Below are 56,465 nucleotides of genomic sequence, written 5' to 3' on the forward strand. Positions count from 1 at the left end.
ACTTACCCATGACGCCCCCAAAGGTTGTGTCCAACCTTTGGGGGTCAGTTCACTCTGCGTGGGAATGCCTCTTGGGACGCTCCGCGTCCCGCCAAGCGCTGCAGGTTTTAGCTATTGCGCACAGGTGACGCGGAGCGTCACGGGCTGCATTCCCACGCGGGAGCGTGGGAACGATCTTGATGCGGGTTGAATGGCGCGCGCTGATCGTTCCCACGCTCTGCGTGGGAATGCTGCTTGGGACGCTCCGCGTCCCGCCAGGCGCCGCAGGTTTTGGTCACCGTGCACGGGCGACGCGGAGCATCACGGGCTGCATTCCCGGAGGCTCCATCTGATCCACCGCTATCGGAGTATGCCCCTTATTGCCAGGCTTCTATTCAGGCCTGCGCCATACGCTGGCCAACCAAGGCTGTTGCTCACGGGGCAGCCCCGCCGGGCGGTAGTAATGTTCCAGCTCCACAAACCCTGCACTGGTCAGCAACGTCTGCCACGCCTCCAGGTCGTGATACGACCCGTAGCGCGGTCCGTTCCAGCCTTCCTGGTTGTCACCGCGCGGGTTGGAGCTGAACAGCACGCCACCCGGTTTCAGCGCGGCATGCAGCTGCTTGAGTACCCGGGGCAATTCCTGTTTGGGGATATGAAACAGCACCGCATTGGCGAAGATGCCGTCGAAGCGCGCGGCGGGCAGTTGCAGCTTGAGGAAGTCTTGTTGCAGCACTTCGCAGCCGCTGTCCTCGCGTGCCATCTGCGCGAAACGTTCGGAGCCGTCGAGCCCTACGGCGATGTGGCCCAGGCGCGTAAACGTTTGTAGATCACGACCCGGCCCGCAGCCGAAATCCAGCACGGTAAACGGCGGCGTGCCCTGGATATGCCGCAGCAAGGCGTCGATGTTCTGGCTCACGTCGTGGTCGCGGGTGCCTTCGCGAAAGTCCTCGGCCACTGTGTTGTAGTGGCCCAGGGTGGTGGAAGTGATCTGGTCGAGGTCGTCGGGTTTGAGCGTCATGGCGAGCGATACCGGGCACTGAAAGGTCCCGACTATACCTCACCGCTTGTTCAACACCCGTGCCAGGCGATCGCCGCCCACCTGAATCACCGCCACCAGCACCACCAGCAGCACGATCACCGTGAGCATGATCTGCGTGTCGAAACGCTGGTAGCCATAGCGGTACGCGATGTCGCCCAGCCCGCCGGCACCGATTGCGCCGGCCATCGCCGAGGAATTGATCATGGTTACCAGAGTGATGGTGAAACCGCCGACGATCCCCGGCAATGCTTCAGGCAACAGCACATGCCAGATGATGTGCCGGCGCCGGCAGCCCATGGCCTGGGCGGCTTCGATCAGGCCGTGGTCGACTTCGCGCAGGCTCACCTCGGCGATCCGTGCAAAAAACGGCGTGGCGGCGATGGTCAGCGGCACCACCGCCGCCCATACACCGTAGGTGGTGCCGACGATCAGCCGGGTAAACGGGATCAGCGCCACCATCAGGATCAGGAACGGAATCGAGCGGAACAGATTGACGAACGCCCCGAGCGCCCGGTTCAACGCGGGTGCCTGGTAGATGCCGCCCTTGTCGCTGGTCACCAGGAACACCGCCAGCGGAATCCCCACCAGCAAGGCGATCAGCGAGGACACGCCGACCATCAACAGCGTGTCGAGGGCGCCCTGCACTAAACGATCAAGCCACATAACCCAATACCTCCACCTGTTGTGCAAAGCGCCCGGCGCGCTGGCGCAAGGCATCGGCGCCGTGGTCCGAGCCACTCACCGCCAGCAGCAGTTGCCCCAGGGCGTGGCCCTGAATGCGTTCCACGCCGCCATGCAGCAAGCGCACACGGCCGCCCAGTGCGCTGAACAGCGCGGCCAGGTCCGGTTCGTCGGTGGCACTGCCGGTAAATTGCACGCGCAGCACCACGGCCGCCTCGGCTAAGGTCGGCAGGTCCTGCAGACGCGCTTGCAGCTCCGGCGGCAAGCCTTGCTGCAGGGGCGCCAACAGGGTTTTGCTGACCTCGTGCTGCGGATCGCCGAACACCTTCCACACCGGGCCTTGCTCGACGATGCGTCCGTGTTCCAGCACCACCACGCGGTCACAGATCTCGCGAATCACCGCCATCTCGTGGGTGATCAGCACGATGGTCAGGCCCAGGCGTCGGTTGATCTCGCGCAGCAGGCCAAGGATCGACTGGGTGGTTTCCGGGTCGAGGGCCGAGGTGGCCTCGTCGCACAGCAGGATCTGCGGGTCATGCACCAGCGCGCGGGCGATGCCCACCCGTTGTTTCTGCCCGCCGGAGAGCTGCGCGGGGTAGGCCTGGTGTTTGTCGTTCAGCCCCACCAGTTCGAGCAATTCGCGCACCTTCTGCTCGCGCTGCAGCTTCGGTACACCGGCCACCTTGAGCGGCAGCTCGACGTTTTGCCACACGGTCTTGGCCGACATCAGGTTGAAATGCTGAAAGATCATGCCGATGCGCCGCCGCAGCGCCACTAGGTGGTCTTCGTCGAAGTCGCCGATGTCCACCTGATCAATCAGCACGCGCCCGCTGCTGGGCTGTTCCAGGCGATTGATGGTGCGGATCAGCGACGACTTACCGGCGCCGCTGCGGCCGATGATGCCGAACACTTCGCCGCGCTGGATCGCCAGGTCGATGCCTTGCAGCGCATGCACCGTACCGTCGTAGGTCTTGCCCAGGTTGATGAAGCGCACATGGGCGCGGTTCAGGTCCGGATGCAATTCGGTGTGCTCGGCGTCCCTGGGCGGCACCGCGAGGTCGCGCCGTTGAGCGTGGGCGGCGGTCATACTCAGCCCTCCCAACCGACTTGGTAGAGCTTGCCGAGGGATTTATCCAGCGCGGCGCGCACCACCGGCGAATGCTGGTAGATATCGACGAACTTGATCACCCGTGGGTCGGTTTTGCTCTTGGGCTGGACCACGAACTGAATCACGTATTCGGGGTGGTCAAGGCCGTCGAACAGCAGGGCCGACTCGGCATCGAAGGTTTTCGACAAGCGAATATAGGCCGGGTAGCCCTGCACCAGGTCCGCATCGTCATAGGCGCGCACCAACTGCACGGCTTCCACTTGCAGGATCTTGATGTTTTTCGGGTTGGCGACGATGTCTTCTTCAGTGGCCTTGTAGCCCACGCCCGGCTTGAGGGTGATCAGCCCGGCTTTGGCCAGCAATTGCAAACCGCGGCCACTGTTGATCGGGTCATTGGCGATCGCCACGCTGGCGCCTTGTGGCAGGTCGTTGAAGCTTTTGTACTTTTTCGAATACAGCCCGACGTTGTTGATGATCCCCGGTGCGTACGGCACCAGGTCAAACCCGGCGGCGGCCTTGGCGTTTTCCAGGAACGGGATGTGCTGGAAGTAATTTACGTCGATATCGCCGGCCGCCAGGCTCACATTGGGCGCGATCCAGTCGGTGAACTCCACCAGCTCAACCTTCAAGCCTTGCTTGCCGGCTTCGGCCACGGCGGCTTCCAGCGGAATCGCGAAGGCTGCGGTGGTGCCGACTTTCAGCGGCGCCTCGGCGGCGAACAGCGTCGAACTGAACAGCCCGAAGGCCAGGGCCAGTGCTTTGACTGGGTGGGAGAGCAGTATTTTTTTCATGGTCGATTTCCAGTCATAAGGTATTTGTACAAACGTACAGATCCACATTTTTTTGTTCAGTGGCGGTAGGTGGAACCGGTGTGGTGTTCGGGTAGACGGGCGCTGCCTTGGAAGACTTTTTCTCTTAACGTTCCTTGCTCATATTCAGTCTTGTACGACCCGCGCCGCTGCAGTTCCGGCACCACCAGATCGATGAAATCGACGTAGCTTTCCGGGGTCACGATGCGTGTGAGGTTGAAGCCATCCAGGCCGGTTTCGCTGATCCACGATTCCAGCTCGTCAGCCACCTGTTGGGGCGAACCGACCAGGGTGATGTAACGCCCGCCGAGCGCGTGCTGGTCCAGTAACTTGCGCCGGGTCCAGTCGTTGTTTTGCAGGGTTTTGGTGGCCGATTGAATGGCGTTGCTCTTCACGTACTGGATCGGTTCGTCCAGTTCGTAGCGGGAAAAGTCGATGCCGGTGGAGGCCGAAAAGTGCGCCACGCCCGCTTCCGCGCTGGCGTAGCTCAGGTACTCGGCGTGTTTCTCCCAGGCCAGGGCCTCGGTGGCGCCGACGATCACATTGATACCCATGAACACCTTGATGTCCTCGGGGGTGCGTCCGGCCTTGAGCGCGCTGGCGCGCACTTTGTCGACCTGCACCTTGGTCGCGGCTTTGTTCTGCCCGCTGATGAACACGCATTCGGCATGTTGCCCCGCGAACGCCAGGCCGCGCTCGGAACTGCCGGCCTGGAACAGCACCGGCGTGCGCTGCGGCGACGGTTCGCACAGGTGGTAACCCTCCACCTGGTAGAACTCGCCGTGGTGCTCGACCTTGTGCACCTTGCCCGGCTGCGCGTAGACGCGTTGCTGCGGGTCGTTGAGCACAGCGTCGTCCTCCCAGCTGCCTTCCCACAGCTTGTAGAGCACCTGCAGGTACTCATCGGCCTGGTCGTAGCGACGGTCATGCTCAACTTGTTCAGTGAGGCCCATGGCCTTGGCGGCACTGTCCAGGTAGCCGGTGACGATGTTCCAGCCCACCCGGCCATTGCTCAGGTGATCGAGGGTGGACATGCGCCGGGCGAACAGATACGGCGGCTCGTAAGTGAGGTTGGCGGTCAGGCCGAAACCCAGGTGGCGGGTGACCGCCGCCATCGCCGAGACCAGCAGCAGCGGGTCGTTGACCGGCAGTTGAATCGACTCCTTGAGCGGCACATCGACCGATTGCTGGTAGACGTCGTACACGCCGACGATATCGGCGATGAACAACCCATCGAACAACCCGCGTTCCAGGGTCTGCGCGAGATCGGTCCAGTAGGAGAGGGTTTTGTACTGGGTCGAGGTGTCCCGAGGATGGGTCCACAGGCCGTGGTTGATGTGCCCGATGCAGTTCATGTTGAAGGCATTGAGCAGGATTTTCTTTTTGCTCATCAGATCGTCCCCCGCAGTGGCGGGTTGGCGTCGTTGAGGTAGTAATTGCCGACCGCGTGATACTTCCAGCGCACCGGGTCGTGCAGGGTGTGCACTCTGGCGTTGCGCCAGTGGCGGTCCAGGCCGTGTTCGGCCAGGGTCGCCTGGCTGCCCGCCAGCTCGAACAAGGTGCTGCCGGCGGCGAGGGAAATCTCGGTGCTCAAGGCGCGCACTTCGGCCACCGCAATCGAGGCGGCCGCGACGTGTTCGGCGTTGCTGTCGGCCTGGGCGCGGTCGAGGTATTCGCCGGCGCGCTCCAACAGAGCTTCGGTGGCATGCAGACGCACGCTCAAGTGGCCGAAGCTTTTCAGGGTCAGCGGGTCTTCGCTGGCCTTGTCGCTGGTGGCGTCGATCCACGGGCGGGTCTTGGTGCGCACAAAGTGCAGCGCATCTTCAAAAGCGGCGCGGGCGATGCCGGTGTCGATGGCGGCGTGCAGGATCTGCGCCAGCGGGCCCACGGTGGTCGGGCGCTCGAAGGCGCTCTGGAACGGCACCACGTCCTGCGCCGCGACCCACACGTTATCGAACACCACCGAGCCACTGCCGGTGGTGCGCTGGCCGAAACCGCTCCAGTCGTCGATCACATTCAGGCCCTGGCTGTCGCGGGGCACAAAGGCCAGTTGCTGCACGCCGTGCTCGTCCACCACCGAGGTGGGAATGCGTTGGGCGTAGAGCGCGCCGGTGGCGTAGAACTTGCGCCCATTGATGCGAAAACCGTCGCCGTCGCGGGTCAGGGAGGTCACGCGGTCGTGGGCTGTTTTAGTCCCCAGTTCGGCCAGCGCATTGCCGAAACGCTGGCCGGCGAGTACCTCGGCGTAGAGACGTTGTTGCTGGGCGGCGCTGCCATTTACGCGCAGCACTTGCAGGGCATAGAAATGGTTCTGCGGAATCTGTCCCAGGGACGCATCGGCCTGGGCGATCAGCGCGATGACCTTGGCCAGGGTCACGTTGGACACGTCGGCACCGCCGTAGGCTTTGGGCACACTGATGCCCCACAGCCCGGAGCGCGAAAACGCGTCCAGCTCGGGCCACGGCAGACGGCGTTCGCGGTCGCGCTGGGCGCTGTCGCGGCGAAGGTCCTCGGCCAGGTCACTGGCTACAACAAGGGCCTGTTCGTCGCTGGTGATCACCGCGACGTTGGTAGAGAAAGGCATAGAGGTCTCCAGACGTCTGGTCGGTTAAATCCAGGAGTGCCGAGCGGGCAGGGTGCCGTTGAGGCGATAAGCGCCGACCGCGTGATACTTCCAGCGCACCGGGTCATGCAGGGTGTGCACGCGGGCGTTACGCCAGTGGCGGTCGAGGTTGAATTCGGCGAGGGTGGCGCGGCTGCCGGCCAGTTCGAAGAGCTTTTCGCTGACCAGCAGCGACACTTCGGTGGTCAGCACCTTGGCTTCGGCCACGGCAATCGACGCACGTGCCGCCGACTGCGCGGTGATCGGCGCGGCGCTGACCTGGTCGAGCACCTGGCCGGCCTTGCGCAGCAAGGCTTCGGCGGCGTGCAGCTCGATTTTCAGTTTGCCGATATCGGCAATCACGTAGGGGTCATCGCTGGCGCGTTCGACCTTGGCGTCGATCCACGGGCGCGAGCGCTCACGCACGAAAGCGATGGTGTCTTCCAACGCACCGCGTGCAATACCGGCGTCGATGGCGGCCTGGATCAATTGCGAGACTGCCCCCTGGACGTTCGGGCTCTGGCCGAGGCGCCAGTTGTCCACCACCAGGTCGGCGTTCACAGGGACTTGATCGAGCAACACCGTGCCGCTGGCGGTAGTGCGTTGGCCGAAGCCGGACCAGTCATCCACAATGCGCAGCCCTTCGCTGCCACGGCGCACAAACGCCATGACTTGCTTGCCGTCGTCGTTGAGCGCCTTGATCGCGACCCAATGGGCAAACAGCGCGCCGGTGGAGTAGAACTTCTGGCCGCTGACGACATAGCCGTCGCCTTGGGCGGTGAGGCGTGCCTTGAGCTCCAGGGTATTTCTGGTGCCGCGTTCCGGGCCGCCGTTGCCGATGCGCCAGCCGTCGAGCACGCTCTGGAACAATTGCTTTTTCTGACGCTCAGTGGCCGTGTTCTGCAGCAGGTGCAGGATGCCGAAATGGTTCTGCGGGATCTGGCCGAGCGCCGGGTCGGCCGCGCTGATAATCGCGAACACCTCGGCCAGGGTCACAAAGGACACCTGCGGGCCGCCGTACTCGCGGGGAATGGAAATGCTGCCCAGCCCGCTGCGGGTGAACTGCTCGATCTGCGCCCAGGGCAGTTTGCGTTGCTGGTCGCGCGTGGCGGCCTGCAGGCGCGCGGCCTGGGCCAACTCGCGGGCGGCGTCGAGCGCTTCTGCGTCGTTGCGCAGCACCACGGCCGGCAACAACAGAGGCGCGACATCCGGATGAGTGACAGGGGGTGTAAGAGCCAAGTTAGACATCAGCGCCGCTCCTTGGCTGCACGCAATGCCCTGGCGTTGCGCACCGGGGTAATTCTGACCATACCGACCTCGCATTCAATGAAATAAAAACAGAAATTCAGAGATGTCCGGTGGTCCGGTGTATATACCCTAAGCTTGTTAAATATTTAAATAAACTAACTTTTAGGAATATACATAGAAGGCATTCACCCTGGCTCGCAGGGGGAGCCGAGCGGCCTTGGGCGATAGGGTGTGGCGGCCCGGGTCGGGCGTGACGGCGCCGACGCGGCGATGCGCAGCGTGCGCGCGGGCGCCCAGCGCGAATTGTTGCCGACGCGGTCCAGCACGCAATACGTCACCTCGAGCCGACAGTCGTCGCCGGCCTCGGCGATCACCGTGGCCGGCACCCACACGTGCACGGCCCGGCCAATGTCGCGTGCCGGTATTTTGGGCAAGTCCATGCGCACGTCGCCCCAGCGCAGGGTGATGGCGTCGCCTGCGGTCATGTTCAGGTACGGCTCGATGGTCAGGGGCACGCCACGGTGCACCTGACGGCTGTTGACGCCGTAGCGGCGGATGGTCTCGGGCAGGCCGACCGGGGCCAGGTTCTGGTTCTCGTCGCTGTATAACGCGGCGGGCTGGCCGCCTGGGACGTTGGTTTTGACGCGCACCTGCGTCACGGCCGAGCGCGCCGGGCCGTGGCCGATCTGCATAACCTGGTAATACACCTGCGCCAGGCCGTCCTGCACGAAACTTTCCGGCACCCGCAGGTGTGTGGGCGCGCCGACCTTGCAGGCGGTGATTCGCCTTGAGGCGGCAAAGCAGCTGTTCCAGAACAATTCGATCAGGTCACCTTCGTCCATGCCGAGGTACGGCGCGATGGCAACCTGCAACTGAGTGGCCGCCCGTGCATTGATGCCATATCGGTTGGCCTGGGGCAGCGTTGGGGCGGTGAGCGTGGAAGTCATAAGTCATCTCCTTGATGCAGCCAGCAGCAATCGTTCCGGCCCCTTGGCGCGGGTGCGCGGCAGGGCTGAAAGGCACGATTCAATAAATAGCCGGGATAGGATCCAATCCTCTGGGGCCTAGATAAGAGGGTTGGCCAAGGAGCGTCAATGGCGGCAAAAGGCTAAACCGCGGGTTTTAGAATATTCAGAAGGGTCTGACTGCGGAGGGTGTTTTCGGTGGCATCAACCGCAGCGTTTTACACGGCTTGACGAGGCGTTCCTGTAGGAACAGCGGGCTGTGGCGAGGGCGCTGGGCCCTCGCCACAAGAGGCAGGGTCAGTGAGCGAGAAACTTGCTCAGGAACTGCCGCGTGCGTTCTTCCTTGGGGTTGGCGAACAGCGCCTTGGCTTCGCCTTGCTCCACGATCACGCCCTTATCGAAAAAGATCACGCGGTTGGCCACATCCCGGGCAAAGCTCATTTCGTGGGTGACGATGACCATGGTGCGCTTTTCTTCGGCCAGGCTGCGGATGGTCGCCAGCACTTCGCCGACCAGCTCCGGGTCCAGCGCTGAGGTGGGTTCGTCGAACAGGATTACCTCCGGCTCCATGGCCAGCGCACGGGCAATTGCCACGCGCTGTTGCTGGCCGCCGGACAGGCGCCGTGGGTAGGCGTCTTCCTTGCCCGCCAACCCGACCCGGGCCAGCAACCTGCGGCCCAGCGCCACCGCGGCATCGTGGGGCATTTTCTTGACCACGGTAGGGCCTTCGATCACGTTTTCCAGCGCGGTGCGGTGCGGGAACAGGTTGAAGCTCTGGAACACAAAGCCCACATGCTGGCGCAGACGACGTACCAGACTTTGTTGCTGGTTGATCGGCCGGCTGCCGTCGATCTCGATATCGCCCACCTTGATGCGCCCGCTGGTGGGAGTTTCCAGAAAGTTGAGGCAACGCAGGAAGGTGGTCTTGCCGGAACCGCTGGGGCCGATGATAGCGATGACTTCGCCTTCCTTGACCTCCAGGTCGATGCCGGCGAGCACCACCTGACCGTTGAATTGTTTGGTCAGTTTTTCAACCACGATCATGCTTCAGGACTCCAGGTCATGCCGGTTGACCCGGGCTTCCAGGCGGTTTTGAAAATGCGCCAGGATGCTGGCCAGGATCCAGTAGATCAGCGCAGCGGAAAGATACATGGTGAAGATTTCGAAGGTGCGCGCCGACACCAGTTGCGCCTGGCGAAACAGCTCGGGCACCTGAATGGTAGCGGCCAGCGCCGTGTCCTTGACCAGCGAAATAAAGCTGTTGCCCAACGGTGGCAGTGCCGTGCGCATGGCCTGCGGCAGGATGGCCCGGCGCAGGGTCTGCGCGCGGGTCATGCCGATACTGGCCGCGGCTTCCCACTGGCCGCGCTCGATGGAGCCGATGGCGGCACGCAGGATTTCACAGGCGTAGGCAGCCATGTTCAGCGAGAAGCCGATCATGGCCGCCGGGATCGGATCCAGCTCGATGCCCACTTGCGGCAAGCCGTAGTAGATCAGGAACAGCTGCACCAGCAACGGCGTACCGCGAAAAAACGACACGTAGACCCGGGCAATCCCTCGTACCGCAAAGAAGCGCGACAGGCGCATCAAGGCCAGGCCAAAGCCCAGCAGCAGGCCGAAGAACATGCCGCCCAGGCTCAGGATTACCGTGTAATACGCGCCCTTGAGCAGAAAGGGCGCGGAGTCGAGCGCGAGTTGGAAGCCTGCTTCCATTATTGAGTGACGTCAGCGTTGAAGTACTTCTCGGACAGCTTCTTCAAGGTGCCGTCGGCGCGCAGCTGGTCGAGGGCCTTGTTCACTGCCTCCAGCAGTTCAGGCTCGCCCTTGCGCAGGGCAATGCCGGACTCCTGGCGCGAGAATGCGTCGCCGGCAGCGGCGGTGTCCGGGGCTTTTTTGGCATATTCCAGCGCGGCGAGGCGGTCGATCAGGATCGCGTCAATGCGGCCGATACGCAGGTCCTGGAACTTGGTCGGGTCGTCGTTATAGGTCTTGATGATGGCTTTGGGTTGGTTGTCCTTGAGCCATTGTTCGTAGTTGGTGCCCAAGCCTACGCCGACTTTCTTGCCGGCCAGGTCGTCGGCGGTCTTGATGCTGTCCACATTCTTTGTCAGAACCAGCGCCTGGATCCCGGAAACGGTGTAGGGCTTGGAGAAATCGTACTTTTTCTTGCGCTCTTCAGAGATGGTGACCTGGTTGACCACCGCATCCAGGCGCTTGGATTCCAGGGCAGCGAGGATGCCGTCCCACGGCGTGGCCTGCAGCTTGACCTTCACGCCCAGCTGCTTGGCCAGGGCTTCGGACAGTTCCACCTCGAAACCGCTGAGCTTGCCGCTTTCATCCTGGAAACTGAAGGGTGGGTAAGTACCTTCCAGGCCGATCTTGATCTCGCCAGCCTTCTTGATATTGGCCAATTGTTCGCCGGCCACGGCCTGGCCCAGCCAACCGGCACCGAGTGCCAGACCCAGCGTGCCAACCAGTAACGTGCGACGGAATGCGGAAATAGTCATGAAGAGCCCCTGTGTTTTTTATGGTGAGCGAAGCAGGTGACGCAGTAGGCGTATCCTGCCTTAAAGCGCGAAGCGCGTCTTCGCCTGCGGCGCGACTATAAAGCCGGTTTTTAAGACTTGAAAATAATATAAATGCAAACTCATATTCTTTTTTGGAATATCAACTGCTTCTAATGTGGGAGGGGGCAAGCCCCCTCCCACTCAGTTGAACACCGAGTCATAGGCAAACAGCGCCGGCGCGCCGCCGGTGTGCAGGAAGATAATCGGCCCGTCTTCAAAGCGCTGACGCCCGATACCGTCGAGCAAACCCGCCATGGCCTTGCCGGTGTAGACCGGGTCGAGCAACAGACCTTCCTGACTGGCCAATAGTTTGATCGCGGCCAATGTGCCTGCATTCGGCTCGCCGTAGCGCGGGGCGAAGTATTCATCCCACAGGATCACCTTGAACGCCTCGGGCAGGCCCACGCCCAGCAGCTCGGCGGTGCGTTCGGCCAGGCCTTGCACTTTGGGACGCTGAGCTTCGTCGGTGCGGGAGACGGTCACGCCGATTACCGGCAGCTGAGGCAATACTTCGCCCAAGGCCAGCGCCAGACCGCTGTGCGTACCGGCGCTGCCTGAGGCGAGCACTACGGCGGCGAAGTCGATGCCGCTGTCTTCAATCTGCGCGGCCAGCTCCAGCCCCGCGCGCACGTAGCCCAGCGCGCCCAACGCATTGGAGCCACCGATGGGCACCAGGTATGGCTTCCTGCCGTTGCTGCGCAGGCGGTCGGCCAGGGCGTTGAGCTGCTCGTCGACATGATCGAGGTTTTCCACTAATTCCACCTTGGCGTCGAACAACTCCAGCAGCAGGCGATTGCCGTTGCCCAGGTAGTTCGGATCGTCGGTGCCGGTGGGGTTTTCCAACAGGGCGACGCAACCGAGGCCGAGCCTGGCGGCGAGGGCGGCGGTCTGGCGCACATGGTTGGACTGGATCGCGCCGGCCGTTACCAGAGTGTCAGCGCCCTGGGCGAGGGCATCGGCGGCCAGGTATTCGAGTTTGCGCAGCTTGTTGCCGCCCATGGCCAGCGGCGTGGTGTCGTCGCGCTTGACGTAGATGTCCCGGCCCAGCCACGCCGACAGCCGTTCGAGTTTTTCCAGGGCGGTGGCGCCGCCCAGCAGTTCCAGGCGGTTAAAACGGTCGAGCTGTTGTTTGATCATGGTTAAACACGATGGCGAAGTAATGGGTCGACTATAGGCAGGCACTTTTGAACGGGCAACCGTCAATCGCTTATGTCTGATGGTTATGAGCATCACACCATTGGTTCTTAATGGAGGCCGGTGCCCATGCCGTAAAGTGATGGCCATTTCGTCAGGAGTGACAACCGTGAGTGAGCGTTCCAGCCATTGGCAATTGCAGACCATCGTCAGCCAACTGCGCGGTGCCCGCGACCAGTGGCGTACCCGCAATGGCCGCCTGAGCGGCGAGCATGGTGGGCGTGAGTTGCCGTCGCGTGAAGCGGTAGCGCAGATTCTTGAATCGTTGTGCGGCGCGCTGTTTCCGATGCGCCTCGGGCCGGCGGACCTGCGTGAAGAAAGTGAAGACTTCTACGTCGGCCATACCCTCGATGTGGCCCTCAATGCCCTGCTTGCCCAGGCGCGCCTGGAACTGCGCTACGCCGCGCGCCAGGGCGGCCAGGATGACAGTCAAATCGATGCCCATGCCATCCGCCTGATCCAGGGGTTCGCCCTGGCCTTGCCGGCCCTGCGCAGCCTGCTGGACACCGACGTACTGGCTGCCTACCACGGCGACCCGGCTGCGCGCAGTGTGGATGAAGTGCTGCTGTGCTACCCGGGGATCCTGGCGGTGATTCACCATCGCCTCGCGCACCATTTGTACCGCGCCGGTTTGCCGTTGCTGGCACGCATCAGCGCGGAAATCGCCCATTCGGCCACCGGTATCGATATCCACCCCGGCGCGCAGATCGGCCCGAGTTTCTTTATCGACCACGGTACGGGCGTGGTGATCGGCGAGACCGCGATCATCGGCGAACGCGTGCGTATCTACCAGGCGGTGACGCTGGGGGCCAAGCGTTTCCCGGCGGATGAAGATGGGCAGCTGCAAAAAGGCCACCCGCGCCACCCGATCGTCGAGGATGACGTCGTGATCTACGCCGGGGCGACGATCCTGGGGCGCATCACCATCGGCAAGGGCTCGACTATCGGCGGCAATGTGTGGCTGACCCGCAATGTGCCGGCTGGGGCGAACATTACCCAGGCGAATCTGCAGCATGATGATGGGGCACAGAAGTAGAGCGCCTGCACCGGTCATCTGTGGGAGGAGGCTCACTACAAGCCGCCTGTCAGCAACAGATACACCGGCTGTCCCACCGTCATCGGGGGGTAGCCCTGACTGTATTCCACACCGGGGCCATATTTCGGTCAGCCGTCGCTGAACGATTTCCCGTGCTCACCCGTCATACCGCTCAGCCCTGCGATTAGTCCCAAACCACCTATTCATGTTTAACTTGAACGTTCGTTCAAGTTAAACCGGTGGTTCGCTGCCCGCTCACAACAGGAGGCTTACCTTTGCTGAGTCTGTTTTTCCCAGCCACATTTCACATCCCAGGGGTGCATCGCTCATGAGTGCATCGTCTACCCCTTCCAGCGGCCTGGTGCGCATGAATGCGCCCGTTTTCTACTTTGCCGCGACCTTCATTCTGCTGTTCGGCATCACCGTCATCGCTATTCCGCAACAGGCCGGTGCCTGGCTGCTGGCGGCGCAAAACTGGGCGGCCAACACGGTCGGCTGGTACTACATGCTGGCGATGACCCTGTATCTGGTCTTCGTGGTGGTCACCGCGTTATCGGGCTACGGCAAGATAAAACTCGGTGCCGACCACGACGAGCCCGAATTCAGTTACTTGTCCTGGGCCGGCATGCTGTTCGCCGCCGGTATCAGCATTACGCTGTTTTTCTTCTGCGTGTCCGAGCCGTTGACGCACCTGGTGCAACCGCCCCAGGGCGCACCGATGAACGCCGACGCCGCGCGCCAGGCCATGCAGGTGCTGTTCCTGCATTGGGGCCTGCATGGCTGGGGCGTGTTCGCCTTCGTCGGCATGGCCCTGGCGTACTTCGCCTACCGGCATAACCTGCCGCTGGCGTTGCGTTCGGCGCTGTACCCGCTGATCGGCAAGCGCATCAACGGCCCCATCGGTTATGCGGTGGATGGCTTTGGCATCATCGCCACGGTGTTCGGCCTGGGCGCCGACATGGGTTTCGGCGTGTTGCATCTCAACTCCGGCCTGGACTACCTGTTCGGCATCGCCCACACCCAGTGGATCCAGGTTGGTTTGATCACCCTGATGATGGGCGCTGCGATCCTGGTGGCCATCGCCGGCGTGGACAAGGGCGTGCGGGTGATGTCCGACATCAACATGCTGCTGGCCTGTGCGTTGCTGCTGTTCGTGTTGTTTGCCGGCCCTACCCAGCACTTGCTCAACACCCTGATCCAGAACATCGGCGACTACCTCGGCGCCCTGCCGACCAAGAGCTTCGACGTCTACGCCTACAACAAACCCAGCGACTGGCTGGGCGGTTGGACGGTGTTCTACTGGGCCTGGTGGATCGCATGGTCGCCGTTCGTGGGCCTGTTTATCGCGCGGATTTCCCGTGGCCGCACCATCCGTGAATTCGTGTTCGGTGTGCTGCTGATCCCGCTGGGTTTTACCCTGGCGTGGATGTCGATCTTCGGCAACAGTGCCATCGACCAAGTGCTCAACCACGGCATGGCGGCGCTCGGTCAGTCGGCCATCGACAACCCATCGATGAGTCTCTACCTGCTGCTTGAAACCTATCCGTGGAGCAAGACCGTGATCGCCGTCACGGTGTTTATCAGCTTTGTGTTCTTCGTCACCTCGGCCGATTCCGGCACTGTGGTGCTGTCGACGCTGTCGTCCAAGGGCGGCAACGCCGACGAAGATGGGCCGAAGTGGCTGCGGGTGTTCTGGGGCGCGATGACGGCACTGGTGACCAGTGCGTTGCTGTTCGCCGGCAGTATCGACTCGCTCAAGTCGGCGGTGGTACTGACCTCTTTGCCGTTCTCGCTGATTCTGCTGCTGATGATGTGGGGGCTGCACAAGGCGTTCTACATGGAGTCGCAAAAGCAGATCGCCCAGTTGCATTCGCTGGCGCCGATCTCTGCGTCACGCAAGGGCCGTGGCGGTTGGCGTCAACGCTTGAGCCAGGCCGTGCATTTTCCGTCGCGTGATGAGGTGTACCGTTTCCTCGAATCGACCGTGCGCCCGGCCATCGAAGAAGTGACCGCGGTGTTTGTCGAGAAGGGCCTGAACGTCGTGACCCAACCGGACCCGGCCAACGACAGCGTCAGCCTGGAAATCGGCCACGGCGAGGAGCGTCCGTTTGTCTATCAGGTGCAGATGCGCGGGTACTTCACGCCGTCGTTTGCCCTGGGTGGCATGGGCAAGAAAGCGATCAACAACCGTCGCTATTACCGGGCCGAGGTGCACTTGAGCGAAGGCAGCCAGGACTACGACCTGGTGGGCTACACCAAGGAGCAGATCATCAACGACATCCTCGACCAGTACGAGCGTCATCTGCAGTTCCTGCACTTGGTGCGCTAGAGAAGAGGCTTGCGTCGCCTGACGCGTGCCGATCACGCCGCGTCAGGTTGTTCCTCTCGGGTAGGACTTTGCTGTAAAACGGAAAAGGCGAAGTTAAGCGATTCAGCTGCTCAAAGGTCTGGGAATAGCCTTATTCCCAGACCTTATTAGCCCTACTCCAAGAGAGGATTCGATGACTTATATTGCTGCCGAAAACCGCTATGAAACGCTTCCGTATCGCCGTGTAGGCCGCAGTGGCCTGGTGCTCCCGGCACTGTCCCTGGGGCTGTGGCACAACTTTGGCGACAGCACCCCGATCGACACCCAGCGCGCCTTGCTGCGTACCGCATTCGACCTGGGCATCAACCACTTTGACCTGGCCAACAACTACGGCCCGCCCTACGGCAGCGCCGAGATCAATTTCGGCCGTCTGCTGCGCGAAGACTTCAAGCATTACCGTGACGAACTGATCATCTCCAGCAAAGCCGGCTGGGACATGTGGCCCGGCCCCTATGGCCAGGGCGGCGGTTCGCGCAAATACGTACTGGCCAGCCTCGACCAGAGCCTGCAACGCCTGGGCGTGGATTACGTGGACATCTTCTACTCCCACCGCTTCGACGCCGACACGCCGCTGGAAGAAACCGCCAGCGCGCTGGCCACCGCCGTGCAACAGGGCAAGGCGCTGTATATCGGCATTTCGTCCTACTCCGGGGTCAAAACCCGCGAGATGGCCGCGTTGCTCAAAGAATGGAAAGTACCGCTGTTGATCCACCAACCGGCCTACAACCTGCTCAACCGCTGGGTGGAAAAAGACCTGCTGGATACGACCGAAGAACTCGGCGCCGGGGTAATCGCCTTCACGCCGCTGGCTCAGGGTTTACTCACTGACAAGTACCTCAACGGCGTACCCGCCGACGCACGGGTCAACCGCCCAGGTGGCGGTTCGTTGCAGGCCAGGCACCTGTCGGAAAGCAACATTGCCCACGTGCGTGCGCTGAACGAAATTGCCCAGCGCCGTGGCCAGAGCCTGGCACAAATGGCGTTGGCCTGGACCCTGCGCGATCCACGGGTGACCAGTGCGCTGATCGGCGCGAGCCGTCCGGAGCAGATCATCGAAAACGTCGGTGCGTTGAAGAACCTGAGCTTCAGCGCGGAAGAACTGGCGCAGATCGATCGGTTTGCACAGGAAGGCGGGATTAACTTGTGGGAAAAGCCATCTACCGCTGAGTAATCAGGTTCAACCTGATCAATGTGAGAGGGGGCAAGCCCCTCCCACTTTGATATGTGTGGTTCAGAACGGCACGTCCCCGAGGATCGTCGCCCGGTGCATCACGCGCCGCTGCGGCCGGTAATCGTCCACTGCGTAGTGCTGGGTGACGCGATTGTCCCAGAACGCCACGTCGTTCTCCTGCCAGCGCCAGCGGAGGGTGAACTCCGGCCGTGTGGCGTGGGCAAACAGCAGCTTGAGGATTGCTTCGCTCTCTGCCGGCTCAAGTTCATTGATCCGAGTGGTGAACCCTTCATTGACAAACAGCGACTTACGCCCGCTGACCGGATGCGTACGCACGACCGGGTGCGACAGCGGCGGGTTTTTCCTGCGGGCTGCTTCCCAGCGCGCCAGGTCTTCGGCGCTGTTGCCAAAGCGTTCCAGCGGGAAGGACTGGATGAAATCGTGGGTCGCGGTGAGGCCATTCAGCAGCATTTTCAGCGGTTCCGACAACGCTTCATAAGCTGCAATGCCGCTGGCCCATAATGTGTCGCCGCCAAATGCCGGCAGCAGCTTGGCACTGAGTACGGCGCCGAGCGCCGGAGTGGGCAGGAAGGTCACGTCGGTGTGCCACACGGCGTTGTCGCGTACGTCGGTGACGGCGGTGTCGAGCACCAGCACTTCGGGCTGTTCCGGCACGTTGGGGTAGATCGGGTGAATGTGCAGGTCGCCGAAATTCGCCGCGAATCGCGCTTGTTGTGCAGGGGTGATCGGCTGGTCTCGAAAGAACAGCACCGAGTGAGTGAGCAATGCCTGCTCGATGGCGTCGCGCTGTTCAGGGCTCAACGGCCGGGTGATGTCGACACCACTGATCTGGGCGCCCAGGGCGGTGCTCAAGGGGGTTACGGTGAGGTTGCTCATGGTTCTCATCACTCAATGTGCCTGGCCATGCCAGGGCACCCATTTACGCTGCAGGGCACGCAGGCCCATTTCCATGGCGAAGGCGATCAGGGCGATTACCAGAATCCCCAGCACCACCACATCGGTGACCAGGAACTGCGCCGCCGACTGCACCATGAACCCCAGGCCACTGGTGGCCGCGATCAGTTCAGCGGCGACCAGCGTCGACCAACCCACGCCCAGGCCGATGCGCACTCCGGTGAGGATGTCGGGCAGGGCGCTGGGCAGGATCACGTGGCGAATCAGCTGGGCACGGCTCGCGCCCAACGATTGCGCGGCGCGCAGCTTGGCCGGGTCGACGGTGCGCACGCCGGTCGCGGTGGCGATGGCGATCGGTGCAAAAATCGCCAGGTAGATCAGCAGCACCTTGGAAAGCTCGCCAATGCCGCACCAGATTACGATTAACGGCAGATAAGCCAGGGGCGGGATCGGCCGATAGAATTCGATCACCGGATCGAGGATGCCCCGGGCGATGCGGTTGGCGCCGATGGCGATGCCTACGGGCACGGCGGTCAGCACCGCGAAACCCAGCCCCAGCCCGATGCGCCCCAGGCTTGCGGCCAGATGCTGCCACAACGTTGAGTCCATGTAGCCGCTGGTTGCCAGCAACCACCCTTTTTGCAGCACGGCGGATGGCGGCGGCAGAAACAGCGGCTCAATCATGCCGCTGGCGGTGACGGCCCACCAGGCGGCCAGCAAGACGAACAGGGTCAATACACTGATCCAGCGCGTACTCAGGCTACGACGCAGCGGGATAACCCTGTGTGGCGCCGGCTGGCTGGTGGTGACAGGGAGTTCATAGCTGCTCATACGGATACCTGCCGTTGGGAGAACACCTTGCCCAGTACGTGTTCGCGGGTTTCGATAAAGCGTGGATCGGACTTGATCGCCCGCGCCGATTCACCGGCGGCGTAGCGTTGGCCGAAGTCCAGGTGCAAGCGTTCGACGATGTGGCCGGGATTGGGCGCCAGCAGGATCAGGTCAGTGGCGAGGAACACCGCCTCTTCGATGTCATGGGTAATCAGGAACACCGGCTTGGCCGTGCGCCGCCAGACTTGCAGTAGCAATTCCTGCATTTGTTCGCGCGTGAAGGCATCCAGCGCGCCGAACGGCTCGTCCATCAGCAGCACGCGCGGATCGGCCGCCAACGCACGGGCGAGGCCGACGCGTTGCTTCTGCCCACCGGAGAGCTGCCAGATGCGGCGATTATCGAAACCGGCCAGGTCCACCAATGCCAGCATTTCCCGTGCGCGCACTTCGCGTTGCGCCTTGGCCACGCCGGCCAGCTCGAGGCCGAAACCGACGTTGGCCAGCACGTCCTGCCAGGGCAACAAGGCGTCGTCCTGGAACACCACGCCGCGTTCGGCGCTTGGGCCCTTGACCACTGCGCCGTCCAGAGTGATGCGGCCAGCGCTGGGTTCGACGAAACCGGCAATCAGGTTTAACAGCGAAGTCTTGCCGCTGCCGGACGGGCCGAGAGCCACCAGCAATTGCCGGGGGCCGAGCTCAAGTGAAATATCCGCCAGCACCGGTGTTGGGGCGCCTGGGTACTGTGCGCTGATGCGCTCCAGTTGTAGCAAGGCCATCGCGATGAACTCCCGGGTCAGTGAGTGATGTACTGGGCGCTGATGTAGGGGGCGTAGTCCGGCAGCACGGCGTCGACTTTGCCTTGTTCCTTGAGGAACACCGCCGTATCGGTCACAGCCTGGGTGGTCGGTGCGCCGAGCAGGCTCACCTGGTCAGCGGCCAGCGGGTAGACGTTGCCTTGCAACAGCAGCGGGATGTCACTGGCCTTGGCCCCGGAAAGCTTCACCAGTTTGTCGATGTTGCTCGTGTCGGCCAGCCAGGCCTGCGGGTCTTTGCGGTACGCCGCGTAGGCGTCCAGCGTGACCTTGGCGAAGGCCGTGACGATTTCCGGGTGCTTCTGGGCAAAATCCTTGCGCACGATCCACGCATCGAAAGTCGGCGCGCCGAGCTTGGCCAGTTCGCCGGAAGTGATCAGCACCTTGCCGTTCTCCTTGGCCACGCCCAGGGCTGGGTCCCATACGTAAGTGGCGTCGATATCACCGCGCTTCCAGGCCGCGATGATCGCCGGCGGGGCCAGGTTCAGGATGGTCACTTTCGACGGGTCGATGTTCCAGTGCTTCAACGCGGCCAACAGGCTGTAGTGGCCGGTGGAAACGAAGGGCACAGCGACTTTCTTGCCGATCAGGTCCTGGGGGCCGTTGATCCCGGAACCATTGCGCGCCACCAGCGCTTCGGCGCCGCCGATCTGGGTGGCAACGAGAAAAGTCTGCACCGGCACCTTGCGTGTGATCGCAGCGGTCAGCGGGCTGGAGCCGAGGTAACCGATCTGTACGTCGCCGGAGGCGATGGCGGCGATGATGTCGGCGCCGTTGTCGAATTTGCGCCAGTCGATCTTGGCGTTGGTGGCTTTTTCATACGCGCCGTCGGCCTGGGCAACTTTGGCCGGGTCTACGGTGGTCTGTTAAGCGATGGTCACATCCGCCGCCTGGGCGAACAGGCTGGCACCGGCCAGGGACAACGCGGCCAGGAGGCGCAGAGGGGTTAACAGTTTCAAGGGGAAGCTCCTCAATCAGGCGGCCGAGGGTCGGCGTGTGAGGAGACTAAATGATCTAAGAATTCGAAAATAAATAACATTTTCGAATTAGCTTATGGGCGAAAGGTTGAGGCGAGGCTGGAGATGGATGAGGGCAAATGTGGGGAGGGGGCAATCCCCCTCTCACATTTTGCGCCGGGTTCGGCTTCAGTTAGTTGCTGATGGCGAGAATGCTCGCCTGGTACGACCCGACAAACACATCAAAATCGCCCACTTCGTTCTGCTCCAGCTCAGCCTGCTGTGCCAGCGACGCGCGCGCCAGTTCTTCAAAACGTGCCTGTTCCTCGGCCGCCAGCGGCTCTTTGCGGAAATACTCGGCATGCAGCTCGCTCTGGTGCAGGGAGAACTGCGCGAAACTCTCTTTGCGCTCGGCCATCGCCGCCAGCACCTGCGCTGACGGCGTCAGGGACGGGTCCTTGACCTTGGCCAACTGGGCGTCCAGCGCCTGGCTGTGTTCGGTGATGCCGTGGCTTTCATCGAGCAGGGCGGCCAGCGGCGCGATCTGTTCCAGCAACTCGGCGGCCCATTCCTTCATGTCCACGGCCTGGCCCTGACGCTGCAATTGCAGGCCTGGGCGGCGACCTTCCTTGACCACGCTGAGGAAGTTGGAAGTAGCGTTGCCACATTCGTTGTTGGCGAACAGCGGGCTGTCATTGAGCGCGCAGTACAACAGGAACGCGTCGAGGAACCGCGACTCCGGCAGGTCGATGCCCATCGGCAGGAAGGGGTTGATGTCCAGGCAGCGCACTTCGATGTACTGGATGCCCCGCGCCATCAGTGCCTGGATCGGCCGTTCGCCGGTGTAGGTCACGCGCTTGGGGCGGATATTGGAGTAGTACTCGTTTTCGATCTGCAGGATGTTGGTGTTGAGTTGTACCCACTCACCGTCCTTGTGCGTGCCGATTTCGACGTACGGCGCGTAAGGCGTTGCCACCGCTTTGCGCAGACTGTCGGTGTAACTGGCCAGGTCGTTGTAGCACGGCGTCAGGCCGGCCTGAGCGTTACTCTGGTAACCCAGGTCACTCATGCGCAGGCTGGTGGCGTAAGGCAGATAGAGGGTGTCGGCGTCGAGCGCTTCCAACTGGTGCGAGCGACCGCGAAGGAACCCCGCATCCAGGGCCGGCGAGGCACCGAACAGGTACATCAACAGCCAGCTGTAGCGGCGGAAATTACGGATCAGCGCGATATACGCATCGGACTGGAATTCGCGGTCGGTGCCGACAAAGCCTTCGGCTTCCTTGAGCAGCGGCCATAATTTTTCCGGCAGCGAGAAGTTGTAATGGATTCCGGCGATGCACTGCATGGTCTTGCCGTAACGCAGCGCCAGGCCCTTGCGGTACACATACTTGAGCTGTCCGATATTGGAGGTGCCGTAGTAGGCAATCGGAATATCTTCCTCGGCCGGCAACGGGCACGGCATCGAGGGGCTCCACAGGTATTCGCTGCCCAGCTTGGTGTAGGCAAAGCGGTGGATTTTTTCCAGGCTGCTCAGGGTGTCGGCCGGGTTGGGCAAGGCTGGCGTGATGAACTCCAGCAGCGACTCCGAATAATCGGTGGTGATCTGCTCGTGGGTCAACGCAGCGCCCAGGGCTTCGGGGTGCGGCGTCTGCGCCAGGCGACCTTCACCTGTGACACGTAGGCATTCGCGCTCGATGCCGTGCAGGCACTGCTCTAGCAGGGAGAGGTGTTCGCGCTTGCCGAGCAGGGCCAGGCGGCGGTTGAGAAGTTCGCTCAAGTTGGATTCCTTCACGCGTCAGTCGCCCCAATATGGGGGTGGGCAGGACGGTCTACAAGGGTGAAGTTAAAACTGGCGTGATCGCCTGGTTTTGAGTCAAGTTGACCCGCTTTGGAAAAGCCTACTTCATTCCATGAATTGGGCTATAGCGCAGCAAGAAAATTCCGACGCTGTTAGCGCAGCGCCGAAATTAACTCAAATCAGGGGCGGGGAGCTATAGGACAGCGAACGTGCCCTGTGCTTTTGCGACAAGTTTTTCGCCCTCGTACACATCCGCCTCGACCACCAATGTGCGACGACCTGCGTGAATGATGCGGCTGGTGCACAGCACTTCACCTTCCTCCACGGCGCGAATGTAATTGATCTTGCATTCGATGGTCGCGCTCTGCTGGTCGAAACCATGGGCGCTGGAACAGGCCAGTCCCATGGTGATGTCCACCAGGCTGAATATCGCCCCGCCATGCAGCTTGCCTGCGCGGTTGCGCAGCTGCGGCGCCAGGCTCAGGGCCACCTCGGCAACGCCCGGTTCCAGACGTTGCAGGCGGCAGCCGATCAGCTCGCTGAAGGCGCTCTGCGCCAGGCCTGCGGGGATGTCCATCAACGTTTCTTCAACTGTTTGGCGTTGGCGAACAACGAGGCCATGGCATTGTTGCTCGGCGCTGCCGTGGCGGTTTCCTTGCGCGGTGCGCTGTTCTGCGACGAACGCGCAGCGGAGCCAGGGCGTGCGCCACGGGCACCGTCGATTTTCTCGCCGGGGGTGTCGCTCATGCGCATCGACAGGCCGACGCGTTTGCGCGGGATGTCGACTTCCATGACCTTGACCTTGACCACGTCACCGGCCTTGACCGCTTCGCGCGGATCCTTGATGAATTTCTCCGAAAGCGCGGAAATATGCACCAAACCGTCCTGATGCACACCGATGTCCACAAAAGCGCCGAAGTTGGTGACGTTGGTCACCACACCTTCGAGGATCATGCCCGGTTGCAGGTCCTTGAGGTCTTCGACACCGTCCTGGAATTCTGCTGTCTTGAACTCGGGGCGCGGGTCGCGGCCCGGTTTTTCCAGCTCTTGCAGGATGTCGGTGATGGTCGGCACGCCGAAGGTTTCGTCGGTGTACTTCTTCGGGTCCAGGCGCTTGAGGAACGCGGCGTCGCCGATCAGCGAGCGGATGTCGCGGTCGGTCTCGGCGGCAATTCGCTGCACCAGCGGGTAGGCTTCCGGGTGGACCGCCGAGGCGTCCAGCGGGTTGTCACCGTTCATGACGCGCAGGAAACCGGCGGCCTGCTCGAAGGTTTTTTCACCCAGGCGTGCGACTTTTTTCAGCGCTGCGCGGGTCTTGAATGCGCCGTTTTCATCGCGGTGGTTGACGATGTTCTGCGCCAGGGTGGCGTTAAGGCCGGAAATTCGCGCCAGCAGCGCCACCGAAGCGGTGTTGACGTCCACACCCACGGCGTTTACGCAGTCTTCGACGACCGCATCCAGGCCGCGCGCCAGCTTTAACTGCGACACGTCGTGCTGGTACTGGCCGACGCCGATGGATTTAGGGTCGATCTTCACCAGTTCGGCCAAGGGGTCCTGCAGGCGACGGGCAATGGAGACCGCGCCACGGATCGATACGTCGAGGTCCGGGAATTCCTTGGAAGCCAGCTCCGACGCCGAATACACCGACGCGCCCGCTTCGGAAACCATGACTTTGGTCATCTTCATGGCTGGGTATTTTTTGATCAGTTCGGCGGCCAGTTTGTCGGTTTCGCGGCTGGCGGTGCCGTTGCCGATGGCGATCAGGTCGACCGAATGCTTGGCACACAGGGCGGCGAGGATCGCGAGGGTCTGGTCCCACTTGTTGTGCGGCACGTGCGGGTACACGGTGGCGTGGTCCAGCAGCTTGCCGGTGGCGTCGACCACGGCGACCTTGCAACCGGTGCGCAGGCCAGGGTCCAGACCCAGCGTGGCGCGCGGACCGGCCGGGGCAGCCAGCAGCAGGTCGTGCAGGTTGTGGGCGAATACGTTGATCGCCTCGGTCTCGGCACCGTCGCGCAGCTCACCCAGCAGGTCGGTTTCCAGGTGGGTGTAGAGCTTGACCTTCCAGGTCCAGCGCACCACTTCACCGAGCCATTTGTCCGCAGGGCGGTTTTGATTCTGGATGCCGAATTGTTGACCGATCATGCCTTCGCACGGGTGCATGGTGCCTGGCAGTTCATCGCCGACCTTGAGCGAGGAGCTGAGAATGCCTTCGTTGCGGCCGCGGAAAATGGCGAGGGCACGATGGGACGGCATGCTCTTGAGCGGCTCGTCGTGTTCGAAATAGTCACGGAACTTGGCGCCTTCTTCCTCTTTGCCGGCGATCACACGGGCACTGAGAATGGCTTCCTGCTTCAAATAGTTACGCAGCTTTTCCAGCAGGCTGGCGTCTTCGGCGAAGCGTTCCATGAGGATGTACTTGGCACCCTCCAGCGCGGCCTTGGTGTCGGCGACGCCTTTTTCGGCATCGACAAAGCGCGCGGCTTCGGTTTCCGGGGTCAGCGACGGGTCGTTGAACAGGCCGTCGGCCAACTCGCCGAGGCCGGCTTCCAGGGCGATCTGGCCTTTGGTGCGGCGCTTCTGTTTGTATGGAAGGTAAAGGTCTTCGAGGCGGGTCTTGGTGTCCGCAAGCTTGATGTCGCGCTCCAGTTGCGGGGTCAGCTTGCCCTGTTCCTCGATGCTGGCGAGGATGCTGATACGCCGTTCGTCGAGTTCTCGCAGGTAGCGTAGGCGCTCTTCCAGATGCCGCAATTGGGTATCGTCGAGGCTGCCGGTCACTTCTTTACGGTAACGGGCAATAAAGGGCACCGTGGAGCCTTCGTCCAGTAGCGCGACGGCCGCTTCGACCTGTTGTGGGCGTACACCGAGTTCCTCGGCAATGCGGCTGTTGATGCTGTCCATAAAACCACCTGAAATTCTGAAAAGCAGCTCGCGAGCCCGGAAAACAAGGCCTTGCGAGACTGGTTGAGCGGCCCGACCGGCGCCGCTGCCTGGGTCAAAGGCAGCCTATTGACCCTCGAAATCGAAAAAATCACGACAAGCGGGTGAAAAAAGCCCTGCAGTAAACGGTAACGATCTGACGTTGCCCTGCACGAAGGCGCGGCATTATAACCGGCGTTCTGCCCTTGGGGGGTACTGTGCCAGGAGGTTGTAGGGCGCGGGTTCGCTGGCAGTAGAGGAAAAATCTGCTAACAATGCACACGGTGCGTATAACGGCAGCTAGGCCATAATGCGCGCCGAGATAAGAGGAGCATCCAATGAGCAGCACTGCACACACTGCTGAAGGCGAAAAAATTCTCATCGTTGATGACGATCCGGGGCTGAGCAGCCTGCTGGAGCGTTTCTTCAACTCCAAAGGCTATCGAGCCCGCGCGGTACCGAATACCGAGCAGATGGACCGCCTCCTGGGGCGTGAAGTGTTCAATCTTGTCGTGCTCGACCTCATGCTGCCCGGCGAAGACGGCCTGACCGCCTGCAAGCGCCTGCGCGGTGCCAACAACCAGATTCCCATCATCATGCTCACCGCCAAGGGCGACGAGCTTAGCCGCATCAAGGGGCTCGAACTGGGCGCCGATGACTACTTGGCCAAGCCGTTCAATCCCGATGAGTTGATGGCGCGTGTCAAAGCGGTCCTGCGTCGTCAGGCACCGGCGGTGCCGGGCGCTCCGGGCAGTGAAGACGAGAGCGTCACGTTTGGCGATTACGAGCTGTCGCTGGCGACCCGCGAGCTCAAGCGCGGCGAAGAAGTGCACATGCTGACCACCGGCGAATTCGCCGTGCTGAAGGCGCTGGTCATGAACGCGCGTCAGCCGCTCACGCGTGACAAACTGATGAACCTGGCCCGTGGTCGCGAGTGGGACGCGCTGGAGCGTTCCATCGACGTACAGATCTCACGTTTGCGCCGGATGATCGAACCGGACCCGTCCAAACCGCGTTATATCCAGACGGTGTGGGGTGTGGGGTATGTGTTCGTGCCGGATGGCACTGCTACAAAGTGATCAATGACTTGCAGGTGCGGGCATCCTGGCGTTTGACTCCATAAAGGTCGACGGGATGCCTGGCGTCTGCAATTCTGCGAGCGCCGCTCATTCCTGCAAGGTGTCCAGCTGTCCTCTATGAAAACCCCGCTGTGGTTCCCGCAAAGTTTCTTCTCCCGCACCCTTTGGCTGGTGCTGATCGTCGTTCTGTTTTCCAAGGCGCTTACCCTGGTTTATCTGCTGATGAACGAGGACGTGCTGGTGGACCGGCAATACAGCCATGGTGTCGCGTTGACGCTGCGTGCCTATTGGGCCGCCGACCCCGAGAATCGCGAGAAGATCGCCAAGGCCGCCACGCTGGTGCGCGTGGCCGGTGCCGGGGTGCCGGAAGGCGAGCAGCACTGGCCCTACAGCGAGATCTACCAGCGGCAGATGCAGGCCGAACTGGGGGAGGACACCGAAGTACGGTTGCGCATGCATGTATCGCCCGCATTGTGGGTACGTGCGCCAAGCCTGGGCGAGGATTGGATGAAGGTGCCGCTGTATCCGCACCCTTTGCGCGGGCAGAAAATCTGGAACGTGCTGGGTTGGTTCCTGGCCATTGGGCTGCTTTCAACCGCGTCCGCGTGGATCTTCGTGCGCCAGCTCAACCAGCCGCTCAAGCGTCTGGTGTTCGCTGCCCGGCAACTGGGCCAGGGCCGCAGTGTGCGCTTACCAGTCAGCGATACGCCCAGTGAAATGACTGAGGTGTACAGCGCCTTCAACCAGATGGCGGAGGACGTCGAACAGGCCGGCCGCGAACGCGAGCTGATGCTGGCCGGCGTGTCTCACGACTTGCGCACGCCGTTGACGCGACTGCGCCTGTCCCTTGAGTTGATGGGCAATCCTACCGACCTGACAGATGACATGGTCCGCGACATTGAAGACATGGACGCGATCCTCGACCAATTCCTGGCGTTTATCCGTGATGGCCGTGACGAAATGGTCGAGGAAGTCGACCTGACCGAGCTGGTGCGTGAGGTCGTCGCGCCCTATAACCAGAACGGCGAGCAGGTGCGCATGCGCCTGCAGCCGATCCAACCGTTCGCGCTGCGGCGCGTGTCGATGAAGCGCCTGTTGAACAACCTGATCGGCAACGCCCTCCATCACGCCGGTTCGGATGTGGAAGTGGCAGCGTACGTGTCCGGGGACAGCACTGCCCCGTATGTGGTGCTGAGCGTGATGGACCGCGGCACCGGCATTGATCCTGCGGAGCTGGAAGGTATCTTCAACCCGTTCACCCGAGGGGATCGTGCACGTGGCGGCAAGGGGACGGGCCTGGGCCTGGCGATCGTGCGACGGATTGCTTCGATGCATGGCGGCAATGTCGAGTTGCGTAACCGCGAAGGCGGCGGCCTGGAAGCGAGGGTGCGCTTGCCGCTTGGGCTGATGCTGCCAAGAGATGCGGTATAGAGACAGCGGCAAGTTTCAAGCTTAAAGCCGCAAGCGAAAGGCCGACAGCTTTTGCCCTTTCTTGCAGCTTATCGCTTGAAGCTAACAGCGGCGTCCCTAACCCTTGCCCTTGGTCCTGGTCATATTCGGCCCGCCGTTTTTTTCCAGATGCTGGATGATGATCCCCGCCACATCCTTGCCGGTGGTGGTCTCGATCCCTTCCAGGCCGGGTGAGGAATTCACCTCCATCACCAGCGGCCCATGATTGGAACGCAGGATATCCACCCCCGCTACCGCCAAGCCCATCACCTTGGCCGCCCGCAGCGCGGTCATGCGTTCTTCCGGGGTGATCTTGATCAGGCTGGCACTGCCGCCGCGGTGCAGGTTGGAGCGAAACTCACCCGGCTTGGCCTGGCGCTTCATGGCGGCGATGACTTTGTCGCCCACCACGAAGCAGCGGATGTCCGCCCCGCCGGCTTCCTTGATGTATTCCTGCACCATGATGTTCTGCTTGAGGCCCATGAAGGCCTCGATCACCGACTCGGCCGCGGTGGCGGTTTCACACAGCACCACGCCGATGCCTTGCGTGCCCTCTAATACCTTGATCACCAGCGGTGCGCCGTTGACCATTTCGATCAAGTCCGGGATGTCGTCGGGCGAATGGGCAAAACCGGTGACCGGCAAGCCGATGCCCCGGCGAGACAGCAATTGCAACGAGCGCAGTTTGTCCCGCGAACGCGCAATGGCAACCGATTCGTTCAGCGGGAATACCCCCATCATTTCAAACTGCCGTAAAACGGCGCAGCCATAGAACGTCACCGATGCCCCGATACGCGGGATGACCGCGTCAAATCCCTCAAGAGGCTTGCCCCGGTAGTGAATTTGCGGCTTGTGGCTGGCAATGTTCATGTAGGCACGCAACGTGTCGATCACCACCATTTCATGGCCACGTTCAGTGCCGGCCTCGACCAGGCGGCGGGTGGAATACAGACGCGGGTTTCGCGACAGCACAGCAATCTTCATGCAGCACCTGGGGCAGAAATAGTAGAGACCGGGAACACCGGCTTGTCTTGAACGTACTTGACGCCGGGATTGACCACCAATTGGCCGTCGATCAGCGCCTTGGAGCCCAGCAACAGGCGGTAACGCATGGCTTTGCGGCAGGCCAGGGTGAATTCCACCCGCCATACCCGATCACCCAACGCCAGCGTGGTGCTGATTACATAACGCACCTGCGCATGGCCGTTGGAGCTCTTGATGGTTTTCATCGTCACCAGGGGCGCTTCACAGCGACGATGGCGCAGTTGCACAACGCTGCCCAGGTGTGCGGTAAAACGCACCCACTTTTCGCCGTCGCGCTCGAATGGCTCAATGTCGGTGGCGTGCAGGCTGGAAGTGCTGGCACCCGTATCAATCTTCGCGCGCAGCCCTGCCACTCCCAGGTCGGGAAGGGCCACCCACTCACGCAGACCCACAACGGTCAAATGGTCAAATGTCTTCAATATGGGTAACCGGTCAATTCGCCCAGGCCTGGGAAGGAATCTCGGCCAAAGCATTGAATGCGGGCCTGGCGAACCAATAGCCTTGCATCAGAAATATTCCACAGTCGGACAGGAAGTCTCGCTCCCCGGCACTTTCGATACCTTCGGCGATGACAGTAACGCCCAACTGCTCACAGATTGTGACAATCCCCCGGACGATTACCTGGCGGACGCGATCCTTGTCGACATCGCGAATGAGCGCCATATCAAGCTTGATCAAGTCAGGTTGGAAATCGGCCAGCAGATTCAGCCCCGAATAGCCCGCGCCGAAATCGTCGATGGCGGTCTTGAAGCCGAATTGGCGGTATTCACGCAGAATATTGGTCAAATGGCGATAGTTATCTACGTGCTCGCTCTCCAGTGTTTCGAAAATCAGCCGGTCCAGCGGAAAATTGTGCGCGCGTGCAGCCTCCAGCGTGCTGCGAATACACAGCTCCGGGCGATACACGGCATTGGGCATGAAGTTGATCGACAGGTGAGTGTGCATCCCCAGCGCCGCAGCGCCTGCAATGGCTTGGGTGCGGCAGCGCTGGTCGAAGCGATAGCGATTGCTTTCGTTGACCTGCTGCAGCACCGACAGTGCGCCTTCGCCATTGACGCCGCGCACCAGCGCTTCGTTGGCGAAGATCGAATGGTCCCGCAGGTCTACGATAGGTTGGTAGGCGAACGCGAAATCGAACCCGAGGGGTTCGCTCTGCTGGCAGCCCACGCACCGTTGGCCCGGCGAGGTGAGTGAAATGGGGAAGTCGGTCACGGCGTATCCTCGCGAAAACGGGGTGCTACCTGGCGTATCTTAGGTGAGCCTTGGGATTTATGCGTCGAAGGGTTTCAACGGTAAAGTTGCGACATTTTTCAAAGCGAGGAATTCAAGTGGCTCAAAAGCAGGAAGAGGAAGAAAAGGTCCGTTTGGACAAGTGGCTATGGGCGGCGCGTTTTTTTAAAACACGTGCCTTGGCCAAGGCCGCCATTGAGAGCGGCAAGGTGCATCATCGAGGCGAGCGCTGTAAACCGGGCAAAGAGCCACGTGTCGGTGATGAGTTGCAGATTCGGATAGGTTTTGACGAGAAGACCGTCGTGGTCCAGGCACTTTCCATCGTGCGCCGTGGCGCACCCGAAGCACAGGCGCTGTACACCGAAACCGAAGCGAGCATTGCCAAGCGCGAAAATGCGGCAGCCATGCGCAAGGCGGGTGCCACCGGGATGACCACTGATGGCAAGCCGAGCAAGAAACAGCGCCGCGATTTGTTCAAGTTTCGCGGCAGCGGCAGTGATGACTGATTGCGTACAACCCTCGTTAAGACGCGGTCAATGTGGGGGGAGCAAGCCCTCCACATTAGGCCTGCGGCGTTAAGAGGCTGTGCGCATGACGCTCAATCGACCAATCAATGGCAGCTTACCGAGCAACCTGAACAGCGGTGCTGTCACCCGCATCAACACCCCCGACACCTTCGCCGCAAACGGCGTGTAGTACCCCCAGCCTAATGCCAGCAGCGCCAGCAGCACACCGCCGATATAGTCGTCCTGGCCCCAGTGCGCGCCGGCGACCAGGCGCGGCATCATGAACAACAACGCCAAGCCCCAAATGACCAGTATCTGGCCGACGCGCTTGGCAAATACGCTCATGAACATCCCCCAGATCAGCAGCACTGAGGCATGATCACCCGGAAAACTCTGGCTTGAGCGGTCCTTCAATTCCCAGGTTTTTTCCAGGCCGGGGAAATAATCGCTCATCTGAATGGCGCCGCTGATCACCATCGACGGGCTACTGTGCTGCCAACCCATCTGCGCCGCGAGCTTGGAAAACAGCATGCGGATAAACAGCAACAGCAGCAGAATGCCGATGAAACCGAAAAACGCCTGGCGCACCTGCAACGCCTTGAATACCCAGTCGCCGCGAATGAGCAGGGCCAGCAGAATCACACCGACCACTGCATCGAACGGGCGCAGGCTTGCCACGGCCCATAGATGCAGCCAGGCTGAGCTGCTGGCCAGTGGATCATTGAGCAGATGGAACAGCCATTCGTCGAAAGCCACGCAGAGCATCTGCCCCGTGGGCCACAGCCAGAAACACAGCAGCCCGACGGCGATCAGATTGCACAGCGCCCACCCCCCGAGGTTCCACTTGGCTTGGAACAAACCCGGATTGTTCATAAACTGTCCCTCTTCGCTCTGTGAAATCGCACCAATTTGGTGCCAAAGCGTTTAATTTTATAAACTTTGTAACCATTTTGTCATCACTTCAGATACCCAGACCTATGACTGATTTGCCGCATAACGACTTCACCCAACGCTTCATCTTCGACGACAGCGACGCGCGCGGCGAACTGGTGTCGCTGGAGCTCAGCTATGCCGAAGTCCTCGCCAAGCACGCTTATCCAGAACCGGTCGCGCAACTGCTGGGCGAACTGATGGCCGCGGCGGCTTTGCTGGTGGGCACCATGAAGTTCGATGGTTTGCTGATCCTGCAGGCGCGTTCCGAAGGCCCGATTCCGCTGTTGATGATCGAATGTTCCAGCGAGCGCGACATTCGCGGTCTGGCCCGTTACGACGCCGCCCTGATCGCCGCGGACGCGACCTTGTCGGATCTGATGCCCAACGGCGTATTGGCGCTCACCGTCGATCCGACTCAGGGCCAGCGCTACCAGGGCATCGTCGACCTCGATGGCAAGACATTGTCGGAATGTTTCACCAACTATTTCGTAATGTCCCAGCAGGTGGGCACCAAGTTCTGGCTCAACGCCGACGGTAAACGCGCCCGAGGCATGCTGTTGCAGCAATTGCCGGCCGATCGCATCAAGGACGACGACGATCGTGCGGAAAGCTGGCGCCATACCATCGCCCTGGCCGACACCCTGAAAGCCGAAGAACTGCTGGGCCTGGACAACGAAACCATTCTCCATCGTCTGTACCACGAGGAAGCCGTGCGGCTGTTTGACGCGCAGGGCCTGCGCTTCCGTTGCAGCTGCTCCCGCGAGCGTTCGGCGAACGCCTTGGTCAGCCTGGGACTGGAAGATGCGCAGAATCTGGTGGTGGAACACGGCGGCAATATCGAGATCGACTGCCAATTCTGCAACCAGCGCTATCTGTTCGATGCCGCTGATGTCGCCCAATTGTTCGCTGGCGCAGGCGTCGACACCCCTTCCGGTACCCGACACTAAAACGTTTAAGCACAGGTAAATCACCTGTCGATTGCCGTATTAGCGCTGTTCTGACGGGAGGGCCCTACTCTTTTTGGGCTTTTCTGGCATAATCCGGCCCACTTTTTTCGCGGTAGTAGTGCGCAACTTTCTACTACAAAACGTTTGGAGCACTCGGCCATAGGCCGACGGGGAACCTCATGACGCAAGCCAACAACGCCGTATACACCGATCTGAGTGTTGACGATCTGGTTAAAGAAGCCCTGCAGCGCGGTGAAGGCGTGCTTGCCGATACGGGTGCGCTGGTTGTAGAAACCGGTCACCGCACCGGCCGTTCGCCAGTCGATCGTTTCATTGTTGAAGAGCCTTCCACCCAGGACGCCATTGCCTGGGGCCCGATCAATCGCAAGTTCCCGGCCGACAAGTTCGACGCCCTGTGGGCGCGTGTCGAAGCGTTCAACAATGCGCAAGAGCATTTCGTTTCCCACGTTCATGTAGGTGCTTCGGCAGACCACTACCTGCCCGTGAAAATGACCACCCAGACTGCCTGGCAGAACCTGTTCGGTCGTTGCCTGTTCATCAACCCGGCCCAGTACAACCCTGCTGGCCGTGACGAATGGCAAGTGCTCAACGTGGCCAACTTCGAGTGTGTGCCGGAGCGTGACGGCACCAACTCCGACGGTTGCGTGATCCTCAACTTCGCCCAGAAAAAAGTGCTGATCGCCGGTATGCGTTACGCCGGTGAAATGAAGAAAGCCATGTTCTCGGTGCAGAACTTCCTGCTGCCGGCCGCCGATGTGCTGCCAATGCACTGCGCCGCCAACATCGGCGAAGCAGGCGACGTGACCCTGTTCTTCGGTCTGTCGGGTACCGGCAAGACCACCTTGTCCGCCGACGAAAGCCGTTACCTGATCGGCGACGACGAGCACGGCTGGGGCGAAGGCGTTGTGTTCAACATCGAAGGCGGTTGCTATGCCAAGTGCATAGACCTGTCCGAGAAGAACGAACCGGTTATCTGGAAAGCCATCAAGCACGGCGCGGTGCTGGAAAACGTGGTGATCGACGAGGCCAAGCACGCCGACTACACCAATGTGAGCCTGACCCAGAACAGCCGCGCCGCCTATCCGCTGGAGCACGTTGCCAAGCGTTCCGAGAAAAACCTGGGCGGCGAGCCTAACGCGGTGATCTTCCTGACCTGCGACCTGACTGGCGTACTGCCGCCGGTGTCGATCCTCAGCGAAGAGCAAGCGGCCTATCACTTCCTGTCCGGCTACACCGCACTGGTGGGCTCGACTGAAATGGGCTCGGGCAGCGGTATCAAGTCGACCTTCTCCACCTGCTTCGGCGCACCGTTCTTCCCACGCCCGGCCGGTGAATACGCAGAGCTGTTGATCAAGCGCATTCGTGGTTTCGGCTCGAAGGTCTACCTGGTTAATACCGGTTGGACCGGCGGCGGCTACGGTGTCGGCAAACGGTTCAACATCCCGACCACGCGCGGCGTGATCGCAGCGATTCAGAGCGGCGCGTTGATCGGTGCTGAAACCGAACACCTCGACACCATCAACCTCGACGTGCCACTGGCCGTACCGGGCGTTGAGACCGGCTTGTTGAACCCACGTAACACCTGGGCTGACAAGGCCGCTTACGATGAAGCAGCGAAGGCCCTGGCCGGCCTGTTCATCGAGAACTTCAAGAAGTTCGAAGTGAGCGATGCGATCAAGGCTGCGGGTCCGAAGTTGTAAGATTCGGCCGCTGTGAAAGAGCCGCCCCTTTGTGGGCGGCTTTTTTATGGGCGGCGTCAGGCTGAAGCGGATATCCGTGTCGGAAGGCTAAGTGTTTTAGCGCTCAGCTCAGATTTTCCAGGGTCTGCGTGTCCCAGCTGTGAGTTTTGATGGCCAAATAGAGCATACCGATAGTCAGTGGGACCTTGTCGCCATGGCCTTTGCTGCGACGCTTGAGGAACACGTCAAAGACCGGCGGGTTGAAGTAGCGATAAGTGTCGTAGTCGCCCAGGTCGAGGGTGAACTCCTGCTCCAGTTTTTCCATGAGCTGCTTGGCTTCACTGCCGTCACAGCCCAGGTCGAAATTAAGTGAGGTTTGCAGGCGGATGGTCTTGTGTTTCGGCAGGCCGATTTCTTCGTGCAGCAGCTGCAGGAGTTGCTGCATCACGGGGTCTTCGGGGAGGTTCGGGGCGAGGTTCATGGTGGGGGCACGCAGGAGTGGATGAAGGGGCTGGTTGCGTTGGAGGCGGTATTTGTTTCGAGTGATGAAGAGCGCCAAGCCTATTAAGAATACAAAGACAGGTAGCAGGGGCATTCTGAGGATCACCGCTACATAGGGTAGTAGGAACGTCAAAATAAGGCCTATTGTAATAAATGTGACTGCGAAGTGCTTTCTGAGCATGGGGTCTGTGATTTGGTAGTGCAGCACCAAATAGATAATGAGAAAGGAAGCGGATTGAAGGTAAAGGGCCATGTCACTAAGACTCGTCCGAGTAGACATGCATTGAGAGTGTTGACCGCTGAGGTCCTATGCCTCCTCTCACACTGGCATCCAGACCGATGATGATGTCTCCAGCGTGATATCTACGAAGCTTGCCGGAAATCGAATCTCCAACGAAGCCCGCGGTTACGGTTGAAATGGCAATCCCCCATGCTTTAACCGCTCCGGAGATTATGTTTTTGATGAGCACGTTTTGGTCGTTTAACCGATCGGCCTGATTCCGTCTCAAAGGATGGGAAATCGCGACCGCCATTTCGCTTGGCAAGTCTCTGGCCAGTATTTTTTCGTACAGCCCACTTATCTGATCGCGCACTTGTCGCGCTGCCGTTTTTGTTTCAAGCAGGCATAGATTGGCCAAAGCATGCCGATTGTCAGGCACTACAGTGAAGCGAATCACTGTGAAGATGACGCCATAGTGGCCGATGTGTTGAGTCCTTTCGATTTTCACAGGTTTCTGCCGAGAAAGTTGAGACCGCGCTATTTTCATTCAGCTACGGGTAACTTCTGTAGAGGGTCAAGCGGGTGTTTGGAGCAGTTTGGGAAGGGGATGTCGCTGTGTTTGGAGGTTTCCTACAACCGTTTCCGGAATTTGTGGTTTGTAGGAGCGAGCTTGCTCGCGAAAAACTCAAGGACGCCGCGTTTCTTCTGGTTTGCCGCGCCATCGTTGACGATTTTCGCGAGCAAGCTCGCTCAAAGCGTGTTGCTTAGATTTGCGGTTGTTCGGGTTGCAGCTGTACATGTTGCGCCGCTTCCAACAAATCACAGCCGTCCTGGACGAGCAGGTACAAGGCGTTGGTGATGTGGGAGATGTCTTTGAGGTTGGCGTGTTCGAAGGTCAGGCAGGAGAAGGTTTCCAGCAGGTCCGTAGCTGCGCGGATGCGTTGGTGGGCGGCGGACTGTGTCCAGGTTGGTCAACCGGCAGGGATCACCCGGCACGCCCGAAGGCGTCCCAAACACAGCCGCCATGAAGCGTATGGGCACGTAAGTGCCTACGACATCTGAGGGTGCGTATGCGATCTCTGTAATCGGGTGACCAAACCCGATCGCTGATTTTGCAGCGAGGGGCGAACTATAGGTGGGTGCGGTGCAATGGTGCAATACAGGCAAAGGCTGTTTCAGATCGTTCCCACGCTCCCGCGTGGGAATGCATCCCGTGACGCTCTGCGTCACCCGTGCCGAGGACCCACGCAGCGCGTGAGGAACGATCACTGCCTTACAGGCCTGCTGATACACCGCTCAAAAATCGCCTCCAACCCCCGATAATCACACGCCACCGCATCAATATTCGCCGGTATCCACGCCGCGTGTTTGACCAGCCACCAGTTCACTGAAAACCCTGCATTGACGATGATTTGCTCGAACAAAATCCGCTGCGCCCGGCCGTTGCCTTCGCGGAACGGGTGGATCACGTTGAGGTCGCCATACGCCTCGGCAACCTGCGTCACCAGTTCGGCTTGGCTCGCGCCCACAAACCAGTTTGCATCTTCCATGTGCCGAATGATCTTCGCCGCTTCCGGTTGGATGCGTTCCGGGGTGCAGAACAGGGTGTCGCCTTTTCGGATGTTGACGCTGCGCAGTTCACCGGCCCAGTCGTAGATGTCGCCGAACAGCGTCCGGTGGATGTACTGCAGGCGTTCGAGGTCGTAGGGCGGCGGGAAGAGCGGGAGGCTGCCTACAGCGATTTCGGATAGTTCCCGCTCGGCCTGGTGCAGGCGTTGTTCGTCGAGCAAATCGAGGCGGTTGCGCAGGACGCTGCTACCGGGGTAGCAGTACGGGTCCTGGCCCACCCCGTATTTGTCGAGCATCAGCGTGGAGTGTTGCGGTACTTGGCAAGCACGGCTTCGCGGGTCGGCAGGGGTTTGTCGACATCGGCCGGTTGGGTCTCGAACCCTTCCAAGCGCAGGCTGGCCAGGTAATTGGAGCGACGGATCTTGTGGTAGTGATCCTGTTTTTGCTCAAACGTCAGTTCGCTCATTACAGCTTCCTCCTGGGTGGCAAGGCTTGATTGTAGCTCAATGCGTCAGCGGAAAGGCGGGATAAAAACCACGTCACATTTTGTATAAATACTCCGCCATGGGGCTGAATTCAGCGTATGTTTCACCGCAAAATCTTGTAGGGCGATTCCGCCCATCATTTAAAGGGAGTTAAGCATGAGTTTGCTTCGTGTCGCTTCGACGATGTCATTGTGTGCGGTGGCTTTTTCCGTTCAGGCCGAGCAGTTGCCGATTGAAGTGCTCAGCGCGGTGGTCAAGGATCAGAAAATCGCCGATGCCGAAGTATTGCTGCAGCGCAATGGTGCGCAGAACGTGGTGGGCCGCACCAACGCCCAGGGCCAAGTGACCCTGACCAGCGAAGCCGCCGATGATGCGAGCAACCTGTTGATCATCAAGAAGCCGGGCTATTCCAACCTGGTGGTCAAGTGCCCTTGCGCAGGCATGACCTATGCCATCAGCCCGGTCATGGAAAACCTTGACGGGCTGCGCGTCGTGCTGACGTGGGGCAAGACCCCGGAAGATCTCGACTCCCACATGATTTTCCCGGGCAATAACATTTATTTCGAAAACAAGCAGGGGACTGACGCCGAGTTGGACGTGGACGACGTCGACAGCTATGGCCCGGAAACCATCACCCTGCAGAAAAAACACTACGGCGAAAGTTATGTATATGCGGTGCATGACTTCACCAATATCGCCAATCCGAGTTCACGCCAGTTGTCGAACAGCGAAGCCAAAGTGTTCGTGTACATGGGCCAGTCGCTGGTGCGCACTTACTACGTGCCGAAAAACCGTAGCGGCAACCTGTGGACGGTATTCCGCATGACCGGCAGCGGCGACTTCCAGGACATCAATACCTTCAGCGGTGTAAAGGTGGACGCCAAGGATGTGCTCAACGAAGTCAAACCGTTGCTGGATGACAGCGTTGCCGTGACCGCCGTGGCCGTCAGCTCCTCCGCACAAGCGGACGCGAAACGTCTGAACGTGCAAGGTGAAGCGGCCTACCAAGCCGGCAATCTGGATCAGGCCATCGAGTTGTTCCGTCAGGCGATCGATCTGGACAACGGCTTCGGCAAAGCCTACGGCAACCTTGGCCTGGCTTATCAGAAGGCCGGTAACACCGCCGAGTCGATCTGGGCCAATCGCAAGGCCGTCGCCTTGGCCACTGGCGCGAATGCAGCGACCGTGCGTGCCGGTGCCTACTACAACATTGCGCGGATCTACGAAGCGGCGGGGCAGTTTGCGGATGCGTTGCGTCATTACCAGCTAGCCAAGGAACAGAAGGCCAACCCGGTGTATGACACGGCGATCGAGCGGGTGCAGAATCGCTGATTCAGCTGTAGTGCAGTTTTGAAAATGTGGGAGGGGCTCCCGATAGCCCCTCCCACCTTTGGGTTGTAGTGTTGCTACAGCCACAGTCGAACTCGTCGAACTTGGCCCAAGGCCATTGCTGCACCCTGTGTATCATCCTGTCTCTTTTTTCCATGCGACCTTTCTCGATTCGCTGAACTGACTGGGCTACGTTTTTAAGCCACCTTCAGCGGTCAATGGAGTGACAGCCTATGCACGACACCCTCCAGCAGGTCTTTGGTTATCCACAGTTTCGTTTGGGTCAGGAAGAAACGGTCAACGCCGTACTGGCCGGCCGTTCGGCTGCGGCCATTTTCCCTACGGGGTCGGGCAAGTCCCTGTGTTATCAATTGTCGGCGGTACTGCTGCCGCACCTGACGCTGGTGGTGTCGCCGCTGTTGGCGCTGATGCAGGATCAGTTGGGCTTCCTGCAACGCCACGGTATTTCAGCAGGCAGTATCGATTCGGCGCAAAGCCGAGAGGATGCCAATGATGTGATGGCCCGGGCGCGTTCCGGCGAGCTGAAAATCCTGATGATTTCCGTGGAGCGCTTGAAGAACGAACGCTTTCGCAACTTCCTGCAAAGTGTGCAGATCTCGTTGCTGGTGGTGGATGAGGCGCACTGTATTTCCGAATGGGGCCACAACTTCCGTCCGGACTATCTGAAGCTGCCGGATTACCAACGCCAGTTCAAGATCCCACAAGCGTTGCTGTTGACGGCGACAGCGACGCCCAAGGTGATCGCCGATATGCAGGCCAAGTTCGCCATTGCGCCGGACGACGTGGTCACCACGGGCTTCTATCGACCGAACCTTAATTTGCTGGTCGAACCGGTCAACGGTGCAGACAAGCGCCGCCGTCTTGTGCAGTGGATGAGCGAGCGGGCCAACCAGCCGAGCATCGTCTACGTCACCCTGCAGAAAACCGCCGAGCAGATTGCCGAGCATCTGAACCGTAACGGCATCCAGGCCGAGGCCTATCATGCCGGCTTGCCCCACGATAAACGCGAAGGTATCCAGCAGCGCTTCATGGACGGGCGCTCCAATTGCATTGTGGCCACCATCGCGTTCGGGATGGGCATCGATAAAAGCGATATCCGTAATGTGGTGCACTTCGACCTGCCCAAGTCCATCGAGAACTACAGCCAAGAAATCGGCCGCGCCGGGCGTGATGGCCAGCCTTCGGACTGCCTGGTGCTGGCCAACCGCGACAGCCTCAATGTGCTGGAGAACTTCGTCTACGGCGACACGCCTGAGCAGGAGGGTATTCGCCGCGTGCTCGAAGACTTGCAGGCGGCGCGTAGCGAGGGGCAGTGGGAGTTCCTGCTGAGGTCGCTGTCGGATCACAGCAATATCCGCGAGCTACCGCTCAAGACGCTGCTGGTGCAACTGGAGCTCAAGGGCGTGATCGCGCCGCGCTACGCGTTTTACGCGGAATACCGCTTCAAGTATCTGGTCGACCCCGAGGCTTTATTGGCGCGCTTTGCCGGTGAGCGGCAACAGTTTGTCGCGGCGATCATCCAAGTGTGCAAGCGCGCGAAAACCTGGGCCACGGTGGATTTCGATGCGCTTTACCAGCAGCACAACGCCGAGCGCAGCCGGGTGGTGAAGGCGCTGGATTACTTCCAGGAACAGGGGCTGATCGAGCTGGAAAGCAAGCAGATGACGGAGGTCTACAGCCTGCTGAATACCGATTTTGACCCACAGCGGTTGAGCGCCGAGTTATACACAGGCTTCAAGCAGCACGAGGTGACGGAGGTGGCGCGGATTCACGCCATGCTCGATCTGTTCGCCACCGAGCACTGTCTGGGCCAGCGGCTGGCCCATTATTTTGGTGATGAAAACGCGCCGCAACGCTGCGGGCATTGCTCGGTGTGCCACGGGCATGTCGCGCATCTGCCGGCACCGCCGGGTCTGCCGCCGCTTGTGGATAAAAACTTCATGGGGCTGTGCGGTGATTTTATCCACAGGCATCATGAACATACCGGCCAACTGCCCGGCGCTGAACGGCTGACGCGTTTCCTGGGAGGTATCAGCGTACCGTTGTTTACCAAGTTAAAGGCGCGGGGCATTCCGGGTTTCGCTGCGCTGGAAGACTACCCCTACGCCGACGTACGCGAATGGGCCGAGGCTCATTTGCATGACCTGTAACTTCCCTTTCATGAGAGGTATCCATGCCTGACTCAGTGCCGCAACGCGCCGATTACCCTCACTTCCAGTCGATCATCACGCGCTGGCACGACAACGATGTGTACGGCCATGTGAACAACGTCACCTACTACAGCTTTTTTGACACGGCGGTGAATACCTACCTGATTGAACAGGGCGGGCTGAATATCCATGACGGGGAAGTGGTCGGGTTTGTGGTCAGTTCGGCGTGCGATTACTTTGCGTCGATTGCTTTCCCGGAGCGCATTGATATCGGCCTGCGCGTGGGCAAGTTGGGCAACAGCTCAGTGCAATACGAGTTGGCGGTATTCAAGGCAGGCGAGCAGGAAGCCTGTGCGGCGGGGCGTTTTGTGCATGTGTTCGTGGATCGGGGGACAAACCAGCCGGTGACGATTCCGGGAGTGCTACGCGAGGCATTGCAGAGGTTGGTGGCCTGACCGAACAAGCCGATGTGGGAGGTGGCAAGCCCCTCCCACATGGGTGTTGAGGTGTTCTTTAGAGCTTAGCGGTGACGGTAGTGATGCTTGTTCTTGCGATGCCCGTAGGCGTGACCGCGGCCTGGGTGATCGTCACGATAATAGCGACGGTCGTCGCGACCACGATAACCACGGTCATCGTCGTCGCTCTTGTTGCCCATATAGTTGCCCAATGCACCACCCGCGCCACCGCCGGCTGCGGAGCCGACCAGTGCACCTGTGCTGCCGCCGACGCTGCGGCCCACAACGTTACCGCCGGCTGCGCCCAGTGCGCCGCCAATGGCTGCTTCGCCACGGCTGCGTTTGTCGGCGCCGACCGCGCTGCCGCCCGCGCCGCCGAGGGCTGCGCCGATCGTCGAACCGGTGTTGCCGCCCAGCTGCTGGCCGACGACAGAACCTAGAACCCCGCCCAATGCGCCGCCCACACCGGCTTCGGTGGTGCCACCGGCCAGGGCTGCGCCACTGACCAGGCCAAGGGACAACAAGAGAATCGAGGAGAACTTCATTCGGGAAACCTCAAGGGGATGACGGCGCGATCCTGAGGCTGTATTGACATTGTGACAATAGAAATCCGACCAGTAACACGAGTTGTACACAATTCTCTAAGCTACTGTTTTAACTATGGAACTTAAGTGATTTTTACGAGTCATTAGCTACTTCGGAACGGCCGCTTTTATATAAAAGCGGCCTTTTTTTGTGTCCGAAATGATCGGTCAAGCCGAACGCGACATGATCAAACCGCTCTCGCTCGCCGCTTCCAGGCGGATCGCCACAAACTTCGACGTTGGCGTATGGCTGCCGTCGCCTGTGCTTTCGAGCGGCACCAGCGGGTTCACTTCCGGGTAATAAGCCGCTGCCTGCCCCGCTGGAATATCAAATGCCAGCAAAGTGAAGCCCTTCACCCGGCGCTCGCGTCCATCCTCCCACAACGACACAATGTCGGCCTTCTGTCCTGGCTTGAAGCCCAGTCGGATAATGTCGGCTTCGTTGACGAACAACACGTCACGCTGCCCCTTGACCCCACGGTAACGGTCGTCCAAGCCATAAATGGTGGTGTTGTACTGATCGTGGGAACGCATCGACTGCATGATCAAATCCGGCACGCGCCCTGTGGCGTGGGTGCGTTCGTGGATCAGGTCCTTGGGCAGCACGTTCGGGCGGAAGCTGGCACGGCCCGATGGGGTGTTCCAGCGGCGCGCACCTGCGGAGTTACCCAGATAGAAACCGCCCGGGTTTTTGATCTTCTCGTTGAAGTCCTTGAAGCCTGGGATGGTGTCGGCGATCAGGTCGCGGATGCGTCGGTAGTCCGCTACCAGCCAGTTCCAATCGACCGGCTGGCTGCCCAGGGTCGCGGCGGCGATGCCGGCCAGAATCGCCGGCTCGGATTTCATCAGGCTCGACAGCGGCTGCAATTGACCATTGGAGCCGTGGACCATGCTGAACGAGTCTTCCACCGTCACCGCTTGCGGGCCTTCGGCCTGGATATCGATGTCGGTACGGCCCAGGCACGGCAGGATCAGCGCTTCTTTGCCGTGCATCAGATGGCTGCGGTTGAGCTTGGTGCTGATCTGCACGGTCAGGTCGCAGTTGCGCAGCGCTTGGAAGGTGCGCGTGCTGTCCGGCGTGGCTTGGGCGAAGTTGCCGCCCAGGCCGATAAACACCTTGGAGCGGCCCTCCAGCATGGCGTGGATCGCTTCGACCACGTTGTGGCCGTTGGTGCGCGGCACCTGGAACTGGAAGCGGCGCTCCAGCGCATCAAGGAACGCGACCGGCGGGCGCTCGTTGATGCCCATGGTGCGGTCGCCCTGCACGTTGCTGTGACCACGTACCGGGCACAGGCCTGCGCCCGGACGGCCGATATTACCGCGCAGCAGCATCAGGTTGGCGATTTCCTGAATGGTCGGCACCGAGTGGCGGTGCTGGGTGATACCCATCGCCCAGCACATGATCACGTTCTTGCCTTTGGCGTACATGCGCGCCGCCTGCTCGATTTCCACCAGGGACAGGCCGGATTGCTCGACGATCTCATCCCATGAGGTGTCGTCGATCCTGGCCAGGTAATCCAGCACGTTGGCGGTATGTTCATTGAGGAAGTCGTGGTCGAACACGGCTTCCTTGCCTTCGGCCTGGGCCTGGCGTTCCCACAACAGCAGGAACTTGGCCATGCCGCGCAGGATGGCCATGTCGCCGCCCAATGCCGGGCGGAAATACGCGGTATTGGTCGGCTTGTCGCCGTTGGTGAGCATTTCCAGCGGATGCTGCGGATGCTGGAAGCGTTCCAGGCCGCGCTCCTTGAGTGGGTTGATGCACACCACCTGGGCGCCGCGCTTTACCGCCTCGCGCAAGGGTTCGAGCATGCGCGGATGGTTGGTGCCAGGGTTCTGGCCCCAGACGAAGATCGCCTCGGCATGTTCGAAGTCATCAAAGGTCACCGTGCCTTTGCCGACCCCCACGCTCTGCGCCAGGGCCACGCCGCTGGCTTCGTGGCACATGTTCGAGCAGTCCGGGAAGTTGTTGGTGCCGTAGGCGCGTACAAAGAGTTGATACAGGTACGCGGCTTCGTTGCTGGCGCGTCCGGAGGTATAGAACTCAGCCATGTCCGGGCTGGGCAGGGCATTGAGATGCTTGCCGATCAGATCGAAGGCCGCTTCCCAACTGATGGGTTTGTAACGGTCGCTTGCGGGGTCGTAGCGCATCGGCTCGGTCAGGCGGCCCTGATATTCCAGCCAGTAGTCGCTCTGCTCCAGCAAGGCGGTGACGCTGTGTTTGGCGAAGAATGCACCATCCACGCGGCGCTTGGTGGCTTCCCAGTTGACCGCCTTGGCGCCGTTTTCGCAGAACTTGACCATGCCGCTTTCCGGCGAGTCGCCCCAGGCGCAGCCTGGGCAGTCGAAGCCGCCGTTCTGGTTGGTCTTGAGCATCATGCGCAGGTTTTTCAACGCGTTGTCGCTGGTCAGCCAGGCATGGGCGACGCTGATCAGCGCGCCCCAGCCGCCGGCCGGGCCTTTGTACGGCTTGTAGCGCGGGGTCGGGGTTTGGTCGGCTTGATGATGATTGCTCATGGCTGGTTCTCCATCGCAGGGCTGTAGACCCGCGGCGCACTTTTCTGCGGCAGGTGGATGAGATTGAGGTTGTGTCGGCGGGCCCATTGCAGGGCCAGGCCGGTGGGCGCCGACAGGCTGACCAGGGTCTGGATGCCCGCGCGCAGGACTTTCTGAATCAGTTCGAGGCTGCAACGGCTGGTGACAATCGCCACGCCACCGTCGGTTGGGATCTGTTGGCGGATCAACGCGCCGATCAACTTGTCCAGGGCGTTGTGCCGGCCGATGTCTTCGCGGCCCAGCAACAATTCGCCCTGGTTATTCATAAAGACCGCCGCGTGCACCGCACCGCTGTGCTGGCCCAGGGGCTGGAAAGCGCTGATGCGGTGACGCAGGCCATCGAGCCACTCAACGGGCGGCAGAGGCGCGCCGGGCAGCACTGGCAGATCCGGCAGGGCTTGTTCCACGGCTTCTACGCCGCACAGGCCGCAGCCGCTGGTGCCCGCCAACTGGCGGCGCTGTTGCTTGAGGTTCCAGAACGCGCGATTGGAAATCTGCACGTGGGCGTACTGGGCGGAGCCCGAGCCACTGAGTTTCAGGTCATACATGTCACTGATGTCAGCGATGATGCCGCTGCCCAGGCTGAAACCGACGATAAAGTCTTCCAGATCGGTTGGGGTCACCAGCATCACGGCCTGGCTGATGTCGTTATAGGCGATCGCCAGCGCCACTTCTTCGGCCAGCGCGGTGCTGTCGACGTTTGTGCGGTCAAGCGTGCAGTATTGATAGCTCTGGCTGGCCGACGCGGGCGCATCTGCTGCAGGCGCCGCGCAGGTTGGGCGCTGGGCGTTCATGGGGCGATACCACCGACGGATTGATCAGTGGTTAGACTAGGCGCGACAAAGCGTCGCGTCTAATTGCCAGTACTGATCTAGCGATAGATGACGTCGATCAAGGCGAGGCCAGCGATTTCTGATACAGCGCGAAACACGCCTCGGCCAGCGCCGAACGCGGCGCGCTGCGGCGCATGATCAGCCCCAGGCGGGCCAGGGTATGGGCATCCTCGATCGGTTGCAGGCGCAGGTGTTCGGTCAGCGCGTCCAGCCCGCCTTCCAACGGCATCACCGCGCAGCACAAGCCGCCATGTACTGCTTGTAATAACTGATGGACGGCATCGGTCTGCAGCAGCGGTTGCGGGTGCAGGCCGCGGCTGTGGAAGTTGTGGTCGATGGATTGGCGAAAATGCATGCCGCTGGTGAGCATGCCCAGCGGCAGTTCGATCAGCGCTTCCCAGCTCAAGGGTGTGTCGCCGAAGCTGAAGAAACGCTGGTCGTACAGCAGGCCCATACGGGTCTCGCCCAAGGCCAGGGAGTCGAAGCGTTCGGTGTCCAGACGCTCCAGATAAGAAACACCCAGGTCCAGGCGATTGCTGGCCAGTTGCTCAAGGATCTGCTCGGAGCTGAGTGCCGACAGCTCAAAGCGCAGGCTCGGGTGTTCTTTGTGCAATTGCTGCATCAGTGCCAAAGGATCGAAGCTCGACAGCGGCACAACCCCCAGGCGCAACGTCCCTACCAGATTGCCACGACACGCCGCCGCTTCGGCCTGCAAACCGTCGTACGCCGCCAGCACGGTGCGTGCCCATGCCAGGACCCGTTCGCCGGGTGCCGTAAAGCCTTCGAAACGCTGGCCGCGATTGACCAGCGGCAAGTCCAGCTCCTCTTCCAGGCTGCGCAGGCGCATGGATAAGGTGGGCTGGGTGATATGGCAACGTGCCGCGGCCTGGCCGAAGTGACGGGTCTCGTCGAGGGCGATGAGGAATTTCAGCTGTTTGATGTCCATCTTCGCTCCAGGGCTTATTCCAATGGCGGGGGGATTCTAGCGCGTTTGGGTCTTTGGTCGGGCTGGAACGCATTTGTGTATGACTGGTCTAGTCTTGGGCATCTGGAACTCAAATCCCAAGGAGAGCGCACCATGAGTCTTTTAAGCTTTGTTAAGGAAGCCGGCGAGAAGTTGATCGACCTGTTGACGCCGGGCAATGCCAACGCCAGTGAGCAGTTGAAGGAACACGTAGCCAAGGTGGGTCTGGGTAATCCGAACGTGCAGACCACGGTGGAGGGTGACAAAGTGACCGTCACCGGTGAAGTGGCCACCCAGGAAGAGAAAGAGAAGATCCTGCTGGCGCTGGGTAACATTCAAGGTGTGGCCAGTGTGGATGACCAGATCACCGTAACCGGCCCGACTGTTGCCGCTGCCCGTTTCGTCGTAGTGAAAAAGGGCGATACCCTGAGCGCGATTTCCCTGGCGGTGTATGGCAACGCCAACCAGTACAACAAAATCTTCGAGGCCAATAAGCCAATGCTCAAAGATGTGGACAAAATCTACCCAGGGCAGACGCTGCGTATTCCTGAGTAATACAGGGTTGAAAATGTGGGAGGAGGCTTGCCCCCTCCCACATTGGTTCAGAGCCCGACGATGAGATCGCGGTAGTCGCCCACCGCTGCAAACTCGCCCGTGTCCTTTGGCCCCTTCTTGCTATCCGGTTCTTTCACCGCCAGCAAATGCCCCACGCCGAACGCCCCCGCGCTGCGCAGAATCGGCAGGGTGTCGTCGATAAACAGGCTGCGGGCCGGGTCGAAATCGATATCCGCTTGCAAAGCGTCCCAGAATTGCGGGTTTTCCTTGGCGAAACCGTAGTCGTGGGAGCTGATCAACCGTTCGAAATAGGGCGCCAGCTCGATGCGTTCCAACTTCAACGACAGCGAATCGCGGTGAGCGTTGGTGATCAGGATGACCCGTTTGCCGGCCTGTTTGACGGCCTGCAAAAACGTGTCGGCATCCGGGCGCAGGGCGATCAAGTGCGCGGTCTCCAGCTTGAGTTCGCGTACCGGGAGGTTGAGTTCCGCGCTCCAGAAGTCCAGGCAATACCATTGCAACTGTCCGGCGTTACGCTCGAACAGGGGCTGCAGTTCCATCTCGGCCATGGCGCGGCTGACGCCATGCAACTCGGCGTAACGCTGAGGCAGGTGTTCCATCCAGAAATGGTTGTCGTAATGCAGGTCGAGCAGGGTGCCGTCCATGTCCAGCAGGACGGTGTCGATGGCGTGCCAGGGCAAAGAGGGCATGGGGCGTTCTCACGTAAGTAAAGATATCCGACGCAGACAATCAGAAAAGCCACGGTATAGTAACCCGATCACGCCAAGGAGCCGCTTATGCGCCAGAAACCCACTGTTCTCGCCCGCGAAATAGTCGCCAGTAGCCGTTTGTTCCGCGTGGAGGAAGTGCAGTTGCGCTTCTCCAATGGCGTTGAACGGACCTACGAGCGCCTGGTGGGGCGGGGTGCGGGTTACGGCGCAGTGATGATCGTGGCGATGATCGATGACGACCATGCGTTGCTGGTGGAAGAGTACTGCGGCGGTACGGACGAATATGAAGTGTCACTGCCCAAGGGCCTGATCGAGCCCGGCGAGGACGTACTGGCCGCCGCGGACCGGGAACTCAAGGAGGAGGCCGGCTACGGTGCGCGACAGTTGGAGCACATTACCGAGCTGTCGCTGTCGCCGGGCTATATGAGCCAGAAAATCCAAGTGGTGCTGGCCACCGATTTGTATGAAGAGCGCCTGGAAGGCGATGAGCCCGAGCCGATGCGGGTGGACAAGGTCAACCTGCGGGAGTTGTCGAGCCTGGCGCAGAACGAGCAATTCAGCGAAGGCCGCGCCCTGGCCGCGCTGTACCTGGTTCGTGACCTGTTGACCCAGCGCGGAGCCTTCACCGCATGAGCGAACTGTTTCTGGGCCACCCGTTTATTGCCCCCGTGATTGAATTGGCCCGGCAGGCCGGAGAAGTAATCCTCCCGTACTGGCGCGCCGATGTGGCCGTGACCTCCAAGGCCGACGACTCGCCGGTCACGGCAGCGGACCTGGCGGCCCATCATCTGATTTTCGACGGCCTTACGGCCCTGGACCCGAGCATCCCGGTGCTCTCCGAGGAAGATGCCGATATCGACCAGAGCGTGCGTGCCGCCTGGCAGCGCTGGTGGCTGGTGGACCCGCTGGACGGCACCAAGGAGTTCATCGCCGGTAGCGAAGAATTCACCGTCAATATCGCGCTGATCGAAGAAGGGCGCGTAGTGTTTGGCGTGGTCTCGATGCCCACCAGTGGTCGTTGCTACTTCGGTGGCGCTGGCCTGGGAGCGTGGCGGTCGGACGTCAACGAAGCCCCTCGACAGATTCAGGTACGCGAAGCGCCGGGGCTGGGTGAGTCCTTTACGGTGGTGGCCAGTCGTCGACACAGCAGCCCTGAGCAAGAGCGTTTGCTCAACGGGCTCAGTGAGGGGTTGGGTGAGTTGAAGCTGGCCAATATCGGCAGCTCGCTGAAGTTTTGCCTGCTGGCTGAAGGCAGTGCCGATTGCTATCCACGCCTGGCGCCGACATCGCAATGGGACACCGCTGCCGCACAGGGCGTGCTGGAAGGCGCCGGTGGCGAAGTACTGGAGTTGAGCGGTGCGCCGTTCAGTTATCCGGCGCGTGAATCGCTGCTCAATCCGTTCTTTTTGGCGCTGCCGGCCAAGGCGGCGTGGCGTGAGCGTTTGTTGAGCTTGGCGCGTTCTTAACACCTTGAGGGATCTGACTGGGGGGAGCTGGCTCCCTCCCAGAGTTGTTTTGTGTATGGGTTTCTAACGGTGCAGAACGTATTGGCCGGTGAAGGCGACCGCTCGTTCGTCACTTCCCTCATTCACGATCCACGTGTCCAACGTCAACCGCGCCCGACCATAGCGCTGGTAGGTCGTGCAAAAGCGCTTCCACACCTTGTCCTCGGGCGCCTGGCAAATCACCGTGGCGTCCTGTGTCACCGGCAGCGGATAGCTGATCTGCCCCTCCTGAATCACGATATGCCCGTCCTCGATGCCTTCTTCGCGCAGCTGCAGGTGCAGCCAGCCCCAGCCTGCCAGCACCGCGCCGCAGTAAAGGCTGCCGCCAAACATGGTGCTCTTGTGGTTGATATTGGCTTGCAAGGGCAGGTGCAGCTGTAACTGGCCGTGTTGCCAGTCGAGCACCTTGAGCCCCATTTCCCGGGTCAGGGGAATGTCGTGGTGAAGGATGGATTCCAGGTAACGGCTGTCGCGGCTCATGGCGGCCTCTTGGCGGATGGGAAGGGTCATTCGTCGTCGGTACCCTGATGAGTGCTGTCGGCGAAGTTCAGCCCGTGCTTGCGCAGTTTGTCGTGCAAGGTCTTGCGCGGTACGCCCAAGGCTTCGGCAAGGCTGCGCAGGGAGCTGTGAGGGCGGGCGAGTTCGGCGGCGATCAGGCTTTTTTCGAACTGTTCGACCTGTTCGCTCAAGCCGCCCGGTGTAGATGTCAGCACGCTGCCGGTGGGGTTGTCGGCCGAGCTGTCCAGGGCCAGTTCCAGGCCCAGTGCAAAGCGTTCGGCGGCGTTCTGCAGTTCCCGCACGTTACCCGGCCAGCTGTGGCGCAACAGCAATGCGCGCTGGCCCGGTTGCAATTCATGCAGCGGCAGGCCGTGGCGGCTGCTGGCTTCGTCGGCGAAGTGCTGGAACAGCATCAGCGCATCCTCGCCGCGTTCGCGCAACGGTGGAATGCGCAGCGGCGCGACGTTGAGACGGTAATACAGGTCGGCGCGGAAGCGGCCCTGGTCAGCGGCCTGGCGCAGATCTTCCTTGGTGGCGGCAATGATGCGGATGTCCAGCGGGATCAACTGGTTGCCACCCAGGCGCTCGACTACGCGCTCCTGCAACAGGCGCAGGAGCTTGACCTGCACATCCAGGCTCATGCTTTCGATTTCATCCAGAAACAACGTGCCGCCATTGGCGAACTCGAATTTGCCGATGCGGCGCTTCTGTGCGCCGGTGAACGCGCCGGGTTCATGGCCGAACAGTTCGCTTTCGACCACCGATTCGGCCAGCGCCCCGGCGTTGATCGCCACGAACGGCCCGCTGCGTCGGCTCGACAGATCGTGCAGCGCGCGCGCCACCACTTCTTTACCGGCGCCGGTCTCGCCCAGGATCAGCACATCGGCCCTGGTCGCGGCCAAGGCGCCGATCTGCTCGCGCAGGCGCAGCATCTGCGGCGAATGCCCCACCAAGCGTGTGCTCAGTTGCTGGCGGTCGCTGAGGGCCAGGCGCAGGCTGCGGTTGTCCAGCACCAGTCGACGCAGGGCCAGGGCGCGGCGCACGCTGTCGAGCAAGGCGTCGCTGGCGAAGGGTTTTTCGAGGAAGTCGTAAGCGCCGGCGCGCATGGCTTGCACGGCCAGCGGCACATCACCGTGGCCGGTGATCAACAGCACCGGCAGGTCCGGGTCCTGGCCGTGCAGTTCGGTCAAAAGCTCCAGGCCGTCAATACCGGGCATACGGATATCGCTGACCACCACTCCCGGCCAGTCTCGCGACAGCTGTGCGGTGAGGCCGGTGGCTTCGCCCAGTGGCAGGACTTTCAGCCCGGCCAGGTCCAGGGTCTGGCACAGGGCCTGACGCAAGTGCGGATCGTCGTCGATCAGCACCACCTGAATCTGGTTATCGATACTCATACACTGCGGTCCTCGGACGGTTGCAGACTGACGCCCGGCGAGCCGGCGCGCAATTTCAAGGTTAACAGCGCGCCGCCTTCCTTGTGGTTGGCAAACAACAGTTCGCCACCAAAGGCGCGCATCAGCGTTTCACAGATGGCCAGGCCCAGCCCCAGGCCCTGGGTGCGCGTCTTGGTGGTGTAGAACGGCTCGCTGGCGCGGCCCAGGGCTTCCATGCAAAAGCCCGGGCCGTTGTCGCGAATGTACAGGTTGACGCCCTGGGCGGTGGTTTCGGCACTCAGCCAGAGTTTGCGCGGCGGGCCTTTTTCGGTCAGTGCGTCCAAGGCATTTGCCAGCAGATTGCCCAGTACCTGGCGCAGGCGAGTCTCGCCGGCCTGCACCCATAGCGTGGCTTCCGGTAGATCGCGGATCAGCTCCACCTCCATCGAGCGGCGACGCTTGGCCAGCAGCGCCAGGGCATCGTCGAGCGCGGGTTGCAGGGCTACGCTTTCAGGCGCGTGGCGGTCGCGGCGGGCGAAGGCGCGCAGATGGGCGATGATCGAGGCCATGCGCCCGGTCAGCTCGCTGATCAGCTTGAGGTTGCCGCGCGCGTCGTCTGTGCGCTGATGATCGAGCAGGATTTCGGCGTTCTCGGCGTAGCTGCGGATTGCGGCCAGGGGCTGGTTGAGTTCATGGCTGATACTCGCCGACATGGTTCCCAGCGCAGACAACTTGCCGGCCTGCACCAGGTCATCCTGGGCGCGTACCAGTTCCTGCTGGGCGTGCTCGCGTTCCAGCACCTCCTGTTTCAGGCGCCGGTTAAGGCCTTCCAGGTCGCTGGTCCGTTCGGCCACACGCATTTCCAGTTCGCGGCGGGCCTTGGCTTCGAAAGCGATGCGTTCTAGATAATGTCGGCGGCGCTGCATCAACAACCCCAGCAACAGCATCAACGCCAGCAGCGCCGCGCCGCCCACGGCCACCACGGTGCGCACCGGGCGACTGATCAAGGATTTCGGCGCGAGAATTTCTACATTCCAGCCGGTTTCGGCGATGGCCGTGGACTGCCGCAGCCAGGCGCTGCTGCTCAGGTTCAGCGGCTGTGGGTCGCGCGTCGGGTAGGGTTGGATGGCGATGATGGCCTGGCGTTCTTCGGGGGTAAGCGGCCGCGTGGCGCGAAATCGCCATTGCGGGCGTGAGGTCAGGATCACCACACCGTTGTGGTCGGTGACCAGCAGTTGTTCCGGGGTGTTGCCCCACAGGCTTTCGGTGTGGTCCAGGTCGACCTTGACCACCAGCACACCGATGATTTTTTCCCCATCGCGCACCGCTGCGGCGAAAAAATACCCACGTTTGGCGGAGGTGGTGCCCAGCCCAAAAAAGCGTCCCAGGCGCCCGGCCATGGCTTCGCTGAAATACGGCCGGAACGAGAAATTGCGTCCGACAAAGCTGTCCTGTTTGTCCCAATTGGACGCGGCAAGGGTCTTGCCGGTGGTGTCCATCAGGTACATCACCTCCACACCGGCCTGCGCGGCGACGTCCCTGAGCAATTGATTGGCGTTGGCCAGATTGGTGCTGACCTGCGGCGCCGCCAGTGCGCTGCGCAAGGCGGGCAGGTCGCCGAGGATCTGCGGCAGCACTTCGTAGCGGTGCAGGGTGCCCAGCAGGTTGGCGACGTATAGGTCGAGGGTCTGACGGTTCTGCCCGGCCAGTTCACTGCGATAGTAGCGCTCGGCCAGGTGCTCCAGCGGCCATAGCAGCGGTGCCAGGCACAACGCCAGCAGCGCGAGGCTGCGCCAGCGGGGTCTTCGCGGAAGGGGTGGAGTCATGGGAGTCATGCGCCTGTGGGTACAGGCGCATTATGCCTAGTGCGGCTGTGCAAGACACTCGCGCAGTGCGTCCAGCCAGTGCGGCTGGCTGACGTGCCATTCGCGTTGCAGACGGCTGCAGTCGAGGCGCGAGTTCAACGGGCGTTTGGCGGGCGTCGGGTAAGCACTGGAAGGGATGGCTTCCAGCTCGGCGCAGGCTTTGCCGGTGGCCCGCAGGTACTCGCCGATGGCCTCGGCAAAGCCGAACCACGACGTTTCACCCTGGGCGGTCAGGTGGTAGACCCCCCATGCTCCGGCATCCCCGGCCTGCCAACGTTCGATCAGGGCGCGGGTGCTGCCTGCGATGGTACCGGCCCAGGTCGGCGCGCCAATCTGGTCGGCGACGATGCGCATCTGCGGCTTCTCCTGCAACAGGCGCTGCATGGTCAGCAGGAAGTTCTTGCCGTGGTTGGAGTAGACCCAACTGGTGCGAAGGATCAGGTGCTCGCCTCCCACTGCCGCAATCGCCTGCTCGCCGGTGAGCTTGCTCTGGCCATACACGCCCAACGGGTGCGGCGTGTCCGCTTCGGTGTACGGCGCCGCCTTGCTGCCGTCGAACACGTAGTCGGTGGAGTAGTGGATCAGCGGCGCGCCCAGGGCCTTGGCCTCTTCAGCCAGGATGCCAGGGGCGGTGGCATTGATCGCGAAGGCCACCTCCGGCTCGCTTTCGGCCTGGTCGACCGCCGTGTGGGCGGCGGCATTGATGATCAGGTCGGGACGATGGGCACGGACCTGCCGGCGAATCTGGTCGGTGTTGGTCAGGTCCAGTTGATCGCGACCCAGCACAATCAGCTCGCCGAGCGGGGGGAGCTGCTGCTGCAGCGCCTGGGAGACTTGACCGTGTTGGCCGGTGATAAGGATTTTCAAAGCGCTGCTCATGGAAACACTTCGGCCTCATTAAACCGCGCGCCGTTCTGGTCCTTAGTGGACAGGGTCGGCGTGCTGCTCAATTGCCAATCGATGTTGAGTTCACTGTCGTCCCAGCGAATGCATCGCTCGGCCTCCGGCGTGTAGTAGTCCGTGGTCTTGTAGAGAAACTCCGCATAGTCGCTGAGCACCACAAAACCATGAGCGAATCCAGGAGGTATCCATAGTTGACGATTGTTATCGGCCGACAGGCGCACACTGGCCCACTTGCCGAAATTCGGCGAACTGCGGCGTATATCCACTGCCACGTCCAGTACCTCGCCAGCCGTCACTCGGACCAGCTTGCCTTGGGCGTGTTGCACCTGATAGTGGAGGCCGCGTAACACCCCTTTCTGCGAGCGTGAGTGATTGTCCTGCACAAACTGCTGCTGCAGTCCGGTGGCGTCGGCAAATGCTCGCGCGTTGAAACTCTCGTAGAAAAAGCCGCGTTCGTCGCCAAAAACCTTTGGCTCGATGACCAATACACCGGGCAGCTCAGTGGCGGTTACCTTCATGTAGTTTCCTTGGCGAGGGTGAACAAATATTGACCATAGCCGGTCTTGCCGAAATATTTGGCGCGCTCAAGCAAATAATCCCGATCGATCCAGCCATTTTCGTAGGCGATTTCTTCAAGGCATGCCACTTTCAACCCTTGGCGATGTTCGATGGTCTGCACGTACGTCGAGGCCTCAAGCAAGCTGTCGTGTGTGCCGGTGTCGAGCCAGGCAAAACCACGGCCAAAGCGCTCAACATGCAGGTCGCCACGCTTGAGGTAGGCATTGTTGACGTCGGTGATCTCCAGTTCACCACGAGGCGAAGGCTTGACCGCCTTGGCGATCTTGATCACATCGTTGTCGTAGAAGTACAGGCCGGTCACGGCGTAGCTGGATTTGGGCTTGGCGGGTTTTTCTTCGATGGACAGCGCACGGCCTTCCTTGTCGAAATCGATCACACCGAAACGTTCGGGATCCTTGACCCAGTAACCGAATACCGTGGCGCCGGACGGGCGATTGGCGGCGGTGCGCAATTGATCGCCGAAATGCTGACCGTGGAAGATATTGTCGCCCAGGATCAAACAGACCGGATCATCGCCGATAAACTCTTCGCCGATGATGAACGCTTGGGCCAGGCCATCAGGCGACGGCTGCTCCGCGTAGCTGAATCGCACGCCGAACTGGCTGCCATCGCCCAGCAGGTTGCGGTATTGCGGCAAGTCCACCGGTGTGGAAATCACCAGGATGTCCTTGATCCCCGCCAGCATCAGCACTGAGATCGGGTAGTAGATCATCGGCTTGTCGTACACCGGCAACAGTTGTTTGGACACGCCCAGGGTAATGGGGTGCAAACGCGTGCCGGAGCCACCGGCCAATACGATTCCCTTCATCATGCAATCAGATCCTTCATGTCGGTGTTGCCCAAACGTTCGCCCTGATAACTGCCGTCCTGGACCCTGCGGCACCATTCCAGGTTATCGAGGTACCACTGCACGGTTTTGCGCAGGCCGCTTTCGAAGGTTTCTTCCGGAACCCAGCCCAGCTCGCGTTCGATCTTGCTGGCGTCGATCGCGTAGCGTTGGTCGTGACCTGGACGATCCTTGACGAAGGTGATCAGGTCGCTGAATTGCGCGACGCCTGCGGGCCGCTGTGGTGCCAGCTCTTCCAGCAGGGTGCAGATACCGCGTACCACATCGATGTTCTTTTGCTCGTTGTGCCCGCCGATATTGTAGGTCTCGCCAACCACGCCTTCGGTGACCACTTTCAGCAGGGCGCGGGCGTGGTCTTCGACGAACAGCCAGTCGCGCACCTGCAAACCATCACCATAGACCGGTAATGGCTTACCCGCGAGGGCGTTGAGAATCACCAACGGGATCAGCTTTTCGGGGAAATGGAACGGCCCGTAGTTGTTCGAGCAGTTGGTCAGCAGCACAGGCAGGCCATAGGTACGCTGCCAGGCGCGCACCAGATGGTCGGAAGCGGCCTTGCTGGCGGAGTAGGGCGAGCTGGGTGCGTAAGGCGTGGTCTCGGTGAACAGATCGTCCACCCCGTGCAGGTCGCCATACACTTCATCGGTGGAAATATGATGGAAGCGGAAAGCGCTTTTGGCAGGTTCGGCCAGCTTATGCCAATAGGCGCGGGTAGCTTCGAGCAGGCTGTAGGTGCCGACGATGTTGGTCTGGATAAAATCCGACGGGCCGTCAATCGAACGGTCGACGTGGGATTCGGCGGCCAGGTGCATGATGGCCTGGGGCTCGAAGCGCGCCAGCACGGCGCTGACGGTGGCCTGGTCGATGATATCGGCCTGGACGAACTCGTAGCGGCTGTTGGACGCGATGCTGGTCAGCGACTCCAGGTTGCCGGCATACGTGAGTTTGTCGAGGTTGAGCACTTCATGCTCGGTGTTTTGGATCAGGTGACGGATAAGGGCAGAGCCAATAAAACCGGCACCGCCGGTGATGAGAATACGCATGTCGGGGAGCCTTTTCCTTAGACGGACATCGAGCGAGTGGGGCATAGCTTGAGTTGTGGCGTCGGGCAGCGCAAGTGCAGTTGGCACCGGGGGTTGCTTAACCCAATGAACAATGGCGATATAGGCGCCTGATAAAAACAGAGATCGCCATCATGCTGCTCGCCACGTTGATCCATCGCGCCAGTCTACCTTGCCCGCAAGTAGGCCCCGATCAAGCAACTCAACTCCTGGCGCAGCACTATGGCCTTGCTGGCACTTTGCAGTCGCTCGGCAGCCAGCAAGACCTCAATTACAGAGTCGACACCCCCCAGGGTCGGTTTGTTCTGAAAATCTGTCGAGGTGACTACGCGGCGCTGGAGCTGCAGGCTCAGCACGCGGCGCTCAGTCATTTGCAGACCCACGCCGATGTGCGCGTGCCCAAGGTGATCAAGACCCTGGCCGGCGATGAATTGCTCACCCTGGCAATCGGCGGACAAACCCTGCACTTGCGCCTGCTGGACTATCTCGACGGCCAGCCATTGACCCACAGGCCCCACCTGGGTCGCGAGGTGATGGCCGGCTTCGGTGACCTGTGCGGCCGCATGAGCCTGGCGCTCGCGCCGTTCGAGCATGGGGGCCTTGAGCGCACCCTGCAGTGGGACCCGCGCCATGCTCTGGAGCTGATCGCCCACCTGTTGGCCAGCCTGCAAGACCTTGCGCATCGCGAGGCGTTGGAGCGCGTGAGCGCGCAGGTCCAAGCCCGTATTCGGCCCCTGGTCGAGCGCCTGCCGTGGCAAGCCGTTCATATGGATATCACCGATGACAACGTGCTGTGGCAGCGTGATGCCCAGCGTCAGTGGCAGATCCAGGGGGTAATCGACTTTGGCGACCTGGTTCACACTTGGCGCATCGCTGACCTGTCGGTGACCTGCGCGGCCTTGCTGCACCACGCCGAGGGCGACCCCTTTGCGATTTTGCCGGCGATTCAGGCCTGCCATGCCGTGACCCCTTTGCAACGCGAGGAGTTGCAG

53 protein-coding genes and 2 pseudogenes (1 of these 55 running past the window's edge) are annotated in these 56,465 nt (G+C 61.1%); 15 read left to right on the top strand and 40 right to left on the bottom strand.

From position 1 onward, the window contains the following. Positions 1–370: 370 nt before the first annotated feature. From QRN10_RS13540 to QRN10_RS13595, 12 genes are all read right to left on the bottom strand, one after another. Complete coding sequence (locus tag QRN10_RS13540) at positions 371–1,000, bottom strand: class I SAM-dependent methyltransferase (RefSeq protein WP_253509948.1); 630 nt, start codon at positions 998–1,000, stop codon at positions 371–373. Between the two features lie 39 nt (positions 1,001–1,039). After that, a complete protein-coding gene (locus QRN10_RS13545; protein WP_181081053.1) occupies positions 1,040–1,684 on the bottom strand; it encodes a methionine ABC transporter permease in 645 nt (214 codons plus the stop codon). After that, the gene (locus QRN10_RS13550) at positions 1,674–2,789 is read right to left on the bottom strand and encodes a methionine ABC transporter ATP-binding protein (RefSeq protein ID WP_285428546.1); all 1,116 of its coding nucleotides are present in this window, start codon (positions 2,787–2,789) and stop codon (positions 1,674–1,676) included. Before QRN10_RS13550 ends, QRN10_RS13545 begins: the two co-directional genes overlap by 11 nt. A gap of 2 nt (positions 2,790–2,791) precedes the next feature. After that, a complete protein-coding gene (locus QRN10_RS13555) occupies positions 2,792–3,601 on the bottom strand; it encodes a MetQ/NlpA family ABC transporter substrate-binding protein (protein ID WP_181081051.1) in 810 nt (269 codons plus the stop codon). 56 nt (positions 3,602–3,657) lie between these two features. Further along, the gene (locus tag QRN10_RS13560; protein ID WP_285428547.1) at positions 3,658–5,010 is read right to left on the bottom strand and encodes an LLM class flavin-dependent oxidoreductase; all 1,353 of its coding nucleotides are present in this window, start codon (positions 5,008–5,010) and stop codon (positions 3,658–3,660) included. After that, entirely contained in the window at positions 5,010–6,203 is a 1,194-nt protein-coding gene (locus QRN10_RS13565; protein WP_285428548.1) for an SfnB family sulfur acquisition oxidoreductase, read from the bottom strand. Before QRN10_RS13565 ends, QRN10_RS13560 begins: the two co-directional genes overlap by 1 nt. Positions 6,204–6,227: 24 nt before the next feature. Further along, positions 6,228–7,469 (bottom strand): SfnB family sulfur acquisition oxidoreductase, encoded by a 1,242-nt coding sequence (locus QRN10_RS13570; protein ID WP_285428549.1) that lies wholly within the window; start codon positions 7,467–7,469, stop codon positions 6,228–6,230. Positions 7,470–7,654: 185 nt separating this feature from the next. Next, positions 7,655–8,416, bottom strand: a complete 762-nt coding sequence (locus tag QRN10_RS13575; RefSeq protein WP_285428550.1) for a hypothetical protein — start codon at positions 8,414–8,416, stop codon at positions 7,655–7,657. Positions 8,417–8,731: 315 nt separating this feature from the next. Beyond that, on the bottom strand, positions 8,732–9,478 hold the full coding sequence (gene tcyN / locus QRN10_RS13580) for an L-cystine ABC transporter ATP-binding protein TcyN (RefSeq protein ID WP_266245416.1): 747 nt from the start codon (positions 9,476–9,478) through the stop codon (positions 8,732–8,734). Between the two features lie 3 nt (positions 9,479–9,481). Further along, positions 9,482–10,147 carry a cystine ABC transporter permease gene (gene tcyL, locus QRN10_RS13585; RefSeq protein WP_181081045.1) on the bottom strand — a complete coding sequence of 222 codons (666 nt, stop codon included), beginning with the start codon at positions 10,145–10,147 and terminating at the stop codon, positions 9,482–9,484. Continuing rightward, positions 10,147–10,941 carry a cystine ABC transporter substrate-binding protein gene (gene tcyJ, locus QRN10_RS13590; RefSeq protein ID WP_181081044.1) on the bottom strand — a complete coding sequence of 265 codons (795 nt, stop codon included), beginning with the start codon at positions 10,939–10,941 and terminating at the stop codon, positions 10,147–10,149. The genes tcyL and tcyJ overlap by 1 nt, the downstream gene beginning before the upstream one ends. Positions 10,942–11,142: 201 nt before the next feature. Beyond that, the gene (locus QRN10_RS13595) at positions 11,143–12,138 is read right to left on the bottom strand and encodes a D-cysteine desulfhydrase (RefSeq protein ID WP_181081043.1); all 996 of its coding nucleotides are present in this window, start codon (positions 12,136–12,138) and stop codon (positions 11,143–11,145) included. A 166-nt stretch (positions 12,139–12,304) separates the two neighbouring features. Between QRN10_RS13595 and epsC the strand changes: the two genes are divergently transcribed. The 3 genes from epsC (at position 12,305) to mgrA (ending at position 16,770) form a co-directional block, all read left to right on the top strand. Then, positions 12,305–13,231, top strand: a complete 927-nt coding sequence (epsC, locus tag QRN10_RS13600) for a serine O-acetyltransferase EpsC (RefSeq protein ID WP_253509955.1) — start codon at positions 12,305–12,307, stop codon at positions 13,229–13,231. Positions 13,232–13,598: 367 nt separating this feature from the next. Further along, positions 13,599–15,560 (top strand): choline transporter BetT, encoded by a 1,962-nt coding sequence (betT, locus tag QRN10_RS13605; protein ID WP_266247446.1) that lies wholly within the window; start codon positions 13,599–13,601, stop codon positions 15,558–15,560. A gap of 172 nt (positions 15,561–15,732) precedes the next feature. Next, positions 15,733–16,770: an L-glyceraldehyde 3-phosphate reductase gene (mgrA, locus tag QRN10_RS13610; protein ID WP_181081041.1), complete on the top strand. Its 1,038-nt coding sequence runs from the start codon at positions 15,733–15,735 to the stop codon at positions 16,768–16,770. 60 nt (positions 16,771–16,830) lie between these two features. On the opposite strand, the gene tauD is transcribed toward mgrA, so the two are convergent. From tauD to QRN10_RS13645, 7 genes and pseudogenes are all read right to left on the bottom strand, one after another. Further along, complete coding sequence (gene tauD / locus QRN10_RS13615; protein ID WP_181081038.1) at positions 16,831–17,667, bottom strand: taurine dioxygenase; 837 nt, start codon at positions 17,665–17,667, stop codon at positions 16,831–16,833. Positions 17,668–17,679: 12 nt separating this feature from the next. Next, the gene (tauC, locus tag QRN10_RS13620; protein WP_181081037.1) at positions 17,680–18,516 is read right to left on the bottom strand and encodes a taurine ABC transporter permease TauC; all 837 of its coding nucleotides are present in this window, start codon (positions 18,514–18,516) and stop codon (positions 17,680–17,682) included. Beyond that, positions 18,513–19,292 (bottom strand): taurine ABC transporter ATP-binding subunit, encoded by a 780-nt coding sequence (gene tauB / locus QRN10_RS13625; protein WP_181081036.1) that lies wholly within the window; start codon positions 19,290–19,292, stop codon positions 18,513–18,515. The genes tauC and tauB overlap by 4 nt, the downstream gene beginning before the upstream one ends. A 17-nt stretch (positions 19,293–19,309) precedes the next feature. Further along, positions 19,310–20,287: pseudogene (gene tauA / locus QRN10_RS13630) on the bottom strand (taurine ABC transporter substrate-binding protein). Between the two features lie 190 nt (positions 20,288–20,477). Next, complete coding sequence (gshA, locus tag QRN10_RS13635) at positions 20,478–22,061, bottom strand: glutamate--cysteine ligase (protein WP_181081034.1); 1,584 nt, start codon at positions 22,059–22,061, stop codon at positions 20,478–20,480. A 214-nt stretch (positions 22,062–22,275) separates the two neighbouring features. Then, a complete protein-coding gene (locus QRN10_RS13640; protein ID WP_181081033.1) occupies positions 22,276–22,659 on the bottom strand; it encodes a PaaI family thioesterase in 384 nt (127 codons plus the stop codon). Next, on the bottom strand, positions 22,659–24,983 hold the full coding sequence (locus tag QRN10_RS13645; RefSeq protein WP_253509959.1) for a Tex family protein: 2,325 nt from the start codon (positions 24,981–24,983) through the stop codon (positions 22,659–22,661). Before QRN10_RS13645 ends, QRN10_RS13640 begins: the two co-directional genes overlap by 1 nt. A 356-nt stretch (positions 24,984–25,339) precedes the next feature. Here QRN10_RS13645 and ompR point away from each other — a divergent pair, with 356 nt between their 5' ends. Both ompR and QRN10_RS13655 read left to right on the top strand, forming a co-directional pair. Beyond that, positions 25,340–26,080 carry an osmolarity response regulator transcription factor OmpR gene (gene ompR, locus QRN10_RS13650; RefSeq protein WP_181081031.1) on the top strand — a complete coding sequence of 247 codons (741 nt, stop codon included), beginning with the start codon at positions 25,340–25,342 and terminating at the stop codon, positions 26,078–26,080. A 117-nt stretch (positions 26,081–26,197) separates the two neighbouring features. Further along, positions 26,198–27,511, top strand: a complete 1,314-nt coding sequence (locus QRN10_RS13655) for an ATP-binding protein (protein ID WP_181081030.1) — start codon at positions 26,198–26,200, stop codon at positions 27,509–27,511. A gap of 96 nt (positions 27,512–27,607) precedes the next feature. Here the strand turns inward: QRN10_RS13655 and rimK are convergent, their stop codons facing one another. Genes rimK through rimA form a run of 3 tightly spaced genes read right to left on the bottom strand, consistent with a single transcriptional unit; the run spans position 27,608 to position 29,785 of the window. Then, positions 27,608–28,513, bottom strand: coding sequence for a 30S ribosomal protein S6--L-glutamate ligase (gene rimK, locus QRN10_RS13660; RefSeq protein ID WP_003171022.1), 906 nt, complete (start codon positions 28,511–28,513; stop codon positions 27,608–27,610). After that, a complete protein-coding gene (gene rimB, locus QRN10_RS13665) occupies positions 28,510–28,992 on the bottom strand; it encodes a retropepsin-like aspartic endopeptidase RimB (protein ID WP_005783815.1) in 483 nt (160 codons plus the stop codon). Before rimB ends, rimK begins: the two co-directional genes overlap by 4 nt. Positions 28,993–29,005: 13 nt before the next feature. Continuing rightward, entirely contained in the window at positions 29,006–29,785 is a 780-nt protein-coding gene (rimA, locus tag QRN10_RS13670; RefSeq protein ID WP_181081029.1) for a S6 modification regulatory phosphodiesterase RimA, read from the bottom strand. Positions 29,786–29,901: 116 nt separating this feature from the next. On the opposite strand from rimA, the gene QRN10_RS13675 reads away from it, so the two are divergent. Next, entirely contained in the window at positions 29,902–30,309 is a 408-nt protein-coding gene (locus QRN10_RS13675) for an RNA-binding S4 domain-containing protein (RefSeq protein WP_181081028.1), read from the top strand. 69 nt (positions 30,310–30,378) lie between these two features. Here QRN10_RS13675 and QRN10_RS13680 read toward each other — a convergent pair whose 3' ends face one another. Continuing rightward, positions 30,379–31,182: a phosphatase PAP2 family protein gene (locus QRN10_RS13680; protein WP_181081027.1), complete on the bottom strand. Its 804-nt coding sequence runs from the start codon at positions 31,180–31,182 to the stop codon at positions 30,379–30,381. 104 nt (positions 31,183–31,286) lie between these two features. Here QRN10_RS13680 and hslO point away from each other — a divergent pair, with 104 nt between their 5' ends. Both hslO and QRN10_RS13690 read left to right on the top strand, forming a co-directional pair. Beyond that, positions 31,287–32,189 (top strand): Hsp33 family molecular chaperone HslO, encoded by a 903-nt coding sequence (gene hslO / locus QRN10_RS13685; protein WP_253509960.1) that lies wholly within the window; start codon positions 31,287–31,289, stop codon positions 32,187–32,189. Between the two features lie 179 nt (positions 32,190–32,368). Next, complete coding sequence (locus QRN10_RS13690) at positions 32,369–33,910, top strand: phosphoenolpyruvate carboxykinase (RefSeq protein ID WP_253509961.1); 1,542 nt, start codon at positions 32,369–32,371, stop codon at positions 33,908–33,910. 103 nt (positions 33,911–34,013) lie between these two features. Here QRN10_RS13690 and QRN10_RS13695 read toward each other — a convergent pair whose 3' ends face one another. The 5 genes and pseudogenes from QRN10_RS13695 to QRN10_RS13715 all read right to left on the bottom strand — a co-directional run bounded on the left by QRN10_RS13695 (position 34,014) and on the right by QRN10_RS13715 (position 36,645). After that, positions 34,014–34,370, bottom strand: coding sequence for a DUF1493 family protein (locus tag QRN10_RS13695; RefSeq protein WP_285428551.1), 357 nt, complete (start codon positions 34,368–34,370; stop codon positions 34,014–34,016). Positions 34,371–34,647: 277 nt separating this feature from the next. Further along, entirely contained in the window at positions 34,648–35,118 is a 471-nt protein-coding gene (locus tag QRN10_RS13700; RefSeq protein ID WP_285428552.1) for a hypothetical protein, read from the bottom strand. A 256-nt stretch (positions 35,119–35,374) separates the two neighbouring features. Next, positions 35,375–35,563 (bottom strand): annotated as a pseudogene (locus tag QRN10_RS13705) (hypothetical protein); the annotation flags it as partial. 312 nt (positions 35,564–35,875) lie between these two features. Continuing rightward, positions 35,876–36,475 (bottom strand): putative adenosine monophosphate-protein transferase Fic, encoded by a 600-nt coding sequence (locus QRN10_RS13710; protein ID WP_181081022.1) that lies wholly within the window; start codon positions 36,473–36,475, stop codon positions 35,876–35,878. Then, the gene (locus tag QRN10_RS13715; protein ID WP_080761377.1) at positions 36,475–36,645 is read right to left on the bottom strand and encodes a YhfG family protein; all 171 of its coding nucleotides are present in this window, start codon (positions 36,643–36,645) and stop codon (positions 36,475–36,477) included. Before QRN10_RS13715 ends, QRN10_RS13710 begins: the two co-directional genes overlap by 1 nt. A gap of 175 nt (positions 36,646–36,820) precedes the next feature. On the opposite strand from QRN10_RS13715, the gene QRN10_RS13720 reads away from it, so the two are divergent. The 3 genes from QRN10_RS13720 (at position 36,821) to QRN10_RS13730 (ending at position 40,619) form a co-directional block, all read left to right on the top strand. Continuing rightward, positions 36,821–37,996 carry a tetratricopeptide repeat protein gene (locus tag QRN10_RS13720; RefSeq protein ID WP_285428553.1) on the top strand — a complete coding sequence of 392 codons (1,176 nt, stop codon included), beginning with the start codon at positions 36,821–36,823 and terminating at the stop codon, positions 37,994–37,996. A gap of 230 nt (positions 37,997–38,226) precedes the next feature. After that, positions 38,227–40,164 carry a RecQ family ATP-dependent DNA helicase gene (locus QRN10_RS13725; protein WP_285428554.1) on the top strand — a complete coding sequence of 646 codons (1,938 nt, stop codon included), beginning with the start codon at positions 38,227–38,229 and terminating at the stop codon, positions 40,162–40,164. A gap of 23 nt (positions 40,165–40,187) precedes the next feature. Further along, positions 40,188–40,619, top strand: a complete 432-nt coding sequence (locus QRN10_RS13730; protein ID WP_181081019.1) for an acyl-CoA thioesterase — start codon at positions 40,188–40,190, stop codon at positions 40,617–40,619. Between the two features lie 65 nt (positions 40,620–40,684). On the opposite strand, the gene QRN10_RS13735 is transcribed toward QRN10_RS13730, so the two are convergent. The 4 genes from QRN10_RS13735 to QRN10_RS13750 all read right to left on the bottom strand — a co-directional run bounded on the left by QRN10_RS13735 (position 40,685) and on the right by QRN10_RS13750 (position 45,538). Continuing rightward, positions 40,685–41,164, bottom strand: a complete 480-nt coding sequence (locus QRN10_RS13735) for a glycine zipper domain-containing protein (protein WP_285428555.1) — start codon at positions 41,162–41,164, stop codon at positions 40,685–40,687. Between the two features lie 207 nt (positions 41,165–41,371). Beyond that, positions 41,372–43,720 carry an FdhF/YdeP family oxidoreductase gene (locus QRN10_RS13740; protein ID WP_285428556.1) on the bottom strand — a complete coding sequence of 783 codons (2,349 nt, stop codon included), beginning with the start codon at positions 43,718–43,720 and terminating at the stop codon, positions 41,372–41,374. Next, the gene (gene fdhD, locus QRN10_RS13745; RefSeq protein WP_266245432.1) at positions 43,717–44,553 is read right to left on the bottom strand and encodes a formate dehydrogenase accessory sulfurtransferase FdhD; all 837 of its coding nucleotides are present in this window, start codon (positions 44,551–44,553) and stop codon (positions 43,717–43,719) included. Before fdhD ends, QRN10_RS13740 begins: the two co-directional genes overlap by 4 nt. 97 nt (positions 44,554–44,650) lie before the next feature. Beyond that, positions 44,651–45,538 carry a LysR family transcriptional regulator gene (locus QRN10_RS13750; protein ID WP_181081015.1) on the bottom strand — a complete coding sequence of 296 codons (888 nt, stop codon included), beginning with the start codon at positions 45,536–45,538 and terminating at the stop codon, positions 44,651–44,653. Positions 45,539–45,670: 132 nt separating this feature from the next. Between QRN10_RS13750 and lysM the strand changes: the two genes are divergently transcribed. Beyond that, complete coding sequence (lysM, locus tag QRN10_RS13755) at positions 45,671–46,111, top strand: peptidoglycan-binding protein LysM (protein WP_181081014.1); 441 nt, start codon at positions 45,671–45,673, stop codon at positions 46,109–46,111. Positions 46,112–46,158: 47 nt separating this feature from the next. Here the strand turns inward: lysM and yrfG are convergent, their stop codons facing one another. Next, complete coding sequence (gene yrfG, locus QRN10_RS13760) at positions 46,159–46,821, bottom strand: GMP/IMP nucleotidase (protein WP_253509969.1); 663 nt, start codon at positions 46,819–46,821, stop codon at positions 46,159–46,161. An 87-nt stretch (positions 46,822–46,908) separates the two neighbouring features. On the opposite strand from yrfG, the gene nudE reads away from it, so the two are divergent. Both nudE and cysQ read left to right on the top strand, forming a co-directional pair. After that, positions 46,909–47,475: an ADP compounds hydrolase NudE gene (gene nudE, locus QRN10_RS13765; protein ID WP_181081012.1), complete on the top strand. Its 567-nt coding sequence runs from the start codon at positions 46,909–46,911 to the stop codon at positions 47,473–47,475. Next, a complete protein-coding gene (gene cysQ, locus QRN10_RS13770) occupies positions 47,472–48,308 on the top strand; it encodes a 3'(2'),5'-bisphosphate nucleotidase CysQ (RefSeq protein ID WP_285428558.1) in 837 nt (278 codons plus the stop codon). Before nudE ends, cysQ begins: the two co-directional genes overlap by 4 nt. A 63-nt stretch (positions 48,309–48,371) precedes the next feature. On the opposite strand, the gene QRN10_RS13775 is transcribed toward cysQ, so the two are convergent. From QRN10_RS13775 to rfbB, 7 genes are read right to left on the bottom strand one after another with little or no spacing between them, the layout of a single operon-like run. Next, positions 48,372–48,827, bottom strand: a complete 456-nt coding sequence (locus tag QRN10_RS13775) for a YiiD C-terminal domain-containing protein (RefSeq protein ID WP_285428570.1) — start codon at positions 48,825–48,827, stop codon at positions 48,372–48,374. A gap of 26 nt (positions 48,828–48,853) precedes the next feature. After that, positions 48,854–50,239, bottom strand: a complete 1,386-nt coding sequence (locus QRN10_RS13780) for a sigma-54-dependent transcriptional regulator (RefSeq protein ID WP_253509972.1) — start codon at positions 50,237–50,239, stop codon at positions 48,854–48,856. Then, the gene (locus QRN10_RS13785) at positions 50,236–52,044 is read right to left on the bottom strand and encodes a sensor histidine kinase (RefSeq protein ID WP_181081009.1); all 1,809 of its coding nucleotides are present in this window, start codon (positions 52,042–52,044) and stop codon (positions 50,236–50,238) included. The genes QRN10_RS13780 and QRN10_RS13785 overlap by 4 nt, the downstream gene beginning before the upstream one ends. A 36-nt stretch (positions 52,045–52,080) precedes the next feature. Next, positions 52,081–52,962: a dTDP-4-dehydrorhamnose reductase gene (rfbD, locus tag QRN10_RS13790; protein WP_285428559.1), complete on the bottom strand. Its 882-nt coding sequence runs from the start codon at positions 52,960–52,962 to the stop codon at positions 52,081–52,083. Further along, entirely contained in the window at positions 52,959–53,504 is a 546-nt protein-coding gene (rfbC, locus tag QRN10_RS13795) for a dTDP-4-dehydrorhamnose 3,5-epimerase (protein ID WP_253509974.1), read from the bottom strand. The genes rfbD and rfbC overlap by 4 nt, the downstream gene beginning before the upstream one ends. After that, positions 53,501–54,376 (bottom strand): glucose-1-phosphate thymidylyltransferase RfbA, encoded by an 876-nt coding sequence (rfbA, locus tag QRN10_RS13800; RefSeq protein WP_181081006.1) that lies wholly within the window; start codon positions 54,374–54,376, stop codon positions 53,501–53,503. The genes rfbC and rfbA overlap by 4 nt, the downstream gene beginning before the upstream one ends. After that, entirely contained in the window at positions 54,373–55,455 is a 1,083-nt protein-coding gene (rfbB, locus tag QRN10_RS13805) for a dTDP-glucose 4,6-dehydratase (protein WP_266245441.1), read from the bottom strand. Before rfbB ends, rfbA begins: the two co-directional genes overlap by 4 nt. A 152-nt stretch (positions 55,456–55,607) precedes the next feature. Between rfbB and QRN10_RS13810 the strand changes: the two genes are divergently transcribed. Continuing rightward, positions 55,608–56,465 carry the 5' end (the start) of an aminotransferase gene (locus tag QRN10_RS13810; RefSeq protein ID WP_285428560.1) on the top strand. It continues 2,052 nt past the right edge of the window, so only the first 858 of its 2,910 coding nucleotides appear in the window; it begins with the start codon at positions 55,608–55,610; the stop codon falls past the right edge of the window.

This window comes from Pseudomonas sp. lyk4-R2A-8, from assembly GCF_030209095.1.
Classification (GTDB): domain Bacteria; phylum Pseudomonadota; class Gammaproteobacteria; order Pseudomonadales; family Pseudomonadaceae; genus Aquipseudomonas; species Aquipseudomonas quebecensis.

Coding starts and splice junctions, on each gene's coding strand:
- QRN10_RS13540 (WP_253509948.1), bottom strand. CDS start 1,000: ATGACGCTCAAACCCGACGACCTCGACCAGATCACTTCCACCACCCTG.
- QRN10_RS13545 (WP_181081053.1), bottom strand. CDS start 1,684: ATGTGGCTTGATCGTTTAGTGCAGGGCGCCCTCGACACGCTGTTGATG.
- QRN10_RS13550 (WP_285428546.1), bottom strand. CDS start 2,789: ATGACCGCCGCCCACGCTCAACGGCGCGACCTCGCGGTGCCGCCCAGG.
- QRN10_RS13555 (WP_181081051.1), bottom strand. CDS start 3,601: ATGAAAAAAATACTGCTCTCCCACCCAGTCAAAGCACTGGCCCTGGCC.
- QRN10_RS13560 (WP_285428547.1), bottom strand. CDS start 5,010: ATGAGCAAAAAGAAAATCCTGCTCAATGCCTTCAACATGAACTGCATC.
- QRN10_RS13565 (WP_285428548.1), bottom strand. CDS start 6,203: ATGCCTTTCTCTACCAACGTCGCGGTGATCACCAGCGACGAACAGGCC.
- QRN10_RS13570 (WP_285428549.1), bottom strand. CDS start 7,469: ATGTCTAACTTGGCTCTTACACCCCCTGTCACTCATCCGGATGTCGCG.
- QRN10_RS13575 (WP_285428550.1), bottom strand. CDS start 8,416: ATGACTTCCACGCTCACCGCCCCAACGCTGCCCCAGGCCAACCGATAT.
- tcyN (WP_266245416.1), bottom strand. CDS start 9,478: ATGATCGTGGTTGAAAAACTGACCAAACAATTCAACGGTCAGGTGGTG.
- tcyL (WP_181081045.1), bottom strand. CDS start 10,147: ATGGAAGCAGGCTTCCAACTCGCGCTCGACTCCGCGCCCTTTCTGCTC.
- tcyJ (WP_181081044.1), bottom strand. CDS start 10,941: ATGACTATTTCCGCATTCCGTCGCACGTTACTGGTTGGCACGCTGGGT.
- QRN10_RS13595 (WP_181081043.1), bottom strand. CDS start 12,138: ATGATCAAACAACAGCTCGACCGTTTTAACCGCCTGGAACTGCTGGGC.
- betT (WP_266247446.1), top strand. CDS start 13,599: ATGAATGCGCCCGTTTTCTACTTTGCCGCGACCTTCATTCTGCTGTTC.
- mgrA (WP_181081041.1), top strand. CDS start 15,733: ATGACTTATATTGCTGCCGAAAACCGCTATGAAACGCTTCCGTATCGC.
- tauD (WP_181081038.1), bottom strand. CDS start 17,667: ATGAGCAACCTCACCGTAACCCCCTTGAGCACCGCCCTGGGCGCCCAG.
- tauC (WP_181081037.1), bottom strand. CDS start 18,516: ATGAGCAGCTATGAACTCCCTGTCACCACCAGCCAGCCGGCGCCACAC.
- tauB (WP_181081036.1), bottom strand. CDS start 19,292: ATGGCCTTGCTACAACTGGAGCGCATCAGCGCACAGTACCCAGGCGCC.
- QRN10_RS13640 (WP_181081033.1), bottom strand. CDS start 22,659: ATGGACATCCCCGCAGGCCTGGCGCAGAGCGCCTTCAGCGAGCTGATC.
- QRN10_RS13645 (WP_253509959.1), bottom strand. CDS start 24,983: ATGGACAGCATCAACAGCCGCATTGCCGAGGAACTCGGTGTACGCCCA.
- ompR (WP_181081031.1), top strand. CDS start 25,340: ATGAGCAGCACTGCACACACTGCTGAAGGCGAAAAAATTCTCATCGTT.
- QRN10_RS13655 (WP_181081030.1), top strand. CDS start 26,198: ATGAAAACCCCGCTGTGGTTCCCGCAAAGTTTCTTCTCCCGCACCCTT.
- rimK (WP_003171022.1), bottom strand. CDS start 28,513: ATGAAGATTGCTGTGCTGTCGCGAAACCCGCGTCTGTATTCCACCCGC.
- QRN10_RS13680 (WP_181081027.1), bottom strand. CDS start 31,182: ATGAACAATCCGGGTTTGTTCCAAGCCAAGTGGAACCTCGGGGGGTGG.
- hslO (WP_253509960.1), top strand. CDS start 31,287: ATGACTGATTTGCCGCATAACGACTTCACCCAACGCTTCATCTTCGAC.
- QRN10_RS13690 (WP_253509961.1), top strand. CDS start 32,369: ATGACGCAAGCCAACAACGCCGTATACACCGATCTGAGTGTTGACGAT.
- QRN10_RS13695 (WP_285428551.1), bottom strand. CDS start 34,370: ATGAACCTCGCCCCGAACCTCCCCGAAGACCCCGTGATGCAGCAACTC.
- QRN10_RS13710 (WP_181081022.1), bottom strand. CDS start 36,475: ATGCTCGACAAATACGGGGTGGGCCAGGACCCGTACTGCTACCCCGGT.
- QRN10_RS13715 (WP_080761377.1), bottom strand. CDS start 36,645: ATGAGCGAACTGACGTTTGAGCAAAAACAGGATCACTACCACAAGATC.
- QRN10_RS13720 (WP_285428553.1), top strand. CDS start 36,821: ATGAGTTTGCTTCGTGTCGCTTCGACGATGTCATTGTGTGCGGTGGCT.
- QRN10_RS13725 (WP_285428554.1), top strand. CDS start 38,227: ATGCACGACACCCTCCAGCAGGTCTTTGGTTATCCACAGTTTCGTTTG.
- QRN10_RS13730 (WP_181081019.1), top strand. CDS start 40,188: ATGCCTGACTCAGTGCCGCAACGCGCCGATTACCCTCACTTCCAGTCG.
- QRN10_RS13735 (WP_285428555.1), bottom strand. CDS start 41,164: ATGAAGTTCTCCTCGATTCTCTTGTTGTCCCTTGGCCTGGTCAGTGGC.
- QRN10_RS13740 (WP_285428556.1), bottom strand. CDS start 43,720: ATGAGCAATCATCATCAAGCCGACCAAACCCCGACCCCGCGCTACAAG.
- fdhD (WP_266245432.1), bottom strand. CDS start 44,553: ATGAACGCCCAGCGCCCAACCTGCGCGGCGCCTGCAGCAGATGCGCCC.
- QRN10_RS13750 (WP_181081015.1), bottom strand. CDS start 45,538: ATGGACATCAAACAGCTGAAATTCCTCATCGCCCTCGACGAGACCCGT.
- lysM (WP_181081014.1), top strand. CDS start 45,671: ATGAGTCTTTTAAGCTTTGTTAAGGAAGCCGGCGAGAAGTTGATCGAC.
- yrfG (WP_253509969.1), bottom strand. CDS start 46,821: ATGCCCTCTTTGCCCTGGCACGCCATCGACACCGTCCTGCTGGACATG.
- nudE (WP_181081012.1), top strand. CDS start 46,909: ATGCGCCAGAAACCCACTGTTCTCGCCCGCGAAATAGTCGCCAGTAGC.
- cysQ (WP_285428558.1), top strand. CDS start 47,472: ATGAGCGAACTGTTTCTGGGCCACCCGTTTATTGCCCCCGTGATTGAA.
- QRN10_RS13775 (WP_285428570.1), bottom strand. CDS start 48,827: ATGAGCCGCGACAGCCGTTACCTGGAATCCATCCTTCACCACGACATT.
- QRN10_RS13780 (WP_253509972.1), bottom strand. CDS start 50,239: ATGAGTATCGATAACCAGATTCAGGTGGTGCTGATCGACGACGATCCG.
- QRN10_RS13785 (WP_181081009.1), bottom strand. CDS start 52,044: ATGACTCCACCCCTTCCGCGAAGACCCCGCTGGCGCAGCCTCGCGCTG.
- rfbD (WP_285428559.1), bottom strand. CDS start 52,962: ATGAGCAGCGCTTTGAAAATCCTTATCACCGGCCAACACGGTCAAGTC.
- rfbC (WP_253509974.1), bottom strand. CDS start 53,504: ATGAAGGTAACCGCCACTGAGCTGCCCGGTGTATTGGTCATCGAGCCA.
- rfbA (WP_181081006.1), bottom strand. CDS start 54,376: ATGATGAAGGGAATCGTATTGGCCGGTGGCTCCGGCACGCGTTTGCAC.
- rfbB (WP_266245441.1), bottom strand. CDS start 55,455: ATGCGTATTCTCATCACCGGCGGTGCCGGTTTTATTGGCTCTGCCCTT.